Below are 57,671 nucleotides of genomic sequence, written 5' to 3'. Positions count from 1 at the left end.
GCCGTTAAAGGGCTGACCATCATGATAGGCCATAAAGATGGGGGAGCGGAGCACATCCAAAAGGCTCATGTCCCTGATATTGGCGTTGGAATAGTGTATGAACACGCATGGGTCGCAGTCGCCGTTCGCATTTATATGGAAGTACCGCCGCCCGCCGGCGATACAGCCCTGGACGAACTCTCCGTCGTTCTGGAAGTCCATGGCGAAGATAGCCTTCTCCCGCCGGGCCGCGCGTATCCTGCGGTACATGTATTCCCGCTGCTCAGGCGTGGGGAGCAGCTCGGGTACGGCGGCATTGCCGACTGGCATATAGTGGAAATACCACACAAATGACGCGCCCCATTCCACCATCTGGTCGAAATATTCGTCGCTGCTGATAGACTCAAAATTCTGGCTGGTATAGCAGGAGCTGATGCCAAAGGGCAGCTTTTTCCTCTTGAGCAGGGCCATTGCGTCCACCACCTTCCTATAGGTGCCCGCACCCCGGCGGCTGTCAGTGGCGCTTTCAAAGCCCTCCACGCTGATGGCAGGGATGAAGTTTTTCACGCTGAGCATGGCGTCGGCAAAGCCTTCGTCAATGAGGGTGGCATTGGTGAAGCATAGGAACTGGCAGTCGCTGTGCTTCCGGCACAGGGCAATCAAATCATCCCTGCGCACCAGCGGCTCGCCGCCGGTGTATATGTAGATGTACACCCCCAGCTCCTTTCCCTGGGTGATAATGCTGTCAATTTCGTCAAAGCTCAGGTTCAGCCGGCTGCCGTATTCTGCCGCCCAGCAGCCGGTGCAGTGGAGATTGCAGGCGGAGGTGGGGTCAAGCAGGATTGCCCAGGGAATATTGCAGCCGTACTGCTCCCGAAGCTCCTCCTGCCTGGGCCAGCCAACTAGGTTGCCGTTGACGATGAAATTCTCGAAAACAGCCTTGAGCACGTCTTTATCCGTTTCAGTAAAGATACGGTACATGAGCCTGTGCATGGCGCAGTCAGGGTCCTCTATCACCTGCCGGAACGCCGCCCGCTGCACCGGGAACCCCCGGTCGCCCTCCGGGGCGAAACGGTCCACCCAGTCCATCAGCCTGGGAAGGTTTTCCTCCGGGTTCCGCTCAATATAGCCGAAAGCCTTTTTTAGTCCGTAACGCACGATTTTCGTATCCATAGTATGACCTCCTGATATTGCGGTGTGTTTTATGGATACAATTATAAGGGCTAATGCAGCCGGTAACAACCGACAAAGAGGCCCCTCTGTCGTAAAAATAGACAGAGGGGCCTCTTTGTAAGAAAATACTGCAAAATATAAATTCGTCTAAATCATGATTTTACGAACTTATCCAGAACATACCCGATACTGCCGTCTATCATGACGAAATAGTCATCAAGACGTACGTGGCGCTCGTCGGGCATACCTTCCTCCACCCACTCCAGCAGGAATCCTACACAGCCGCGGGCATAGACCGTAGAGATAAACTCCTTTTTCTCCTCCGAGACGTCCGCCGCCTGAGGATAGGCCTCTATCCGGCCGCCCACCATTTCTGACACCCACTTGACGGCGACCCGCTCATACTGCATTCTGTTTGTGGCGTCGTAGCCGTGCAGGACGATTTTGCGGTGCAGGTAGAAAAAGTGGAACAGCAGCTTTACCTGCTCCCGCCAATCCTGTTCTGCGGTCAAATGCTGCCCGGCATATTTTTCAATACCTTTTGTCAGCGCCCATTCCATTAAATCATAGATATCCCGAAAGTGGTAGTAAAAAGTCTGACGGTTTATGCCGCACACAGCAACGATATCCTTAACGGTCACCTTGTCGATACTCCGCTTTTCCAGCAGGCCCTCAAAGGCCTCGGCAATGGCCTCCTTAGTGCTCTGACGCATTACACACCCCATCCTTTCCCATTTAGATATATTATAGAGAAGTTTCTGGGATTTTGCAAGTGTGTTCCCGGCGCGGAAAAGTGTTTTGCCGGGCCGTATTACTCCCCCGGCTTTGCGCGCCCATGCTCCGCCGGCAGTGTCAGCACCACCCTTGTCCCCATACCCGGCAGGCTCTGTATAGATATCCCGTATCCCCGTCCATAGGCGATTCGTATGCGCTCCCGGATATTCTGCATTCCGTAACCCTCGCTCTGATAGGGGGAGCCCTGTATTTTGCTCAGCAGCTGAGGGGGGATACCCACGCCGTCGTCCTCCACGCAGAACACCAGGTCGTTTTTGTCAAGGCGCGCGGTTATGGTTATAGTTCCGGACTGCTCAGGGCGCTCTAGTATGCCGTGTACTATTGCATTTTCAACTATGGGCTGAAGCAGCATATTCAGTATACGCAGATTTAATACCTCCGGGGAGTAATCTGTCTGCAGCCTGATACCGTTTTGAAAGCGCAGGTTTTGAAGCTGGACATACAGGCGTATATGGTCCAGCTCGTCCTTTACCGAGATATAGGCGCTGCCCTTATTCAGCGTGAGCTTGTAGAGCCTGGAGAGCGCCTGAAGGGGTTGGTATATCTCCGGCGCGTCCAGACTGATGGCCTGCCAGTTGATTATGTCCAGGGTGTTATAGAGAAAATGCGGGTTGAGCTGGGAGTAGAGCAGGCGCAGCTGCAAATCGCTGGAGCGGGCCAGGGACATACAGAGGAACCCGCCAAAGCACAGCGTGATAAGGGCTTCAAGCACCATCAGCACGCCTGCCAGTACCAGGAGCAGGGAGTCGGACCGCTCGATTTCGCAAAAGGGGGTGAGGAATATAAGGTACATGCCGCTGGCAGGCACAGGATTGACGCATACAAGCGTCTTCTCCCCAAGGGCGTCCAGGCATGTATAAAATGGCTCATCAGGCTCTCTGCCCTCCATCAGTCCGCCAAAGGGAACCGGCAGGCCGCCGTCTTTATCATAGGGCCCACCGCGGCTCAGAATGCCGCCGGAGCGGTCCACTAAGAACCCTGTGGAGCGGGCGGTGGGCAGGAAGTTTTCTATCTGCCTTTTCAGGTCGTTTTGCAGATAATCCACCCGTATGAAACCAATGGTCTCAGACATATCCTCAGGGTTGAACAGCGGCTGCAGCATTGACAGGGTCTCGCCGCCGCCCATAATGCGCCGCTCATTGGCGAAAACAGTCCAAAGCTGGTCCCCGGGCTGCTGCACAATACTCTGCAGCAGCCCCTCACGCTCAATCTCAGATAGGAAAAACAGGGTGTCCCGGTTTGCCTCAATAACAGAGTCGCTGAAATAAAAGCAGGTCCGGTGCACGGCCTTATACTCCTGCAAGGTGGTTTTTATATGGGAGAGCTTGATAATATTTCCCCGCTTCTGGAAATAGTTATTGTCCCGGTTGCAGCTATCCAATATCTCATTGAAATCAAAATTCAGCAACAGGCTGTTTGTGATGGAGCGGGCCTGCTGGAAGGCCGAGTCGAGCCACGTGGCGGCCTGCCGGGACATGGTGTGCACAGAGCGGATATCGGTGTCCAGAACGGAACTGTGCAGGTAGTAATAAAAGAGCGCCGTCATCAAAAGGCAGGGCAGCATTACCGCCAGCAAATATCCGATAAACAGCTTCTGCCGTGTGCGCAGGTTATAGTATACCACGGAGAAAAAGCGCCTGAGCTTCTGTCTCATCGTTTCTGTCCTCCCCGGAAGGCAGAGGGCAGGACGCCGGTGTGCTTTTTAAAGCACCTGGTGAAATAGTCCACATCCCGGTATCCCGAGCGGATAGCCACCTGGGATATGGAGAGCTCCGTGTTTCGCAGCAGCCGGCGGGCTTCCTCCATGCGCAGGCCCATCAGGTAGCGGTTTATGGTGGTGCCGGTTTTGCTTTTAAACAGGGAGCTAAGGTAGGTGTCCCGAAAATGCAGAGTCTGGGCAAGCATACGTATGGAAAAATCCGGGTTTGACAGCTGCCGGTTCAGCTCCTGTACAACTGCGTACACTGTGCTGCCATATCGGGAAAACTTCCTGTGCTCATGAAACAGCTCCCCTGAGACGGTGAGCAGGTAGTCCTTCAGCCGCAGCAGGGTGCCCGCCTGCTCTATGGTCTTCCACATATGGTAGGTCTCGTAATCCTGCCGGTGAAAGATAGCCGCGCCGGTCTCCGACAGCACCCGCAGCAGCTTTGAATACTCCTTTTTAATGGCCTCCGGCGGGCAGTTCACACATTCGCAGGCAGTGCGCAGGCTCTTTTGCAGCTTCAGCATATACTCGTCCTCGCGGTTTTCCCTGATAAGGCAGGGGACCTCCTCTAAAAAGCTCTCGTCCAGCCGGAACTCCGAAAGGTACGGGCGGCGGGACTCCTCAAAGAACACGGCCCCGCCGTAGCCCCGGTAAAAGAGCAGCCGGGAGGTCTCCGCGGCGCTGGCACAGGAGGAAGGCAGGCTCTCGACTGAGGCCACCGGCGCCCCAGCCGCAAAGAACAGCTCGTCCCGCTGGGCCATGCTGTCTATGGCAAGGCGCATACTGTCGCGCAGGGCGGCCTCGCTCTTTGGCGGGCTGTCCGCCAGGATGAGCAGCAGCACGTCCTTCTCCTTCACAATGGCAAGGCACTGGGCGAAAAACCTTCTGAACTGCTCTGAAGCCGTATGGCAGAGCTTTTGCGACTCCCCGGGCTTCAGCAGCCCGGGCCGCACCATCACCTGCACCGCCATAAACCACCGGTGCCGGGCGGCAAACCCGGCGATAAACGGGTCCTCCAGCCATTCGCGCCGAAAATGCCCGTTGGCGGCGTCCCGACAGAATTGCTCTACTTGGTACTGCTCCATGCCCTTCTGCTGGCTTATCAGGTGCTTTTGCCGCTGGCAGAGGGCGGCGGCGCCTGATATGACCTCTATGGCCTCGGCCTGATTTATGGGCTTCTCAATGTACCCCATGGCGTGCAGGGAGATAGCGGAGCGGTAGTATTCCTTGTCTGAATAGGCGCTGATGAAGATGACCTTGCACTCCGGGTTTTTCTCCAGCATTTTCTCCGCAAGGTCAATGCCGGTCATCCGGGGCATACAGATATCGCTGATAAGTATGTCCGGGACAGCTTTGCTCTCTATCGCCTCTTTAGCCGAGTAAAACCGTATGACCCTGCCAATGCCCATCTGAGCCCAGGGCATATTCTCTGTCAGGCCGTCACAGATAGCTTTCTCGTCGTCCACAATCATAGCGCATAACATATGCCATGCCGCCCTCCTTTATACTGGCGTCTGTCTTAGCTATTATTATAGTGAAATCCAGGCGCAATGGGAACGCTTTACCGCCAAATGGATAAAATTATCCTGAAAATCAGAGATTTTTCGGGTGCTATTAGATTTTTTCCTGTGCTATTATAAAAAAAACACAGGCGTATCAGTGTGCGGGCGCGGGAACGTGCCTGGGCAGCGGTGCGGCAGAATAAGGAGGGAACGCTATGCGATGGCTGCAGAACCTGCGGTACGACATCAGAAAGAACCCGGCGCTCTTGCTGATGACCCTGCCGGTAATCATGTATGTGGTCGTCTTTTGCTATCTGCCAATGTCGGGCATTGTCCTGGCATTCAAGCAGTTCGATTACTCAGAGGGTATTTTCGGAAGCCCATGGTGCGGCTTCAAAAACTTCCGGTTTTTCTTTATCTCCGGGCAGGCCGCGGTGGTAATGCGCAATACGGTGCTCTATAATATTGCGTTTATTATTGTGAATAACATTGTGGAAATCACTGTGGCAATTTTTATCTCGGAAATAGGGGGCAAGTGGTTTAAAAAGACAACCCAGGGGGCTATGTTCCTGCCCACGTTTATCTCCTGGGTGGTGGTCTCAGCCTTTGTATACAACATCTTCAGCTACGACTTCGGAGCATTTAACCACCTGCTGCGCTCCATAGGCGGCGAGCCGGTGGACATCTACAGCCAGAGCACCCTGTGGGTCTTCATCATCATTTTCCTCAACTCCTGGAAGCACGTGGGCTACGGCTCGGTGGTGTACCTTGCGGCAATCATGGGGATAGACGCGGAGATATACGAGAGCGCCACCCTGGACGGTGCCGGGGAGCTGCAGAAGATACGCTATATAACCCTGCCGTGCCTAAAGCCAACTGTGGTAATCTTAGTTATAATGGGCATAGGCAATATCTTCCGCGGGGACTTCGACCTGTTCTATCAGATGGTGGGCACAAACAGCCTGCTCTTTAACACCACCGACGTTATCGACACGTTTGTGTTCCGCTCCCTGCTGTTCTCCCAGGAGTACGGCATGAGCGCGGCGGTGGGCCTGTTCCAGTCCGTCCTGTGCTTCGCCTTTTTGACCGCCACCAACTGGGTCATACGCAGGGTGGACCCTGAAAATTCGCTGTATTAGGGAAAGGAGGAGCCCCTTTGATTTCTTCAAGAGGAAGGAAAATATTCGTAGCCATTGCAGGAGCGGCGGTGACCATTGTGGCGCTCTTATGTATATTCCCATTCTGGATGGTGGTGATAGGGTCCCTCACCCCGGAAAACGAGATATATGTCCGCGGCTACAGCCTATGGCCCCAGACCTTTTCCACAGAGGCATACAAGCTGGCCTTTGAGGACCCCGGCAAAATACTGCGCTCATATCTGGTGACCGTCGGCATTACCGGCGCAGGTACGGCTGTCAGCCTGTTCATAGTCTCCATGTGCGGCTATGTGCTCCAGCGCCCGGACTTTAAGAGCCGGAATTTCTTCACAATGTTCGTGTTCTTCACGGTGCTGTTTAACGGCGGCCTTGTGCCCTGGTATATCCTGATGACAAATTACCTGCACCTTAAAGACAACTATCTGGCCCTTATACTGCCCATGATGGTGAACGTCTTCTATCTTATTATCATGAAAAACTTCATGCGCTCCATTCCCGGGGCGTTGATAGAGTCGGCAAAGATAGACGGCGCCGGTGAGTTCTACATATTCCTGCGCATAGTGCTGCCCCTTGCAAAGCCCGCCCTTGCAAGTATCGGCATGTTTATTGCCCTGAACTACTGGAACGACTGGCGCAACGGAATGCTTTTCATGCAGGATGAGACCATGTATCCACTGCAATACTATCTGTACCGCCTGCTCTCAAGCCTGGACTTTTTGAAATCGGCGGCGGCAAGCACCATAGACCTTGGGGACCAGGTATTCCCCAGCGAGTCCTTTAAGCTGGCGATGACCGTCGTGGCCACCGGCCCCATCATCCTGCTATACCCCTTTGTACAGAAATACTTTGTCAAGGGAATCACCATAGGCGCGGTGAAGGGATAAATTTTTATACAGGCTAACGCTCCGGCTTCGGAGATAGCAATATTTTTGAAAGGATGCGAGTATATGAGAAAAATGAAACCCTTGCTGGCTCTCCTGCTGGCGGTGCTCCTGGGGCTTAGCGCCTTTGGGTGCGGCGCGAAGGAGACCTCAGGCCAGCAGCCTGAGAGCAGCGGCAGCAGCTCCGAGAGCTCCGGCGCTTCTTCCCAGGAGGAGCCCGAGTCATCCGATGCCGGGGAGGAGGCCCCGGAGGATGTAGTTACCCTGCAGATGTACTTCCTTGGGGACAAGGCCAAGGACCTGGACATGGTGCTGGAGCAGATAAACCAGCGCCTTGCCAAGGAGGTGGGGGCTGTGATGGAGGTAAACTACCTCTCCTTCGGGGAGTACAGCACAAAGTACCCCCTGCTCTTTGCCTCACAGACCGAGATGGACGGCGTGTTCTCCAGCTACTGGTGCTACTACGCTTCCCAGGCCCAGAAGAACGCCTATATGGAGCTGACTCCCGAAATGCTTGAGGAGCACTGCCCCATAACCTGGGAGCATACTCCGGAAGCCGCCTGGGACCAGACCAGGGTAAACGGCAAAATATACATGATACCACAGCTCCATAACGAGTTCGTCCAGTCCATGGTAGGTATCCGCGACGACCTGAGGGTCAAGTATGAGATGGACGAGATAGAGACGGTTGAGGACCTGGAGGCCTATATGCAGGCCGTAGTGGACAACGAGTCCGGCATGGTGCCCTATACCGCCGACGGACAGTCCCAGAGCGCCTTAATGGACGCATTTCTTATCGCCCCCAACGAGTGGGGCACCAGCAGCTCCTACTTCCAGCTCTACGCCGGATATGACATCACCGAGGACAAGCCCGAGGTGTTCAGTATTCTGGAGACCCCCGAGTATAAGAGCTATATCGAGCGCATGTATAAGTGGAACCAAGCGGGGTACATCTCAAAGGACTCCCTCTCTAACGAGACCATGACCCGGGACCTGTTTGACAACGGCAAGGTTGCCTGCTATTTCTATAACTGCGGCACCATTAACAATATGAAAAACCTGATGGACCAGAGCCTGAAAAACGCCGGGGCAGAGATTGGCCTGTATGACCTCACCGGCGGCGTACAGCTCCTGCCATATGCCGCAACCGGTGGCGGACTGTCCATAGCCGCTACCTCCAAGCACCCCGACCTGGTGCTGAAGGTGCTGGACCTTATCCGCAACGACAAGGAGCTGAACTACCTGGCCCAGCGTGGCATTGAGGGCAAGCACTGGGATTTCGCCGGGGAGAAGAACGATGACGGCACACTTAATGAGAACGTGGTGGTGCCCGGACCCGACTCCGACAAGTACGGCACCGACTGGTTCTGCTACTCCGCATGGCGCAACTGGGACTATCAGACTGTGCCCTCCAAGGAGGCCAGCGTAAAGGGCTACAGGGAGATGCTGGACGACCTGAATACCCGCAAGCAGTTCAACATCCTGCAGAGCTTTGTATTTGACGACAGCGAGTACAAGAACGAGCTGGCGGCACTGAGCAACGTGGTGAGTCAGTACGGACTGCCCCTGGAGTTCGGCTTTGTGGACCCGGAGACAGGACTGCAGGAGTTCGTGGACAAGATGAAGGCCGCAGGTTATGACGACGTGCTGGCGGCATATCAGGCCCAGGCAAAGGAGTACGCCAACTCCTAAGGCTCCCGGACAGAAAAGGAGAGATTTGAAATGAAGGAACAGTTTATCGAGGAATACCTGAGCTATGGGGCTTCACTGAAGAAAAACCTGGTCTTTGGCAATGCCGGCGGCTTCGCGCTGAAGATGGATGTCATCTGGTGCCCGGAGAAGAAACGCGACCCGGCCCCGGTGATAGTCTGGATACACGGCGGCGCCTGGAGCGACCATGAGCTGGACCGCAACTACCGCCCGGAGATAGAGCTTTTGAAGCTGGCGGGCAAGGGCTACTTTGTCGCCTGCATAGACTACCGCCTCTCGGACGAGGCCCCCTTCCCGGCCCAGATACAGGACTGCAAATGCGCCATCCGCTTTTTACGCGCCCATAGCGTGGAGTGGGGCCTGGACCCCCAGCGAATCGGCGTTTGGGGTGAGTCGGCAGGGGGACATCTGGTAAACCTGCTGGGGAGCACAGAGGGGATAGAGGAGTTCGAGGGCAGCGGCGGCTGGCAGGAGTTCTCAAGCGCCGTAAACGCCGTGTGCACCGGGTACTCTCCCGCCAGCATGACCCATATGGCCCACGAGGAGAACTCGGTGGCGGCAGCGCTGCTGGGCAACCCGCCTAAAGAAAAGCTTATAGAGAAGCTGGAGTGGGCCAGCCCCATAAACTACTTCCACAGGGATATGCCCCCGTTCCTCATTATGCACGGCGACGAGGACCCGCTGGTGCCGGTGGACCAGAGCAGGATGATTTATCAGAAGCTCCAGGAGCTGGGCAGCCCCGCCGAGTTCCACCTGATACACGGCCAAGGGCACGGGTTCTTCCAGGGAGACGAGCCCTACAGGATAGTCAGAGATTTCTTTGACAAGTGGCTCCTTGTGCGTTAGAAAGGGTATATGAGCAAAACCCCCGGCGATGCCGGGGGTTTTTGACTGCACTCAAATCCCTACCCCCCAATTGACTGCCAAAAAATTTGGTGCTATACTTATTATTCAAAGTATTCACACCAAAAACAAGGAGAGCGTCCCATGCCCAATATCCTAATTATCGAAGATGACACCGACATCAACAACTCAACCGCCCAATACCTGCGGCGGCACGGGTGCCAGTGTGCCCAGGCATTTTCCGGCACCGAGGGCCGTATGCTCTGGAAAAGCTCCGGCTGGGACCTGCTGCTGGTGGACCTGATGCTGCCCGGGATTTCCGGCAGCGAGCTTATTTACGAGGTGCGCAGGGAGAGCCGGGTGCCAGTGATAGTGCTGTCGGCCCGCTCGGAGCTGTCTGATAAGGTGGAGCTGCTGGGGCTTGGCGCGGACGACTACATGACAAAGCCCTATCAGCTTGAGGAGCTTTGGGCAAGGATACAGGTCCAGCTGCGCCACGCCAGCGCGGTCCCTGAGGAAGAGGAGCTGTGCTTTAGGGAGTGGCGGCTAAATATTGGCGGGATGGTCCTTATGGCAGCCGGGGAGCCTGTGGAGCTGACGGCCCATGAATTTAAGATTGTGGAGCTGATGGTACGCCACCCCAAGAAGGTTTTCACAAAGCAGCATATTTATGAAGCGGTCTGGCAGGAAGAATGCGCTATTGAAGACAAGACTATTAATGTGCACATCAGCAATATCCGCGCAAAGCTCCGCCCCAGCGGCACGGACGGCTATATCCAGACCATATGGGGAATCGGCTTTAAGCTAAGCTGAACTTTATACTTTCTTTACCCTTTCTTTGCGAAGTTTGGACACTTGCCTGCTATACTATGCCTGTAAACCAAACAAAGGAGGACATTGGAATGGCAGTCATAAAGACAATGGGCCTGTCCAAGCGCTATAAGGACAAATGGGCCGTGGACCACCTGGAGCTGAAGGTAGAGCAGGGGGACATCTACGGCTTTATCGGTCAGAACGGGGCCGGGAAGTCCACCACGCTTAAATTGTTATGCGGCTTGGCAAGCCCCACAGAAGGAGAGATAACCATTTTCGACAGGCCACTCAGGGACACGGTAGCCCACCGGCGGATAGGTATGCTGATTGAGCAGCCGGGGCTGTACAAGGACCTGAGCGGGCGGGAGAACCTGCGCCTTTACGCCGACCTTCTGGGGGTGGCCGACCCCAAGGCGAAGGTAGATGAAACGCTGAAAACAGTGGGCCTTGCCCCAGGTGAGAGAAAGCCGGTGAAACAGTATTCCATGGGTATGAAGCAGCGGCTGGGCGTTGGTATTGCGCTGCTGGGCAGCCCGGACCTACTGCTGCTGGATGAGCCCATCAACGGCCTGGACCCTGAGGGAATCCGGGAAATGCGGGAGCTGCTTCAGCAACTTAACCGGGAGCGCGGCCTCACAATCCTGCTGAGCTCCCATATACTGGGGGAGCTCAGCAAGATAGCCACACGGTACGGCATTATACGGCAGGGCAGGATGATAGAGCAGCTGGGAGCCCGGGAGCTGGAGCAGAAATGCACCGACTACCTGCACCTGCGCACGGACCAGCCCAAAAAGGCCGCTGCTGTCCTGGAGCGTGAGTTCAGCCTGAAGCGCTGGGAAATGCGGCCCGAGGGGGAGCTACGCATATACGACGGAGTGGACGCAAAGGCCGTGGGCCAGTCCCTTGCAAATGCAGGTATCGCCCTAGAGGAAATGGGCACGCACCGGCAGGACCTTGAGGGTTATTTTTTGGAGAAAATGGGAGGGGAAAGCCATGTTTAACATATTTAGAATGGACAGCCGCAGGCTGCTTAAAAGCCGTACCTTTTATATTATGCTGGCAGTAGCCGTAGCCATGGTCCTGTTTATGTGCTTCATGCTGTCTATAATGTCATCTCCGGAGGTTTTAAAGGCAATGGAGGAGAGCGGTGTGGAGGTAGATGGCGCGGATTACCAGATGAGGGCCTATATCGACGGAATGAGCCAGCTTACCTTTGTCCATGAGTGCCTGGCAAACGGCTGCCTGCTCATATTGGCGGGCATGGGGATGACCTTCTTTGCTGGTGGAGATTTTGCGGGAGGGTACATTAAAAATATCTGTTTTGCAAGGCCCGGGCGCTGGGAGTATATAGCCTCAAAGGTGCTCATTGGCGGGGTATACAGCGGCATAGTCACGGTGGTATCCGTGCTTTTCGCCCTGGTGCTGCCGCCGTTCTTCGGGCTGCACCCGATTGCCAGCACTATAGGAGATATGGCCGGCTACACCTTCTGGATTTGGCTGCCCACCTGGGCGTTTTCGCTGATGGCCTTTACTATGGTGACGGTAACGCGCAGCGCGTCCTTAGGGGTATTTATGTCGCTATTCTGCGGCGCGGGATTCCCCGCGCTGATACTCGGAACGCTTACCGAGACACTGGGCTTGCCCCGCATAGATAAGTATTTCATCAGCTCCTTGGTGAGCGTCAGCTGTGCGCCGGGGATGGTGCAGGCTTGGACTATCCTGGCGGGCGTGGCTGTGTGGAGCGTGCTTTACATTGCTGTAAGCCTGCTGCTGACTAAAAAACGGGATATCTGAAGGGAGGGCTCTCCATGCTGGCGGTTTTAATCCTTGCTGTTTTTGCGCTGGCACTGGCGCTTTTCAGGCTGCACGCATACCGAAGGCAAATGCAGGAAATGTCCCGGATATTGGAGGAGACCCCGGCGGAGAGCAACCTGGCCCTGACGGTAGAAGCCGGCGGCAAGCCTGCCAGGAGGCTGTGCAGGGCGGTGAACAGGCGGCTGGAAAAAGGCAGGCAGCTCCGGCAGGAGACCCTCAGCAGGGAGAGGGAGCTCAGGCACACAATGGCCTGTATCTCCCACGATATCCGCACGCCCCTGGCAGGGGCAATGGGGTATTTGCAGCTGCTGGAGGAGGAGCCGGAGAAAGGGGAGGAGTACCTGAAAATCATTGGAAGGCGTTTAGGTGAGCTGGACGGACTGTTGGATGAACTGTTCCTCTACACTCGCCTGCAAAGCGGCTCCCTGCCCCTGAAATGCAAAATGACAGCGGTGCTCCCGCCGATGTACGACGTGCTGGCTGAGTTTTATCTCCAGCTGGAGACGGCTGGAATTGAGCCGAGGCTGCGGTTTGACCGCGAGGACATCTCCTTTTACGCGGACAAAGAGGCGCTCGGGAGGATTTACAGGAATTTGATTGCCAACGCAATCCGGCATGGGAGCGGGGACCTCTCCATATCCGTCACAGAAAGTGGCGTCTGCTTTGCCAACCTCATAGAGGAGGGGCCAGTGCCAGACCCGAGCCGTATTTTTGACCGGCTGTATCAGAGAAACCCAGCCCGAAACAACGGCGGAGCTGGGCTGGGGCTGACTATTGTCCGGGAGCTGATGGAGCAAATGGACGGAAAAGCTTCCGCTCGGATAGAGAACGGAGAGCTGCTGATTGAGCTGGGCTTTTCCGGTGGCATGGCGGCTGAGCAGGGAGGTCCGGCTGATTGAAAAAACAAAGTTTACCCATAGAGTTGGCTTCATAACAAGGCATGAAAAATCGGGGTGCAGTCGGCAAACTGCACCCCGATTTTACTATACTTTTACTCTACATGGGCATATAACTTACTATGGCACTTTTGGACAGTGTACAAAAAGGCGTGAGGCTATTTTGCCCGCAAATCCATTACCGTGGCATAGTGCAGTATATCAAATGTTTCGGGCAGACTTTCCATATAGCTTTTGTGCTCACTTTCCCAGGCGGCAATTTCCCCAGAGCTTAGCGACGAAGCGCCGATACCGCGGCAGGCCTTTATACGTCCGTGCCATGTTTCGCGGGTGAATGGTACTTTTATATCATAAGTGATGGTGTTGGCAACCTCAAACATATTCCCAAGCCACTCTGGCGCTTCAAGTTCGTAACGCCTGAGCCCTCCGCCTGTCCAAGCCGGATTATATTTTAAAACCATGTCTTCGCTTGTTTTTGCAATTTCATCTTCAAAAGGCAGCCACGCCATGAACAATATGACAAAATGGCCATTCTCTTTTAAGACTCTATGTATTTTGGGCAAAGCTATGGACTTGTCGAAATACATAAAGCACTGGCAAGCGGTTACAACATCGAAGGTTTTGTCCGGGAAATCAAAAGTTTCTGCCGAGGCGACCACATAATCTATATCCAGCCCCGAAGATTTTGAAAGCTTTATTGCCTGCTTAATTTGATTTTCCGATATATCAGCTCCAACAAATTTTGCGCCGAACTGATACATGTTTCGCGGCAAAACCCCCGTCCCTGTCCCTAAATCCAAAACAGATTGGCCTCTAACGCATAGACCAAGGCCGATAAGTTTTTGATAGAACTCAGCGGGATAAATATCGCGATATTTGGCATAGTCCTCTGAGGCAAGCCCCCAGTCAAATTGTTTCCCATTATCAATATGGCTTAATTTTTGCATATTCGCCTCCCGGAACGGTAAGCAATTATCTTCATAATTTTGTTACCCCTCTAGTTTGTCTATTCCACGGCTCTGCGCAGCAGGGCTACGGACACATCGTTTACATTGGTGCCGGTGGGTCCGGTGATTATCAGCCCGCCAACAGCCTTGAGCCCATTATAAGCGTCGTTGTCTTTAAGTATAGCGGACAGGTCCAGCCCCTTTGTAGTCAGCTCCCCCAGGGTATCGCCGTCCACATATCCCCCGGCTGCATCTGTAGGGCCGTCGGTGCCGTCGCTGCCAACAGAGAACACGGCAGCGCCGTCAATCCCGGATATCCCCAAAGCGGCAGCAAGGGCCAGCTCCTGGTTTCGCCCGCCGAGCCCGCTGCCGGTCAGGTGCACAACAGTCTCACCGCCGGCGATAAAGGCCAGGCTGCGGCTGTCGCCGGCATGACTGCAGAGGACTGCCGCCAGGAAGCGCCCGGCCTCCCGGGCCTCGCAGTCCAGCCGGTCGGTCAGAAGCACCGGCTGGTAGCCCAGACTGCGGCAGGAATCGGCGGCAGCGGCACAGAGCTCCCTTACACTGCCGGTGATTCGTGTGGTGACATTATTGAGGGCCTTGGGGGTCTCCTTACCCAGCAGGCTTAAAGCGGCGGGGGATAGGGACAGGGAATATTTCTCAACAATAGCCATGGCCTGGGCGCAGGTGGAGGAGTCCGGGCAGGCTGGGCCGCTGGCAATCATGTCCAGAGGGTCGCCGATAATATCGCTGAGCACGATACTGAACACCCGGGCCGGTGAACAGGCCTGGGCAAACCGTCCGCCCTTTACCGCCGAAAGCCGCTTGCGGATGGTGTTAATCTCTGTGATATCCGCGCCGCAGGCCAGCAGCTGCCGGGTGATATCCTGAAGCTCGTCCCCGGGTATCAGCGGCTTCTCAAACAGGGCGCTCCCGCCGCCGGAGAGCAAGAACAGCACATTATCCTCTTTGGAAAGCCCCCGGACCATGCTTAGGACCCTGTCAGTGGCGGCAAAGCTGTTGCCGTCAGGGACAGGGTGCCCGGCTTCCCAGCAGCTCACATTGGGTATTTCCCCCATAATATGTCCGTATTTTGTCACTGCCACGCCGCCGTCTACATGGCCCAGCGCCTCCACCGCGGCCCTTGCCATCTGCCATGCCGCCTTCCCCGCGGCTGCCAGCAGCACCCGGCCCTTACCGGGCGAAAAATCCTTCAGCGCCCGCAGCACTGCTTCATCGGGAAGGACGGCTTTTATGCTGTCTGAAATTATTCTCTCGGCGTCCTGCCGCAGGTTTTTGTCCATTCTGCACACCTCCGCTAAAAGTGAAGACCGGCATGGCCCGCGGCACTGCCGACCTTATTTTTATCTTATCATATGTTGTGTTCTGTTGTCAAATTGCGGGGCGGGAGCGGGCTATTCCCTGCCCAGGCGAATGCCCGCTAAATGCTCATAATACTGGGCTATGGCGCTATGGTCCTTTTGCCCGTCGTCATGACTATGCACCCACTGAAGTATCTCCTGAACATGGGCAGTCATGGGAGCCGGGGCTCCGACAGTGTGGGCACAGTCAAGAGCGTTGCCCAGGTCTTTGATATGCAAATCAATTTTAAAGCCGGGAGTATCGTTGCCTGCCATCATCATAGGAGCCTTGGCGTCCATAACTACAGAACCGGCAAGCCCGCCCCGAATGGCCTCAAAGACCAGGCTGGGCTCGACCCCGGCCATTTGGGCCAGGGTGAAGGCCTCTGACAGGGCCTGGATATTACAGGCCACGATTATCTGATTGGCAAGCTTTGTGGTGTTGCCCGCTCCTACCTCACCGCAGCGCACTACAGAGGAGCCCATTGCCTCCAACACAGGCCTGAACTTATCAAACACCTCCTGCCTGCCGCCTACCATGAAGCTCAGGGTGCCGTCAACAGCCTTGGGCTCGCCGCCGGAGACAGGGGCGTCCAGCATATCAATCCCCATCTTCTCAAGCGCCGCCGCTATCTCTTTGGAGGTGACAGGGTTGATGGAGCTCATATCAATGAAGGCGGAGCCGGGCTTCATATGGGCCGCGGTCCCGTCCTGGCCCAGCATTACCTCCTTGACCTGGGGGCCGTTTGGAAGCATGGTGAGCACAAGCTCACAGGTTTTGCCTATTTCGGTTCTGGAGGCTCCTTTTGCCCCGGCAGAGACCAGTTCCTCCACAGCGGCGGGATTACAGTCGTTGACTGTAAGGTTATAGCCTGCCTTCAAAAGATTCTTTGCCATTGGACGGCCCATGATTCCCAGTCCTATCATTCCTACTTTCATTGCTATTTTCCTTTCTTTGTAATTATATTTGGTGCCAGGCACTACTGGCTTTTTGGCCTGAAACTAGCCCGGTAGCTGGCAGGAGTACAGCCCTCCCGCTGCTTGAACTGCCGCATGAAGGTGGATAAATGCAGATAACCGCATTGGACGCTGATGTCCTGAAGCAGCAGGTCGGTATTCCGCAGTAACTGCTTAGCCTGCTCAAACCGCAGGGAGGCAATATACTCCGAAAGGTTTTGCCCAGTGTTTTTCTTAAAATAATGGCTGAGGTTGGAGACGGACATATTGAAATTATCAGCAACGGTCTTGACAGAAAAGGTCTCCTCACAGAAGTGGGTGGCGATATAGTCCAGGATATTCTGCAGTGAATCGCTTTTACATTCCAGCGAGGGGGCTCCGCAGTCCGCAGATTTTTTATGGTCGGAAAAGCTGTCGGTAATAGCGTGGCCCAGGTCAGAGATATACTGCCGCAGGGAATCCTCATTGTTTAGGGCGTAAGTAAACTCCTGGGACAGCTGAGCGACACTGCCGGCGTCACAGTCAAGCTCATGCAGCGCACGGACCGACGTGGTCAGTACGTCCCTAAGGATATAGCTGCAATAGAGCAGGCTGTCGGTGCTCAGTATCTCCGAGAGCAGGGACTGCAGCGACAGGAAAACCCGCCCCTGGTCTATCTGCGAGATGGCATGATATAGGTTGTCAATTTCACGGCTGGGGTATATGCCCTTCCACTTATTGTCACCGCTGATGTCCCGGAAGAAGACGAGCCCGCCGTTTTGCTGGAACAGCCGGTAATCACAGGCCTTCTCAGCCTGGAAATAGGCCATCGGAACCTGGGTGCAGGAGGTCTCCATCCCGACGCCTACCACCAGCTTTATGTCGTCCCAGTTGCTCTCTGTAGCCAGCCGCAGGCCGTCCAGCCGGAGATAGAGCGCTTCAAGATTCTCGGTAGTACCGGCCACCAGCAGGGCTATGGAGGCTGTCTCTGGCAGGGATAGGAACTGGCCGCTAAGGTTGGCGGGGAGGCTGCCTGTCCAAAAGGCCCCGATATTTTCACAGAGGTTTGGCGGGGCGGTGTGCATACCGTCGGACTTTAGCTGGAGGAGGATGACATTGTAAAATTCACCGTACAAATCCAGCTCCAGCTTTTGCGCCTCCTGCTCAAATGCCTTTTGTTCAGTGAAGCAGCCGCTCAAAAGCTCAATGAGCAGGTCGCGGCGCAGGCTTTTCTGACGGCTCTCCTGGAGCTCGGTCAGTGTTTTGCGGGCCATTGACAGCTGCTCCCTGTCAGATTTAAGTGAGGTTGCCCCGGACATCTTGTTTATCATAACGCTGAACTGCTGCATAGGAGTATAGATTATATTCATAAACCTGAGAACTGCAAAGCTGCATGCCAGGGAGACTACCAGGATTACCGCGATAAAAATGGCCTGGTAAAAGGATACCGTCTGCATTAGGCTGCTAAAAGATACTATGGACACATACTGAAGGCCGGCGGTGGAGTCGGAGCCGGTATAGAATACAAGGTGCTCCTCGCCGTTAAGCTGTACCCGGAGCTTCCCTTCGCCGTAGGCCAGCTCCCCCTGGACTGCGGCAAGCAGCTCCTGGGAAAAGTCATCTGAGCTGCTGTAGAGCAGCTTTCCCTCGTATATCATCAGTATATTGCGTTGCTGAGAGCGGCTGTCCTGGTTTAGTATCTCCTTTAGGGTGGACTCCTTTATCTGGAAGAGTATGGCGGCGCTGGGGGGAAGCCTGCTGGTTTTGTTTGTGGCTAAGTATGTGATAAATCCCTCGCTATTGTTATGCTCGGCGGGCAGCCAGTAGGTAGCCCTGTTTTGCAGCAGCTTGTCTTCGAGGTTTTCCGCGGTCATTCCCTTATAGAGAAGGCCGTATTTACAAAAACGGTTATAATCAAACATGGTCTCCCTGCTATAAAGCATTTTGACCTCGCCGTTCAAATAATAGTAGCCGTCCACAAATGTGTTGGTATAGGTAATATTAGACAGCCTGCGGGTCACATCGTAGAAATTGCCATAGGCTTCCATTAAATAACCCGGCTGAAATTCATTGGAATTTAAAAGTATGCTGGCATTGCTCTGCATTTCTCTGACTACGTCGTCCATAAGAGTCTGGCTCCAGGTCAAGGCGTCCGCTTCGTTGCGTATCAGCTCCTTATCGTAGGTTTGATAGAGGAACCAGAAGAACAGGAAGCTTAGCAGGACCATAGGCAGGGCCATTGTAATAAGATAGGAAAGCAGTATACTGAAGAAGACAGGGCGTTTCTCCCGAGGCTCTTTCATAATGTAGTCATCTCCTTCCCGGGACGGCGCGTTTAAAAAGAAGCTAAGTGAAAATTATGGCGCAAATCCAAATAAACAATACTATGTTTCGTATATTATAACCATTAAGGTGGGTGAAAAGCAATTTGCATCTATTGAATGTGAGGCAGAAAATTAGCTAAATTGATTCAAGAAACAAGAAAATACTTGAATATTGAACGTGAAATAGGGCAAGTTCAATAAACGCTTATAGACGTTATGGAGGATATTGTGTAAAATGTACTCACACCCGGGACGGAGCGCTGGCAGGCCGGCGTTTATCCGGAGAAAGCAAAATAATAATCATTCAAGGAGGAATGCCGCATGGTAGCTGCAAAGGAAAGCACCGGCCGTCCGCCAAAAGAAAAAAGAGACTGGTGTAAATTGTGGGGCGGTATCAGAAAAAACTGGCTCCTATATCTGTTCCTACTGCCGATGGCAGTGTACCTTATCATCTTTAACTACGCGCCCCTTTACGGTATCCAAATTGCGTTCAGGGATTTCCGCGGCGCGCTGGGCATATGGGACAGCCCATGGGTGGGAGTGAAGCACTTCGAGACCTTTTTCAACTCCTATCAATTTAAGGACCTGCTTTATAACACCCTCAGCCTGAGCGCCTACCAGCTTGTTGCAACTATCCCCATGCCTGTGATACTGGCGCTTCTGCTCAACTACACCACTGTGCCCTGGCTGAAGAAACTGACCCAGAGCTCTACGTTCGCCCCGCACCTGATATCTGTAGTGGTAATGTGCGGTATGCTGAACACCTTCAGCAGCTCTACGGGGCTGTTTAACATACTTTTAAAGCAGCTGGGCATGGAGCCAATCTCGTTTTTGGGGATTCCAAGCCTTTACCAGACAATGTACGTTATGTCCGGCGTCTGGCAGCGCACCGGTTACAACGCTGTAATTTATATCGCAGCCCTGTCCAGTGTCAGCGAAGACTTGCACGAGGCCGCCATAGTTGACGGAGCCAGCAAGCTGAAAAGGGTATGGTACATCGACATCCCGTCTATCCTGCCGACAATGGTGATACTGATAATCATGGCTGTGGGTAACCTTATGAGCATAGGCTTTGAAAAGTCGCTGCTGCTGCAAAACGACCTGAACCTGGCCCGGTCCGAGATAATCTCCACCTATGTATACAAGGTCGGTATACAGGGAGCGCAGTACAGCCTGTCAACCGCGGTGAGCTTGTTCAACAATATAATCAACTTCATTCTGCTAATCGGCGTGAACAAGGCATCCAGGGCGCTGTCTGGCAGCAGTCTGTGGTAAGGAGGGCGTTTCTTTTATGGAAAACGTAAAGAAGCTGGGAAAAAGGAAGCTGGGGCTGGCCCAGTCCAGGGGCGATAGGGCCTTCGACATTATAGTGAACTGTCTAGTCGTCCTGGCGGCAATTATTACGCTCTATCCTCTGTATTATGTGGTGCTTTCCTCCATCAGCTCGCCCAACGCGATAATAACCGGAAAGTCCCTGCTCGTGCCGGTAGACGTGAGCTTTGCCTCCTATAGATATGTGTTTGCGGATTCGCGTATCTGGAGGGGCTATGGGAATACCATCATATATACCTTTTTCCAGACCATCTTTGGAACGGCGGTCACTGTATGCGCCGGGTACGCACTGTCCAGGAAGGATTTAGTGGGCAGGAACGCGATTATGAAGCTTGTGGTCTTCACTATGTACTTCCAGGGCGGACTGGTGCCTACATATCTGGTGGTGAAAAATCTTGGGCTTACCGACACAAGATACGTGATGATAATTATGGGCATGTTTTCGGTGTTTAACTTGATAGTGGCGCGCACGTTCTTCATGTCAAAAATACCCGATGACCTCTGGGAGGCAGCCCAGCTGGACGGATGCGGCAACGGACGGTTTTTCATTTCGGTGGTGCTGCCCCTGTCCAAGGAGATAGTTGCGGTCATACTGCTCTATATCGCCGTAGGAAGCTGGAATTCCTTCTTTAACGCACTTATTTATCTATCCAACCAGAAGCTCTATCCCCTTCAGCTAATCCTGCGTGAAGTGCTGCTGGCTGGGCAGACTATCCAGAGCGATGTGGACGCGGCGGATATCGCTGAAATGCAGCGGCTGGCTGCTACCATCAAGTACGCTGTAATGGTAATCTCCACCCTGCCTATTATGGCACTGTATCCCTTTGTGCAGAAATATTTTGTCAAGGGAGTCATGATGGGCAGTATCAAGGGGTAAGCCCGCCATGGCAGTATATCCACAACTGATACGGTCGGCCCGGCCGGGACTGGCCCATTAGTCTTAGGCCGTGAAATATAGACAACTTAGGAGGTAAAGAAAATGAACAAAAATTTAAAAAGGCTGCTGGCAACGGTTTTGGCAATGCTGCTCATTGCAGGAATCCTCGCCGGCTGCGGCGAAGACAGCGGCTCCAACAGTACATCCAGCGAGCAGCCTAGCAGCATGCCGGAAGCGTCCGGGGAGTCACCGGAGGATAGCACTGCGGCGGCTGACGACAGCGAAGACGAGGATTTAATCCGCGGGAATATCTACAAGTCCGGAGAAAAAATTCTGAAGGAAAAGAAGACTTACCGTGTGGCTGTCAACAAGGACCCGAACTCTCAGAACGGCTTTGCGGACAAGCAGTGTGTGCAGAAGACCAACGCCGCCACCAATGTGGATATTGAGTGGCTGGACATCCCCTCCGACTCCTGGAAGGAGCAGGTAAACATTATGATTGCCGGCAATAATCTGCCGGACGCATTCTGCGGCGCTGAGGTGGACGTTATGTCCAACCTGGAGCTGTTTGCCCCAATTGGTGATTTTGTGGACGAGATAGCTCCTGCTGTTAAAGAAATGCTGGATGAGGACGCTGCCCTGAAGTCAGCACTCACAGCTCCCGACGGCAAAATATACGTGTTCCCGACCAACAAGGCAAATCCCTCCAACAGAGTGGACAATATGCTGTGGATGAATCCCGAGTGGCTGGAAAAGGCGGGCATGGAGCAGCCCACTACCACCGACGAATTCGTAGAGGTGCTGAGGTACTTCCGCGACAACGACATGAACGGCAACGGCGACCCCAATGACGAGATACCCTTCCAGGCCCGCCAGGCCAACGACTACGCCCACAATCTCAGCGCCATACTCGGTGCCTTTGGAGTGGTACTGCCCGGCGACTATGTCTACTCCCTGGATGATGAGACTGTAACCTTCGGCGGTACGGAGGAGGGCCTGTTCGATGGGCTTAACTGGCTGCATATGCTCTATGAGGAGAAGCTGCTGGACAATGATACCTTTACCATGACCAACGATGAGCAGAACGCCAAGGCACAGAATGAGGACGTGCTCATGGGCTCGCTGATATACTGGATTCCCGACTCTATGGACAGCAAGTACGCCGATTACATCGTTCTGGACCCGCTGAAGGGCCCCAAGGGCGACCAGCTCTGGTATGGCGGCAAGGAGCCTCTGGGCGCTACCTTCGGATACTGCGTCACCACCGCCTGTGAAGACCCCGAAGCCCTTGTGCGGTATTATGACTACTGCATGAAGGACGAGACAACCCTGCTGGAATGGCAGTGGGGCCCCGAGGGAGAGGGCCTTTGGAAATACACTGACGACGAGGGGCACTGGACTCAGACCCAGGAATTTGTTCCAGAAGGCACCAACCTGACCTATTTCAAGCGCACTATCTGCGGAAGCGTGAACAGCCCCAATTTCATCTGGAAGAAGTACGCCGACCTGGAAGTGGCAGACCCCCGCAATGACAAGAAGCGTGAGGCTGCCGAGCGCATTCTGCCCTACTGTGTCACTATGATGCCCAGGGGAATGTATGACCCGGAGAAGACCGCAGCGCGGAACCTGCTGCATACTGATATCGACAACTATATGAGTAAGTTCATTGCCACATCAGTAGTAAACGGCCTGACAGAAGCCCAGTGGAATGAACACATTGAAAACTGCAAGCGCCTTCGTGTGGACGAGTATGTGGCGATGTGGCAGGAGTTCTTCGACGCAATGCGGTAAACTCCAGGCACAGAAGCCTTGAGGCCAAAGGATAATAGAGGAAAAACGGAAGAATGAAGGGAGGGGGAAATCAGGCTGGCGCTTGGTTTCCCCTGACTATTGCAATATCATCACAATATAAGGAGAGAGGTAGCATGACAGAGCAAAGGATACCATGGTACCGGCGGGTGCGCCGCTGGGGACAGACAAACCTGACTGAGGATGACCCAAGGAGCTGCGATCTGGAGTTTTGGAAGAAGCAGTGGGAGCGCACTGCCGTGCAGGGGGTCATTATCAACTGCGGCGGTATAGTGGCCTACTACCCCAGCAAGTTCGGCCTTCAGTACCGCGCCGCAATGCTGGACGGCCGGGACTATTATGGGGAGTTTAGCAAGGCCGCCCGGGAGGCGGGGCTTGCGGTAGTGGCGCGCATGGACATAAACCGTGCGACCCGGGAATTTTTTGACGCCCATCCCGACTGGTTTTGCCGCCATAAGGACGGCTCGCCGGTTATGTCCCAGGGACGGTATTTTTCATGTGTGAACAGCGGCTACTACAAGGAATACATACCACAGGTGCTGCAGGAAATCATTGAGCGCTACAGTCCCGAGGGTTTTTCCGACAATAGCTGGAAGGGGCTGGGGCGCAATACCATATGCTACTGTGACAACTGCCGCAGGCGCTTTATGGAGGACTGCGCAGAAGAGCTGCCGGAGAAAGCTGACTGGGAGGACCCGGTATACCGAAAATGGGTGCGCTGGAGCTATGGCCTACGCACGGAGAATTGGGAGCTGTTTAACAAGACAACGAAAAAGTATGGCGGCGATGACTGCCTGTGGCTGGGAATGCTCAACGCGGACGTGGCAGGGTCCTGCCAGGGGCTTGCGGATTTAAAGGAGCTCTGCAGCCGCTCCCGGGTGATATTCAGCGACCACCAATCCAGAGAGACTATCAGCGGCTTTGAGCAGAATTCCATGAATGGAATGCTGTTTAAGCTTGCCTCCTCCGAAGACGTAGAGGTTCCCGAAAGCATGGCAAACTATGTCCGAGGCCATAGGGCCTTCCGGCTTGCGGCTAATCCTGCCGCCGAGACCCGTACCTGGATAGCCGAGGGGATAGCCGGGGGGATAACCCCATGGTTCCACCATGTTGGCGGCGGCCAGCGGGACAGGAGACAGTTCGATACGCCCGCGCCAATATTCCAATGGCACAGGGATAACGAGGAGTATTTATATAACAGGGAAAACCTGGCGAATGTAGCGGTGGTCTGGAGCCAGCTAAACCATGACTTCTATGGGCGGGATAATATGGAGGAGCGCTGCTCATATCCCCTAAGCGGATTCAGCCGGGCCCTTTCCGCCGGGCGCATACCATTTTTGCCGGTACATGCCGACGATATTGCACGGTATAGGGATAGGATAGATACCCTTATCCTTCCGGATATAGCTGTGCTGACCGACAACCAGATTCAGCAGATATGCAGCTTTTTAGATACCGGCGGTAATCTGATTCTGACCGGACAGTCCGGCGCCCGTAACGAGGATGGGGAACTGCGCGGGGAGAAGCGCCTATGGGACAGGCTGGGAATCAGTTTGGGAGAGAAATATTTCGGGGCCTTCGGAGACCAAACCGCCAGCTGGGAATATTTTGATATGCACAACTATCTGCTGCTGCCTGAAAGCCGCCATCAGGTACTGAGCGGATTTGAGAAGACAGATATACTGGCATTTGGCGGAGGCTTCTATGAGGTTGAGAGCAGGGGGCCGCTGAAGCCCATAACAGGGTATATCCCGGCGTTTCCAATCTATCCGCCTGAGTTCAGCTGGATACGGGAGGAGCGGCCGGATTTGGGGACAATCTTTGCAGGCACCCTGGACAGCGGAAGCCGGGTAGTATACTTTGCAGCGGACATCGACAGGTGCTACGGACGCGAGCACCTGCCGGACCATAGGGTGCTGCTGCAAAACGCGGTGCGCTTTACAGCAGGATGCAGTCTGCCGGTGGAGATTGCCGGGCCCGGAAGGCTGGACTGCACTATCTACCGTCAGGGGGAGAGAAGGATACTCCACCTTGTAAACCTTACGGACTGCTCAATAAATCCTGGCTACTGCGAGGGGGCGGCCCCGGTAGGGCCCATAACGGTCACAATGCCCCTTCCAGGTTCCGGCGCTGTCCCCAAGGCAGAGCTCAGGGTGGCTGGCGGCAGGCCCGGAAATGTGGTGAAGGATGGTAAGCTGGAAATAACTATAGAGCGAATAGAAAGCCACGAGATGGTGGTAGTGGAGTGATAAATATGATAACAAATAAAAAATACTGGTGGCACGGGCCGCTGCGGGTCATCCAGACCAACCTGCAGGTAATGGACACGGCAAAGATGGACCCGGACAAGATTGCCCGGGAGACCGTTGAAATGGGGGGGAATGTGCTGGTAACCAATGTGGGCGGCATTTATGCCTGGTATCAAAGCCGGGTGCAGTATCACCATATCAATGAGTACCTGCCAAATGACCGGGACTTACTGGGGGAGCTGATAGAGGCCTGCCATAGGCATGGGGTGAAGCTGGTGGCCAGGTTTGACTTCAGCAAGGCGGATGATATTGCCTATCAGAATCATCCCGAATGGTTTGTCCGTGAGCCGGATATGTCCCCCAGAGTTTTCGGCGCAATGCGCCCCGGGGCCTGGTCCAACCTGTACCTAACCTGCATAAACGCCGGGTACAGGAGCCATGAGGTGGCTGTGCCGGTGCTGGAGGAGGTCATTGACCGCTACGATATTGACGGCATATTCTTTAACGCGCCCAACTATGAATACTGCTGCTGCGAGACCTGCCGGCAAAAATACCGCGAGCTCTACGGCAGGGAGCTGCCCATGGACGGCTCCGCAGTGGAAAAGGACACCACCTACGCCATTAAGCAGGCGGTGGGACTGGAGCCGGGCTTTGCAAGCCGCTGTGTGCGGGACAATATGGATGTGATATACAGGGCGGTCAAGGCCAAGAGGGTTGACCTGCCGCTGATACTATATTATAATCTCTATAAGGATAATCTGGATGACCGTTACGCCACTGCGGACATGATATGCACAGAGTCCCAGGACGTGCTCTCCAGGGGCTGGAGGGACCTGCCGTCATTGTGGCACCCTGTGCTGTCCATGAAGCTTGGGAATACGGCCCAGGGCCGTCCGGCGCCCTTTGGCATAATCCACTCCTGCCCGGGTATGGACTGGCGGCATACAGGCCTGCCCACGGCTGAATACCTGTTCTGGATGAGTGGTGTAGCTGCCGGAGGGGGAAGCCTCTGGCATAGTATAACCGGCTTTAAAGATACCATCAGCGATAAGAGGCTGCTTAAAGCCATTACAGAGGTTGACAGGCATATCGCCAGTATAGAGGGGGATATGGACGGAGCCAGCCCAAGGTCCGACATGCTCCTGCTCTGGGACGGCAGTAAATGTGCCGAGGGCTGGGCGGACATACTGATGAACAACCAGCTGCAGTTTGACCTGGCGGCCCCGTACCAGGCCACAAGGCAGCGGCTGGCAGGCTACCAGCTGGTTATCGTGCCTGAGGGCTTTACCCTGGAGAATGGACTTCCGGAGATTTTAGACGAGTACGTCGGGGCGGGCGGAAGGCTGATTTATGAGGGTGCAAGCGGAGGGCAGCTTGCGCCGGTGGCAAAGCTGCTGGGTATTTCGGAAGCTATAAGCACCAGTGAGCCCCTTACCGCCTGCTACTGGAGATTTGAGCAAAATGGGGATGCTTTGCGCGGAGATGAGTTTAAAGAAACACCATTACTGCCCCACCGGGGACAGACGGCCTACTGTAAGCCATTGCCCGGAACGGAGGTTATGGCAACGCTGGTGCCGCCCTTTGCGCCGCTTAATTCAGTAGGAGCGCCGCCGGAGAGGGCCAGTATGCTGGTGGACCGCACGGAGCTGCCCCTCTGCCTCTACCGCCAGGCGGGCAGCGGCGCGGTAATGTGCCTGCCGTTTATGCTGGGCGGGCTTATGGGACAGTTCAGGCTGGCAGAGCACAGCCGTCTGGGCAGGAATCTGGTGCGCTTTATGTTGGGCGGCAAGGAGACATTCTCAATGAAGCCGGTAAACGGCCTGGAGGCGGTGTGCTATGAAAATGGAAGCAGCCTGCTTATCCACCTGCTTAACGGTATAGGCCAGCGCCCGCTTATGGATACTGTGGAGTATCATGGGGCAAAGTTCAGTGTCAGGCTGCCGGAGGGCAGGAGAGCAGAGAGGGTTGAACTGAAGCTGTCTGGAGACACGCCGCTGTGGAAGCAGGAGGGGGATGAGGTCACTGTTACAGTGCCTAAGCTGTCATACTGGGATATGGTGAAGATAACGCTTAATGAGGGGAGAGCAGGACATGGCCTGGTGGATGGAAAATAACCTGCGCCTGGTGCAGAACAATATGCGCGACATCGATGGGGACATGGACGTTGATAAGCTTATAGCAGAGCTCAAGGATTTCCGTTGCAACGCGGTTATGGTGGGCGCAGGGGGGATATCCTCGTTTTATCCGACAGAGCTGGAGTTCCAGCAGCCCACCTCCTGGCTGAGGGAGCGCGACCTGCTGGGCGAGATAGTTGAAAAATGCCACTTGGCGGGAATAAGGGTCATAGCAAGATTTGACTTTAGCAAGACCCATCAGTGCTTTTTCCACCAGCACCCGGACTGGTACTACCGCTCTGCAGATGGCCGCGCAGTTCCCTATAACGACACTGTGGCGACCTGTGTATGCGGAGAGTACCAGCAGGAGCGCGCTCTGGATATAATCGAGGAGGTTTTGACAAGATACCCGGTAGACGGCATATTTTTCAATATGTTCGGCTTTATTACCTGGGACTACAGCGGGAATTACTATGGGCCATGCCATTGTGATTCATGCCGCAGGCGCTTTTCAGAGTACAGTGGCGGCAAGGACCTGCCAAAAACCGAAGCTCCCGACGAGCCCAATTTGAAGGAATACCGGGCGTTTCAGGAGCGGGTGGTAGGAAAGGTGCTGGGGCGCATACATAAGCTTGTGCGGCAGTATGGCGACGAAATAGCCCTGTGTACCTATCATCACAGCCACGTAGATATTATCCGGGACGAGAGCAACAGCGCGGTGGACAGGCCGCTGCCGTTCTGGCTGTATAATTCCTCCTCCAACGTGCTAAAAGTACGCTCAAGCTGGAAGGATAAAATCATAAGCAACTGTGTGATAAATGCCGCAGACCTGTTCTACCGGTTTTCAGCCGTACCCCCTGCGCTGACAAGGATACGACTATATGAAAATATTGCAGCAGGCTCGGGCCTGGATTTCTGTATTATCGGCGTGTTTGAGGGCTACCCGGACAGGGAGAGCGTGGCGGCGGCGAAGGAAATCTTCAGATACCATGCGGACCATGAGGAGATATACGGACGGCTGAGCTCACTGGCCAAAATAGCGGTGCTGGCTCCGCTATCCCGCCGGGAAAGCCAGGATTATCAGGGAGTGTTCAGGGCGCTCAAGGAGCTGCACATCTTATTCGACTGCCTGCTGGACTCCAGGGTTATTGAGGAGCCGGGACTTCTGGAGCAGTACACAACAGTGTTGGTCCCAGAGCTTGGCGACGTGCTGCCGGAGGCTCTGGAGGCAGCGGAAAAGGTGGGCAAAAAGCTTATATTACTGGGGGCGGGGGAGATGGAGTCCCGGCTCCAGGAAATTTTGGGCCTGGTACGGAAGGAGGAGATTACAGCTAACAGGGCGGCATACCTTAGTGTAGATCCGGAAACAGGCATGGAAACTTTGGAGGGCCGGGGCTGGATTTTGCTGGATGGCCCCTTCGCCTGCTACGAGGGCTGGCCCGGCGCCATGCCAAGGGTGGAGAGGGCATGGTTTGGCCCGCCGGAGCGCTGCTTCGGACATAGGCTGACCGACGCCCCGGGGCTTTTGCGTTCGCCAAATGGACATATGCTGTTGCCCTGGCGGCTGGGCTGGCTTTACCACAGGCTGGGCTATCCCGAGTACCGGGAGATATTGCGCCTTACCCTTACCCAGGCAGCGCCGGAGTTAATACAGCTTAAAGGAAACCTTCCGCCCCAGGTGGAAGTATTCTGGGACAGGTCAGGCGGCAGCTATCTTTTGCAAATGCTGAATCTTTCTGGCTGCCATGGCGTAACCGTTGAGGAGCCTGTAGAGCTTTCGGAGCTGTGGGTAGAGCTGCCCGGACGATTCAGAATAGGCGATACCCTGTCAGGGGGAAAGTTCACTGCCAGCGCCCTGGCAAAGAGCACCCGGGTATGCCTGGAAAGGCTGAAGGAGTTTGCGGCGGTGCTATTGGAAGAGCTATAACAATATAAAAAATGCAGAAAGGATACAGATTATGAACGAGCCGATATACAGCTATATGAAACTGGGGACTATTGCTTTCATGAGCTTTCCTGCTATAATGAATGGCGAGGGGCCGATTCTTGAAACTATCAAAAAATTAGCTGAAGACCCATATTTTACCGCTATCGAGTGCAGCTGGATTAAGGACCGGACGACCCGGGCAAAGGCGGCAAAGCTTCTTAAGGAAAGCGGTATGACCGTATGCTATGGCGCGCAGCCGAGGCTGCTGACTACGGGACTGAACATAAACGACCTGGATGAAAATGCCCGCCTGCAGGCGCTGGAGTCCTTGAAGGAGGGCATTTTAGAGGCGGAGGAGCTGGGGGCAAAGGGAATAGCCTTCCTCAGCGGCAAGTATGAGGAGGCAACTAAGGAGCAGTCCTATGAAGCCCTGGTGAAATCAACCAAGGAGCTGTGCCGCCTGGCCCGGGAGCGGGGAATGCAGGTGGAGCTGGAGGTGTTCGACTACGATGTGGACAAAAAGAGCCTTATGGGGCCGACCATGTACGCAAAGCAGTTTGCTCAGGAGATACGCCGGGAATACGACAATTTCGGCCTGCTCATAGACCTGTCACATTTCCCGCTGATACATGAGGAGATAGAGGAATCAATACTGCCGGTTAAGGACCTTATAACCCATGTGCATATCGGCAATGCCGTCATAGACCCGGCGCTGGAGGCCTACGGCGACGCTCATCCAAGGTTTGGGTTTCCGGGCAGTGTCAACGGTCAAGAGGAGCTGGTAAAATTCCTGCGCACTCTGCTGGAGACCGGCTTCCTGAATAAGGAAAAGCCGCCTGTGCTGAGCTTTGAGGTCAAACCCTGGAAGGACGAGGAGCCGGAAGTGGTGCTGACGGCGTGCAAGCGATTCCTGGATGAAGCCTGGCGGCTGGTGTGACTGCAAATTTAAGGAGAGATAATATGAAAATAGTTATTCTAGACGGTTATGCAGAGAACCCTGGCGACCTTAGCTGGCAGGGGTTTGGGGAGCTGGCGGGGCCGGAGGGCCTTACGGTGTACGACTATACCCCGGCAGATAAGATTCTTGCCCGGATGGAGGGAGCAGAAATAGTCCTCACCAATAAGACGCCGCTGACCGCGGAGACGATTGCCGCCTGCCCGGAGCTTAAATATATAGGCGTGCTGGCTACCGGCTATAATGTGGTAGACATAGCTGCGGCAAAGGCCCATGGGGTATCGGTCACCAATATCCCAACCTATGGAACCTCTGCCGTCGCCCAGTATACCATGGCGCTGCTGCTGGAGCTCTGCCATCATGTAGGAGCCCACAGCGACAGTGTGCTGCGGGGAGACTGGACAAAAAGCCGGGACTTCTGTTATTGGAACTTCCCGCTGATAGAGCTGGCGGGGAAGACTATGGGGCTGATTGGCTACGGGCGCATAGGCCAGGCGGTGGGTAGGCTTGCAAAGGCCTTTGGGATGGAGCTGCTGGTATATACCCAGCCTTGCCCCCAGAGTCATGAGCCCGGGACAGAGTTTGTAAGCCTTGAGGAACTGCTGGGCCGCTCGGACGTTGTCTCCCTGCACTGCCCGCTGTTCCCGGAGAATACCGGGATGATAAACAGCGGGAGACTGGGGCTGATGAAGAATGGGGCGTTCCTGCTGAACACCGCCAGGGGCCCGCTTATTGACGAGGCCGCCGTTGCAGAGGCTCTGAAAAGCGGCAGGCTGGGCGGCGCGGCTTTGGATGTGGTGAGCGTTGAACCAATAAGGGAGAGCAACCCGCTTCTTGGGGCGCCCAACTGCCTTATTACCCCGCATATAGCCTGGGCGGCGAAGGAGTCCAGGGCCAGGCTTATGGACATCGCCACTGAGAATCTGCGCGGATTTTTAAATGGCGAGCCGGTAAATATTGTAAATCCATAAATTTAACAGGAGGAATCATAATGAAAATCGTATTGGTGGAGCCCCTGGGCATTAACGCCGGGCTGCTGGAGAGGTACGCAGAGGAGATACGCGGGCTGGGCCATGAATTTATCTCCTATGGGGAGCGCCCAGAAAATACGGCGGAGCTCTGCGCCCGGGTAGAGGGGGCAGACGCGGTAATGGTGGCGAATCTACCGTTCCCAAGGGAGGCGGTGGAGGCCGGCAAGAATTTAAAGTACATTGATATCGCGTTTACCGGAGTTGACCATGTTGACATCGCAGCCTGCAGGGAAAAGGGGGTTTCCGTGTCGAACGCCTCAGGGTATTCGGACGTGGCGGTGGCCGAGCTGGCTTTCGGGCTTATGCTGGGGCTGTCGAGGAATATTGTCCCATGTAATCAGGCGGTGCGCAGGGCCGGTACAAAGGAGGGCCTGGTGGGCACCGAGCTGTTTGGGAAAACCCTGGGCGTGGTCGGCACCGGCAAAATAGGCTCCGCTGTCATACGCATAGCCCTGGCCTTTGGCATGAAAGTAATGGCCTTCAGCCGTACAGTAAAGCCGGAGCTGGAGGCCCTTGGGGTGCGCTTTGCGTCCCTTGAGGAGGTGATGGCCGGGAGCGATATCGTCACCCTGCACGTGCCGCAGAATGACTCTACAAACGGCATGATAAACCGGGAGATGATTGGCAGGATGAAGCCGGGAGCCATGCTGATTAACACCGCCCGGGGGCCCATAGTCGACAGCGAGGCCTTGGCCGAAGCCCTGCAGGACGGCAGGCTGTCGGGGGCAGGGGTGGACGTTTTCGAGACCGAGCCACCCATTCCCGAGGACCACCCCCTGGTAAAAGCACCCAACACCCTTTTGACCCCCCATGTGGCCTTCGCCACAGTTGAGGCGCTGGAGCGCCGCGCGGAGATTGTATTTGACAATCTGAAGGCTTGGCTTGAGGGAAGGGTGCTGAATAAAATCTGCTGAGACATACAGTTATAGAGAGGGGAATATTTACAGAGTGGAGGCCGTTATGCAAGTTGTGACAGGCTGCAAGCTGACAGCTATTGGGCATAAGCCTGCAAAAGGTCCTCACCACCTCTCAAAATGTACCCGCTCCTCCTCATATCCCCCTTTGGCAGGCAGCTCTCGCTGAGACTCCTCGGCATATCCAAAGGCAATTATAGAATGGGGCACGGCGCTCTCCGGCAGACCAAAAATCTTGCGCTGGGCGTCCATCTTCTCCTTTTGGGGCCAGGTGCCCAGCCAGACCGAGCCTATGCCGAGGCCGTGGGCGGCGAGTATCATGTTCTGCGCGGCGATGGAGCCGTCTATTACCCAGTAGTCCGGGGCGCGCTCGAATGTGCGGGACATATCGCCCAGCACCATAATGCCCAGGGCGGCGCCCTTCAGGGGCTGGGCGGCTGAACCGTTGCCGTCGGCCATCTGGCAGAGCTTGTCGCGGTCGCGCACCACAATGAAGCTCCAGGGGCGGGCGTTCACAGCACTGGGGCCGGACATGCCGGCAGCCAATATAGTGTGCAGGTCCTCGTCGCTGACAGGCTGGGAGGTGAACTTGCGCACGCTGCGCCTGCTGAAAATACCGTCAATTATGTTCATGTAGAAACACTCCTTTTTAAAGTATAAAATAACTTAGTTGTAAATTTATTGCTTTTCTCTCCTGCTTCTGATATAATGTACAAAACTCTGGAGGGAGCAAACTATATGGACAAGAAATTTCCCCGCACACAGGTTGAGAACATATCCTTATCCCGTATGCTTATCGGCACAAACTGGCTGCTGGGCTGGAGCCATACTAGCAGCTCCGCGGATGAGATGATAAAGCGGCGGTATGACAGCGCCCAGGCCTTCAAGCCCATCCTGGAGGCATATCTGCGCCACGGGGTGGACAGTATCATGGCCCCCTTCGGCCTGTCGCCGGAGCTCACCCGGGCTGTTAAGGAGACAGAGCAGCATATGGGGCAGGAGATTATCATGATTGACACGCCCACGCTGGATGTGACGGATTCGGCGGAGGCCAGGAGAAAGTCTGAGCGGCTGGTGAAGGATTCCGCGAAGCGCGGGGCGAGGCTCTGCCTGATACACCACTCTGCGGCGGAGCAGCTTGTAAACAAAAATCTGGGGCAGATTGTCCGGCTGGACGACTATACAGGTATGATACGTGATGCAGGCATGGTGCCAGGGCTCTCGGCCCATATGCCGGAGCTGGTGGTCTACTCCGACCAGAACGGCTATGACGTGCAGACCTATATCCAGATTTTCAACTGCATGGGCTTTCTGATGCAGGTGGAGATAGAGGCTGTGGCCTCAATCATCAATAACGCCAAAAAGCCTGTTATGACCATCAAGTCCATGGCTGCGGGCTGCTGCTCCCCCTATGTGGGGCTCACCTTCTCCTGGAACGCCATAAAGCCCCGGGATATGGTGACGGTAGGAGCCTTCACACCAGACGAGGCCGAGGAGGATATTGAGATATCCCTCGCCGCTATAGAGCACCGCTTCCCGGATTTGGAGAAGCGCGGCAGCCCAAATGAAGAACAGGCGGCCTTTGGAAAGTAAGGGCCTGGAAAAGAGCTCCCCGGAAACTATACGGTTTCCGGGGAGCTCTTTCTGTCCGGAAATCACAGGGAGTTCAGGCATAGCTCATTTTAAATACTCCAGAATCTCCGCGGCGTTGGTGTCCGGCTTCACCTTGGGCATAACCTTCTCGATAACTCCGCTCTCGTCTATAACAAAGGTAGAGCGTACCACGCCCATGCTCACCTTGCCATAGTTCTTCTTCTCCTGCCAGACGCCGTAGGCCTCGATAGCGGAGCGCTCCGGGTCTGAGAGCAGGATAAAGGGCAGGCTGTTTTTCTCAGCGAATTTCTGGTGGGAGGCAACTGAATCCTTGCTCACTCCAATCACCACAGCTCCCAACCGCCCGAACTCCTCATAGGCCCCCGCGAAGGCGCAGGCCTGCCTGGTGCAGCCGGGGGTGTTGTCTCTGGGATAGAAATAGAGCACTACCTTTTTACCAAGAAAATCCTTCAGCGAGACCATATTGCCGTCCTTGTCCGGCAGGGTAAACTCCGGGGCCTTCATTCCAACTTCCAGCATTTTATTTTCCTCCTTTGATAAATACATATAGATTATTATTTGACAGCTTTGGGTCAAATTTATAGCCAAGGTCAGAAAACGAGGTGATATCTCCCGGGCTGTCAATTTCGTTTTCAGCCAGCCACCGCACCATCTGCCCCCGGGCCATCTTGCACATTGTGCCCTTCTCCACTACCTTCCCGCCCACGGACTCGCCGAATACGCAGGTCAAAACCATACTCTCGGGAAGGTAAGCCGTGACCGCCCGGCTGTACTCCTTGGACGCAAGGTTCAGCACCAGGCCGGTCTCCTTGGCAAGCTGCCCCGCCAAAAGGCCGCCCCAGAAAGCATATAGGTCCTTGGCGCCGTCCACCTCAAGCTTTGCCTGCATTTCCAGCCGGTATGGGGTAACGCCGTCAAAGGGGCGCAGCAGCCCGTAAAAACCTGAAAGTATCCTGAGATGGTCCCTAAGGTACTGAAGCTGCCGGGAGTTCATCACGCCGGGTGCCATATAGCGGTACTGTATACCCTCGTATGACAGGACAGCCGGGGTGAGGCCCCGCCGCAGGTCCATGCTTTTCAGGCGCTCAATATTCAGCTCGGCAATGCTGTCACTGCACTTCCAGAGGGCTTGGAGCTCCCGGGGCGTCATGGAGCAAAGGGCTGCCAGCAGGCGCCCGGTTTGGGGCAGGAACTGGGGCAGGCCGTCAACAGGCAGGCTATCCGTGTCCACGTTCATTTTCTTGGCGGGGGAAATGATAATCTTCATGGAGAGCAACACTCCGTTTTTATAGATTATACCACAGTCCGGCTTAAATTAAAAGCCCAATCGTTGCCGGAGAATAACAAAACGGTGAGGCTATTCTGTATCAAAAAGGCCTTTCTTAATATAAAATGGAAAAATGCAGGCCATTTTATCACAAGGAAGGAGACTTTTGACCATGAAAGAGTACGGCTACATACGCGTGTCCAGCACGGACCAGAACGGAGACCGCCAGCGGAGAGCCCTGAACGAAAGGGGCGTATCGCCGCAGAACATCTTCACCGACAAGCAGTCCGGCAAGGACTTTAACAGGCCGAATTATATCCGCCTGGTGAAGAGGCTGCGGGAGGGGGATTTGCTCTATGTTATGAGTATTGACAGGCTCGGGCGCAACTATGGGGAGATACAGGAGCAGTGGAGGATTTTGACCAAGGAGAAAGAGGTTGACATCTGCGTTATGGACATGCCCCTGCTGGACACCCGGACGGCAAAGGACCTGATAGGTACCTTCATAGCCGATATGGTGCTGCAGCTGCTCTCATTTGTGGCGGAGAACGAGCGGGTAAATATCAGGAAGCGGCAGGAGCAGGGAATCGCCGCGGCAAAGGCAAGGGGAGTGAGGTTCGGCAGGCCGGGGAAGCCGGTGCCGGGGAACTTCGGGGAGATAGTGCGCAAGTGGGAGGTGAAGGAACTTGACTTTGGCGAGGTGCTCAGGCTCTGTGATATGAGCGACGCGACATTTTACAGGCGGCTCAGGGAGCTGCGCCGGAGAGACAGCGCTAAAAAAGATTAAAACCCACTGTCAAAAACTATACCTTTTGACAGTGGGTTTTACCGAACTAAGTTTACCATACTCTCGTTTAAAATGCAAGTCTTTTTTGGATACATATATATGGAAATTTGCAGTTTTACCCAAACGCTCAATTAAGCACCATGTAATATCAAAAGGTATACTTTTTTGTCAGCTTAATGATTTGAAAGAACCATTCAGCAAAATGCGGCGATTTTTTGAAAAAAATTTTCGCTTAGTTCTTGCATAGCATTGCTTTTCATCAAAAGAAATGTTAAGTTATATAGAAAGATGTAATGTTATATGTTCTTTATAATGTGCATGAATTATTATGTGTATATAGATATTCGGCCAGACGTTCTATTTTTGGAGGTGGTGCAGTATGCGGGAAACTGTAGCAGAGGCATTCCAAATCTTAGCTGGGTTTCTTATAGCTTTTTGTATCGCCTCCTGGCTGATTCTCGGCGGCGGTCCGGCAGCCCGGGCAGCGGACGGTCCCGAGAGGGTCGGGGTGAGGACAGAGAGGATAACCGGCGCAGAGTATGACAGAGCGTACGGCAGCGCCAAGGAGAGCTTAGGCAAAGATGAACAGTGGAGCTATGCAAAGCTCATTGACTACTGCCTGGTGGATAGGACTACCGGAGAGGCAGTAACGCTGGACAGGCCCATTGAGGTGGACATAACCCCAAAGCAGCCGGATATTACCCCGAGAGTAATAGAATTTACAGCCGGGGAGCTCCGGGAGGTGCCTGTCAAACAGAACATAGATGGCGGCTGGTCTTTCTCCATAGGCGACTCCACAAGGCTTTTGATAGTGGGAAAGAGCGAGGCAGCTTTCGTACCCGCCCCGGACGCCGCGGAGCTTCCCGAATTGCAGGAGGGTTTTGCCCGGCTGGAGATAAAAAAGACAATCAGCGGCGTGCAGGATATGGACGCGGTGCTGGAGAACGTGAAATTTACTGTTGCCGGAGCCGGAGGTCAGGAGAGGGAGGTCACAGGCGGGGAGTTTACCGGCGCCCTGGTAGGCGAGAAGGAATGGCAGGGGATATGGTATATGGACGTGCCAGCCGAAAGCCGTGCCGGGAATGCCTATACTGTTACTGAGGACACAAGTGCCGCAGATATCGGCGGCTACCGCAGGACAAGCTATGTGGGCAGGGTCAGCGAGAAGGACGCGGGCTCTGCCAGTGCGGAGGTAATGCTGGTGGACAACGACACGGCCTCAGTGAGCTTCAGCAGCGAGTATGAGAGCAGCAGGAACCTGAAGATACGTAAGGTGAATACCGACGGCAGAGCCTTGCCCGGGGTTCAGCTGAGCGTAGGCCTAGCAGGTCAGGGCCAGACTGTTTTCACAAATAAAAACGGCGAGGCCGATATCGGGACCATAGAATACGGCGAGCTATACATATTGACAGAAACTGACAGCCTTCCGGGGTTTATGCCCCTTGGGGAGAGTGTGCGGTTTAGAATATGTCCGGAAGGGGATGTTTCCTTCTTTGACGGGGAGGGCCGCCCTGCGGAGCACAGCGACCGGTATAGGCTGGTGAGCGCTGGTGCTCCGGGGGACGGCGGAGATGTTGTGCTGACGGTGAAAAGCCTGCCGGAATACCGTATGCCAAAGACAGGAGGCTCACTGCCGGTACTGTACTGCGCCGCCGCGCTGCTGTTGGCCGGGGCAGGAGGCTATCTCTGCTGCCGGCGAAGGAAAAGGCCGGACTGAGGACGCTATAAACAAAATTTAAAGGGGGTTCGACATGAGGAGTTTGAGTAGACTTTTGGCAGTACTGTTGGCATTGGGGTTAATTATGGGGTTATGTGTGCCGGCGTTTGCGGGGGAAGACAATGCGCAGACCGGGACAGTTACGATTGATAACGCAAAGAATGGTGATATATACAAGCTATATTTGCTGGCGAGTAAGGCGGGCGACCAGTATGTGCCTGTTGAGGGATGGGGCTTAACATTTGACGGCGCGAAGGTTTTATACAATGGTACTGAAATTACAGAAGCAAATGTAGTTGATACCGCAAAAAATTTACTTGGGTTAGCAAATGACAAAGATACGGAATATGTGGCAGAAGGCAGCGGAAGAAAAGCCGAGTTTTCTAACGTACCCTATGGCTACTACCTCGTAGATTACGGCAACGGCATGAGCGGGCTTTTTGAGCTGAACGCGGAGTCAATGGTCCTTGAGATGAAGCGAAACACGGAGCCAACGCTTGAGAAGAAGATTGTCGTTGAGCGGGATGGCAAAGAGGAGAGGGTTGACTATACTACGGTCGATATTGGGGATATTGTGAAGTTTGAGGTTACGGCTATTTTGCCGGACGACCCTGAGTGGTGGAATGAAAAAGGAGACTATTACTGGTCTTACACATGTCTTCTTGAAGACCAGGTCTCAGACGGCCTGCAGCAAAACAAGGATGTTGCGGTAATGATAGATGGAGAAAAATATGTGAAGGCTGGGGAAACAGAAGGCTATGTCGGAAATATACAAACTGTAGCAAATACAGTTCATGTAATATATGATAACGAAAAGCATTTTGCAGTAAGATTTGGGTCGGAGAAAGAAAATGGGCGAGGAGGGGGAACGCTTGAGTTCTTGCTGGCCCACCCGGGAGCGGAGGTTACTCTTACCTACTCCGCTACCGTGATACAAAAAGCAGCGCAGACACCGAATGAGTTTAATAATGTTAAGTTGCAATATCGGGAGTACGGAAACTATATTGAAGATGAAGTTTATATCTACGATTTTACAATAGTTGTAGATAAATATGACAGTTCAAATCACGAGCAGCTGTCCGGCGCAAAATTTGCTCTCAGGAACAGTGAAGGGGACTATTATTGGACTGATGGCAAAAGCGATGGAAGCTATCACGTAGGGGACCGTGTTGAGTGGATTAAGGCTGATTTTGACCCTGGAACAGGGGAGTTTTCAAACTACGGAGAAAAGCCCCCATCTGTGTGGACTACAGACCATAATAACTGGAAAGGAAACCTCACTTTTGGTGGTATTAATATTGGCAAGTATGAGCTGATTGAGGTAGCGGCTCCTAAAGACTATAATAAGCTGGAAAAACCTATCGGCATTGAAATCAAGGTTAATGATGACAAAGACGAAGCACAGGTGAAGTTTATAGCAATAGTTGACGGAAAAGTGGTTGATATATCGGCTAATGGCATTCCTTGGGCCGACGATTGGAAGCCACTTAATTTTACTGTTGGAGTCGCCAACAGCAAGGGCACCATCCTCCCCTCCACCGGCGGCATGGGCACCACCCTGTTCTATATAGGCGGCGGTGTGCTGGTGATAGGAGCGGCGTCGTTCATACTGTTCAGAAAGCGCGGGGGATAAGCGCTGGCGTGCATGTTTTTAACATGCCGGCATATACTTAACATTGAGTACAAGACTTTCTCATATCTAAACGGGCAAGGGCCGCGCGGTGCGCGGTCTTTGTTCTTGGCTTTAAAAAAATTTTTTAAAATCGGCTTGACATGGGAGCCGGGAAATAGTATCCTTAGGGCTAACAGATACCCTTTCTCCCTCAGCGGTCCCCCCAGGATAACTGAAAACAGAAAGGATAATTGATATGACAAGGATTTTTCAAAACGGAGAGACAATCCGTATAAAAACCGCCGGCGCCCCATCACCCCAGGAGAAATTTGCCGCAGAGGAGCTTTGCGCCTATCTTGAGCGCATGACCTCCACGGCAGTGGAACAGTGCGACGAGAGCTATGAGGGCCCGGTGATAGCCATAGGCGGCGTATGCGGGGAGTACGGTGTGCCGGTACCCGAGGGCGACGACGCCTTTACCCTGAAGACGGTGGGGGAGAGCCTGTGTATCACCGGCGGCAAGCGCGGGGTGATATACGGCGTGTACGAGCTCCTGGAGCGCCTGGGCTGCCGGTTCTTCACCGCTACCTGCGAGAAGGTGCCCTTTGTGGACGAACTCACCATCGGGGACCTGGACGAGACCCAGCGCCCGGACTTTATCTACCGGGAGCACGCCTACTATGAGCACAGGCAGTATTCGCGGTTTGCTCTGAAATCCCGGCTCAACGGGGCAAACCACCCAATCAGGGACGAGTGGGGCGGGCACATCAGATACTCATGGTTCGTGCACAGCTTCCAGAATATTATCTCCCCCGAGGAGTACGGCGAGAGCCACCCGGAGTATTTCGCCATGGACGAAAACGGCGAGCGGGTGCTCACCCGGGACAAGAACCAGCTCTGCCTTTCAAACCCCGAGATACTGCCCATTGCAATCGAGGCCGTGCGCAGGAATCTCTTGGAGCACCCCGAGGCCGAGATAATCTCAATCTCACAAAATGACTGGCGCCTGGACTGCCAGTGCCCGGAGTGCCGCAGGATAAACGAGGCGGACGGCGCTTCCTCAGGGACGCTGATACGCTTCGTAAACGCCATAGCCGAAGCCCTGGAGCAGGAGTTCCCCCATGTGACCTTCGACACCCTGGCCTACCAGTATACCCGCAGCGCCCCGACTGTCAGGCCCAGGCATAATGTGGCGGTGCGCCTCTGCTCCATTGAGTGCTGCTTCGCCCACCCCTTCGAAAACTGCTGCCGGGATTCCAACACCACCTTTGTCCGGGACCTGCGGGACTGGCATAAGACCGGGGCCCAGCTCTATATCTGGGACTATGTCACCTGCTTCAACTACTATCCCACGCCCCATCCCAACTGGCGCAGCCTCCAGCCCAATATGCGTCTCTTCAGGGAGAACGGCGTTAAAGGTATCTTCGAGCAGGGCTGCTGTGCCCAGCGGGGCTCCACGGACCTGAACGAGCTGAGGGCCTATGTGCTCACAAAGCTTATGTGGAACGCCGACGCGGATGTAGATAAGCTAATAGAGGAGTTTACCGACTACTATTACGGCGCGGCCGGAAAGTACATCCGGGAGTATATAAACTTAGTCTGCGATACTGCCGTAAAAGAGGGCGACCATACCGGCTTCAACGACAAGCCGCTGCATAAGTATCTTGAAAAGGAGCACCTTACACAGTACGACGGGCTGTTCATAAAGGCCATAGACGCGGTGCGTGAGGACACAATACGCCGGTACAGGGTGGAGAAGGCCAGGCTCTCCATACGCTATATGCGCTTCTACCGGGACTTCTTCGAGAATGGCGAGGCGGACCGCCGGGAGCTCCACGACCTGTTTGATGAATGGGAGGCCTTCGGGCTGGGCCGAATGGAGGAGGACGCCGACCGCACCACCACCCGCAAGGCGCTGCTGAGAGGCAAGCCCATCGGCATCAACCTCTACTGGCACTGGACCTTTGAGGGGCCGGAAATATTATAAAAATAACTTTCAACGAGAGGGAATTCTCTATGAAGACAAATATATTTTTAAACGGCGAGACCATCCGCGTGAAGCTCCTTGACGACGCGGCTCCACAGGAAAAATTTGCCGCCGGGGAGCTCTGTGCCTATCTGGAGCGAATGACCTCCACGGCGGTGGAGCAGTGCGGCGGCAGCTATGAGGGCCCGGTGATAGCCATAGGCAGCGCCTGTGAAAAGTACGGCGTGCCGAAGCCTGAGGGCGCGGACAGCTTTACTTTAAAAACGGTGGGGGAGAGCCTGTGTATTACCGGCGGCAAGCGCGGGGTGATATACGGCGTGTACGAGGTGCTGGAGCGCCTGGGCTGCCGGTTCTTCACAGCTGACTGTGAAAAGGTGCCCTTTGCAGAGGAACTGGTATTGGACGAGCTGGACGAGACCCAGAGCCCATGTTTTATCTACCGGGAGCACAACTATTATGAGCCCGCCCAGTATACCCGCTTCGCGGTGAAATCCCGGCTGAACGGTATGCACCATCAGATAAGCGGGAACATGGGCGGCAATATTAAATACTCCTGGTATGTGCACACCTTCGAGAAGCTAGTCTCCCCAAAAGAGTATGGTGAGAGCCACCCGGAGTATTTCGCTATGGACGAAAATGGCGTGAGGGTGCTGACTCCGGAGAAAAACCAGCTCTGCCTCTCAAACCCTGAGATACTGCCCATTGCAATCGAGGCCGTGCGCAGGAATCTTTTGGAGCACCCAGAGGCTGAGATAGTGTCCGTGTCCCAAAATGACTGGCTCCTGGACTGCCAGTGCCCCGAGTGCCGCAGGATAAACGAGGCGGACGGCTCTTCCTCAGGGACGCTGATACGCTTTGTGAACGCCATAGCCGAGGCCCTGGAGCCGGAGTTCCCCCATGTGACCTTCGACACTCTGGCGTATCAGCATACCCGCAGTGCCTGCACGGTGAAGCCCCGGCACAACGTCTGCGTCCGCCTCTGCTCCATCGAATGCTGCTTTGCCCACTCCTTTGAGGAGTGCACGGAGCCGGAGAATGTGAAGTTTGTGAAGGATATCCAGGACTGGCATAAGACCGGGGCCCAGCTCTATATCTGGGACTATACCACCTGCTTCAACTACTATCCCACGCCCCATCCCAACTGGAGGAGCCTTAAGCCCAATATGCGGCTCTTCAGGGACAACGGTGCAAAGGGTGTGTTCGAGCAGGCCTGCGGGGCAAAGAAGGGCTCCACAGACCTGAACGAGCTGAGGGCCTATGTGCTCTCAAAGCTCCTATGGAACGCCGACGCGGATGTGGATAAGCTGATTGAGGAGTTTACCGACTGCTACTACGGCGCTGGCGGCAGGTATATCCGGGAGTATATCACCCTTCTCTGTGACACCGTGCGCAGGGAGGGGGACCACGTGGGCTTCAACGACAAGCCAACACATGGGTACCTGCAGGAGAAGTATCTTGTGCAGTATGAGGAGCTGTTCAATAAAGCGAAGGAGGCCGTCCGGGAGGACGTGGTGCGGCTCTGGCGCGTGGAGAAAGCCGCGCTGTCCATACGCTACGTCCGGCTTATGAGGAATTTCATTGAGAAGGGCGAGCTGCCACGTGAGGAGCTTAACAGCTTCTTCGGAGACTGGGAGAGCTTCGGGCTCAGCCGCATGGAGGAGTGGTGCAGCCGTGACACCACCAGGCGGGCCCTTTTAAGGGGCGAATCGGTGGGGGCTATGCTCTATGAGCACTGGACCGAGGAGGGCCCTGAGATACTTTAAGAGCTCAATAAAAGTGAAATAAATGTGCAAAGAGCCTGCGTGCGCAATAAGCGCATGCAGGCTCTTTTTGCGCAGTGTGCCAAGTTTAGGGTGGAAAACAGGCAATATTTTTTGTTTTGTGACGACATTTTGCTCAAAACTCAGGACAAAACAACTAAATTTGTTGTCGAAACTTTGGTTGTTATGTAGAAGATTGTTTTGAAAGAAATTTTCAGCTTGACAATGAGACTTTAGCGTATTATAATCATGAAAAAGGAGCAAGAGTATATTGTTATAACAATCTATTGGAATGTTAGATACAATATTCTGCATTGGAATTAAAGCCGGAAATGAGGAGAGACGCATAATATTATGCGTACAGGTTTTTCCAGGAAGGAAAAACCATGGAAGGCTGTTCCGATGTGTCGGGGAAAGGGTCCTGGGGGGACTACGACGCTCCTATCTTATCTTAGAGGGAAAGGACTGAATGCCAGAAACTTATGAATGCTCGACGAAGAAACGAAAACCAAGGGAACTTAAGCGAATCTAGGAGGCTTATCAATGAAAATGAAAAAATTTGCAGCGCTGTTTCTGGCACTAATCCTGGTGCTTACCACCTTCGCAGCCTGCGGCGGCGACAACAATAGCTCCACCTCCAGCAAGACCGAGGAGAGCTCAAAGACCGAGGAAAGCTCCACCGGCGGCGACAGCAGCGCGGAAGACGGCGACACCAACACTGGTGACATCACCTGGGACACCGCCGACCTGAGCTGGAAGAAGAATACCGACCCTGTTACAATGACCTGCTACATCGACTTCGACTGGTATGCTTATGATACATGGGGCAACGACGATGTTTCTCAGCTTATCACCGAGGAGACCGGCGTGACTCTGGACGTAACCAAGTCTTCAGACCTAAACCAGCTGCAGGTGCTGCTGGCTGCCGGCGAACTGCCTGACCTTATCTTTACCACAAACCAGGTGACCCGCTTTATGGACCCCGACCAGTGCTACCCCTATGACGAGCTTATCAACGAGTATTGCCCCGAGTTCATGAAGCTTATTGACCCAGTTGAACTTGTCAACAATACTCAGGACGACGGACACTTCTATACTCTCCGCTCTCATTACAGCAGCGCTTCTGACTTTGCTGACCCCCGCTGGGTTCCGTCTCCTGGTGACTCCGGACTGTACCTGCGCACCGACCTCTTAGAGGATATGGGAAAGGAAATGCCCACAAGTATTGAGGAGTTTAAAGAAATTTTGGACGCGGCCCAGGAGAAGTATCCCGACCTCGCCACCTACATGCCCCATCCCACATGGGCAAACCCCCTGTGCGAGTTCTACGGCTTCACATCTCCCACCGCCATCAGCTATGAGGACGACAAGGCTTTCATCGGCCTTTCAGACCCCGGCTTCAAGGGTTGGCTGCAGTTTATGAACAGTCTGGTGCAGGACGGCCTTATGAGCGTTGAGGCCTATACCTACGAGCCCGAGCAGTTCTTCCAGATAGTACGCAGCGGCGGCGTGTTCTCCGCTTCCTACAACACAAATCTGGCCTCTGATACAAACAAAAATTACTACGATGCCAATAATATTGATGCCCACCTTGAGCCTGTTGTAGCTGCCCTGACTCATGACGGCGTCGACGAATATGCGCCTCTTGATGCCGCTACCGGCTGGGCCTACTTCTTCATAAGCAAGAACTGCAAGACCCCCGACCGTGCTATTAACTTTGTTGAGTACCTCAAGAGCCCCTACGGTGACCATCTGACCCAGTGGGGCATAGAGGGCAAGCACTATGACCTGAACGAGGACGGCCTGCTGGTTCGCACCGATTACTACCTTGACAAGGTTGAAGCTGGCGAAGCCAATACTCTGGGCGTAGGCCCCTGGTACTTTATGGCCTCCGGCCTCGGCGAAGCAGTTTCTGTAAGCTCCGGCACTCTGGCATATCCTGAGTACGCCACCAGCGACATCAACCTGCTGAAGTTCCGCAAGGAACATTATGTCCGCCAGCCCGCTCTGGCCTTTACCACCCCGGCTGCTGATACCGATGAGTTTATCATTAGGACCAAACTCATTGAGCTGTGGAACAACTCCCAGGTCGGCCTGTACTCCGCCGCCGACTTTGAGAGCGCGTATAATGAGTTTGTTGCCAACTGCGAGCAGATAGGCATAAGCAAGCTGAATGACTTCTACACCGAGAAGTTCCAGGGTGCACTGAAGAAGTACGAGGATGCCGGCATTACTTTCTAAAGGACAGTTAAGAAGATAAAGCTAACGGAAGTCCCCGCCTTGAAATATTTTGCGAGGCGGGGGTTTCCCTATTTTGAGGAGAGAATTATGAGCGAAAAAACAATGCTCTCAAAGCACGGCAGCACGGAGTTCCGCATAGTCGTCGCCCGCGACGCCATCCCCGCCGAGCGCCACGCCGCCGAGGAGCTGAAGCGCTTCCTGGAGGAGATAACCGGCGCGGACTACCCCATCTATTTTGACGATGAGCCGTCCTGTGAGACCGAGCTCCTGGTGGGCGGCAGCGCCCGTGTAAGTGAGCTTGGATGCGGCATAGATATACCGTCTCTGGGACAGGAGGGCTTCACAATAAAGACCGTGGGCAAGCGCCTTGTTATAGCCGGCGGCAGGCCCAGGGGCACGCTGTACGGCGTGTACACCTTCCTTGAGAATTACCTCGGCTGCCGGTGGTTTACCAAGAAGGTCAGCCGCATACCAAAGCGCTGCTGTGTGGAGCTGCCGGTTATTGAGAACGACACCCAGGTGCCGAAGCTTGAGTACCGGGACCCCTTCTGTGCAGGGAATATGGATTCGGACTGGCATGTGCGCAACAAGTCCAACAGCACTATGCTCGAGGTGGGGGATACACACGGCTATAAGATGGAGTATTTCCCCTTCGTGCACACCTTCGACCAGCTGGTGCCTGTAGCTGAGTATTACGACTCCCACCCGGAGTATTTCGCCCTGGTGGACGGAAAGCGCCTTAAGGAGCGCACACAGCTCTGCCTCACAAACCCGGAGGTCTTGGAGATAGCCATAGCCCGGGTGCGCCAGTGGCTGAAGGAGCACCCAAAGGCGCAGATAGTGTCCGTCTCCCAAAACGACTGCTTTGACCCCTGCCAGTGCGACGCCTGTAAAGCTATTGACGAGAGGGAGGGCAGCCACGCGGGCAGCCTGATTGAGTTTGTTAATAAAGTGGCTGAGGCCATTGAGCCGGACTATCCCGATGTAATAATAGACACCCTGGCCTATACCTACACCCGCAAGGCTCCCAAATACATCCGGCCCCGGCATAATGTAGCCGTGCGGCTGTGCTCCATTGAGTGCTGCTTTGCCCATCCCCTGTCAGAATGCGACCATGTAGCTTCATTTGCCTCACGCTCCTGGGCCAGGGACGGCTTTGCCAACGACCTGAAGGAGTGGGCCAAGGTCTGCGACAGGCTGCATATCTGGGACTATACCACAAATTTTGCCCACTACCTGAACCCATTCCCGGACTTCAAGGTGCTGGCCCCCAATATTAGGTTTTTCATAGAAAACCACGTCACCGGTATCTTTGAGGAGGGCAACGCCTGCCGGGGAAGGAACGGCGAGCTCAACGAGCTGCGCCAGTATGTTGAGGCAAAGCTTCTCTGGGACCCGGAGCTTGACACCGATACTCTTGTAAACGAGTTTATCTCCGGCGTCTATGGAATGGCGGCGGCGCCTATGAGGGAGTATTACGACCTGATGCACGCCCAGGTTGCGGATAAAGACGTACATATGGGCATTTATGACACACCCCACAGCCCTTACCTGAGCCTGGACTTTATAGAGAAAGCGGACAGGCTTTTTGACCGGGCCGAAATGCTGGCGGACGATAAAAATGTGCTGGAGGAGGTAAGGCTGGCACGGCTCTCTATCCGCTACTTAAAGCTCACCCATATCCCCGTTGAGGACCCGGGGAGGGCCGCGCTGGTGGAGGAGTTTGCAGAGGACCTTAAAAAGTTCGGCTTCACTGAGATTCGGGAGGGTATGCCACTGGAGGAGTCCATCGACATACTGCGCCGGGGCGAGCTGAAGCTGGTGAACACCTGATAAATTGTAATAAGGAGGTGCCCCATTGGCAACGAAAGTCAAAAAAGCTCCCAGCGGCGGCTGGAAGCGGTTTAAATCACAATTCACCCTGCAGGTTTTTGCTTGGATGGGGGTGGCGTTCCTTCTCGTGTTCTGCTTTGTGCCCATGTTCGGCATTATCATAGCCTTTAAGGACTATAAGCTGACCCAGGGCATTCTGGGCTTCTTCACCAGCGACTGGGTGGGGCTCAAATGGTTTTCAGAGTTCTACCACGACCTGGTGTTCTGGCCCACTATCCGCAACACCATATCCATGAGCCTGTTGAAGCTGGTATTTACCTTCCCTGTGCCTATTATATTTGCCCTGGCTGTCAATGAGGTACGCATAAGCCCGGTAAAGCGCACGGTGCAGACTATCAGCTATCTGCCCCACTTCATCTCCTGGGTGGTAGTCTCGGGTATGCTCTTCTCATTCCTGAACGAGCAGAATGGCCTTTTAAACCAGGCGCTTCTGGGGATGGGGGTTATCGACAAGCCCATTTCGTTCCTGTCCGGACCCCAGTATTTCCTGCCGATAGTCGTCATAAGCGATATCTGGAAGGAGATGGGCTGGTGGGCGATAATCTTCCTGGCGGCTATAACCAGTGTCGACCTGTCCATGTACGAAGCGGCAAAGGTGGACGGTGCCGGAAGGCTAAAGCAGATATGGCATATCACCCTGCCCAGCATTAAGGGCACCATAGTTATAGTGCTTATCATGTCAATCGGCAACCTGTTCGGCGGCGGCATAAGCGGCTCAAACTTCGACCAGGCCTATATGCTTGGAAACGTGGCGAACAACAGCGTCTCGGAGATACTCCAGACCTACACCCTGAAGATGGGCCTCTCCCAGGGGCGCTTCTCCTACGCCACGGCAATCAGCCTTATGCAGTCAATAATCTCACTTATCCTGGTGTCAAGCAGCAACTGGGTTTCCAACAAGCTGACCGGCACCGGACTATTCTAAGGAAGGAGGGGACACAATGAGCGCAAAAAATATCAATAAGATACGCAAAACTAAGGAAGACTGGGCAGTGGATATCGTGGTATATATTATCATGGCTGTAGTGTTCCTCGCGTGCCTGTATCCCTTCTATTACTCCCTGGTGATTTCCTTCAACGAGGGCATTGACGCCTCCCGGGGCGGCATATTCTTCTGGCCCAGGAAGTTCACCCTGGAAAACTATCAGGCAGTGTTTAAAGACGAAAATCTCCTGAAGGCCTACGGAGTCACCATCTCCCGCACCCTTATAGGCACGGTGTCCAGCGTACTGTTCACGGCCCTTTTCTCCTACGCCCTGGCCCATAAGAACCTGATGGGCCGCAGGTTTTACTCCATGCTCCTGATAATCTCCATGTACTTCGGCGGCGGGCTTATTCCATACTTCATCCTGATAAAGAAGATATATCTGATGAACACCTTCTGGGTATACATAATCCCAAGCCTTTTAAGCGCATTTAATGCAATTATTATGATGAACTTCTTCCGGGAGCTTCCCGCAGAGCTTGAGGAGTCGGCCAAGATAGACGGCGCAAACGATGTGATGATATTCTTCAGGATAATCTTCCCAATCTCAAAGCCGGTGCTTGCGACCATAGCCCTTTTCAACGGCGTGGGCCACTGGAACGCATGGTTTGACTCTGCCTATTATGTGACAGATAAGAGCCTTAAAACAGTCGCCTTCAGGCTGATGGAGCTTGTAAACCAGGCAAACCTTACATCGGTATCAGGCGCAGACGCCATGTCCCAGCGGGCCGGCACCATGGCAGCCCAGACCTTTACGGCGGAGACAATACGCATGGCTACAATGATAGTGGTCGTGGTGCCTATCATACTGGTATATCCTTTCTTACAGAAATACTTTGTGAAGGGTATAATGATAGGCTCAGTCAAGGGCTAACCAAAGGCTAAAAGTTTGGAGGCGGGAAGATGGAATCTGCACCTAAGTACCAGCTTATTTATCAGCACTATGTAAAGAAAATTGAATCCGGGGAGCTCAAGGACGGCGAACGGCTCCCCACAGAGGAGGAGCTCTGCCTTCTGTTTGATGCCAGCCGCACCACCGTGCGCAACGCCCTGAAGGAGCTGGCCTATAGAGGGTATATTGTGAAGAAGCACAGCAAGGGCTCATTTGTGAGGAGCGGAGAGGCCTCCATGTCCCTGGACAGCTTGCAGGGGTTCACCGACGAGATGACAAGACGTGGCCTTAAAACAAGCTCCAAACTCCTGCGGGCGGATATGGAGAGCGCGGACCCATTGGTATCGGCAAAGCTCAATATAGCCGAGCTCTCAAAGGTCTTTGTGGTACAGCGCCTGAGGATGGTGGAGGAGAAGCCCATGGCTATTGAGACTGTCCACCTGCCCTTCTTCCGCTGTCCGGACCTTCTGGACCACGACCTCACCGGCTCCCTCTACAGCATACTTGAGAAGGAGTACGGCCTGCGCACCCAGCAGGCAAAGCAGGCGCTGGAAGCCTCCCTTGCCGTGCATGGCGAGGCGGAGCTTCTGGGGATAGAGCCCGGCGCGCCGGTGCTGCGCATAGACCGCACCACCTATTTTGCCGACGCCAGCCCCATGGAGTACTGCAACTCCGTGTATAGGGGGGATAAATACAAATTCTATGTCACGCTGAATAACCTGAACAAATAGCGCATGGAATGATAACGAGATGATGACTGGAGGAGTTTTGTTTGGAGACCAAGCTTTACCTCAGTGTGGACGGCGGCGGCACCAAGCTCCATACACTGCTGTTTGACTCAGAGCTGCGGCCGGTGGGCTCCGGCGTCAGCGGGGCAATCAACCCTAATTTCGTGCCCATGGATTTAGTTGAGCAGCATATGCTGGACAGTATCGACCAGGCCCTGGGCTCGGCAAAGGGGCAGACGGGAGTGGAGATAGAGGACGTCTGGATTTCCATGCCCGGCCCCACGGACCTATATGAGGACCTTCTGCGCCAGCGCTGCCATGTGGGAGCCTTTAACAGGCTCTCCGAGGGGGAGACAGCCATATACAGCGCGGGCCTCTCCACCGGTATGCTGGTGCTCTGCGGCACCGGGGCCACCCTGTTCTATGTTAAGGACGGCAGGGCGGCGCTCTATCAGGGGGGCTGGGGGAGCCCCTTCGGCGACGAGGGCAGCGGCGCGGATATAGGCTGCATGGCAATAAAGGCCGCCCTGCGCTCCTATGACGGCTGGGGGCCGAAGACCATGCTGGAGCCCGGCCTATGTGATTTCTTCGGCTGCAGGACCATACGCGAGACCATGGCGGCGTTCTGGCAGAAGAAGGACACAAGGGGCACCATCGCCAGCGTCTGCCGCCTGGTAGGGGAGTGCGCAAAGCGGGGGGACCATACCGCCCGCAGCATACTTACAGAGGCCGGGAGAAAGGCTGCTGAACAGGCCATGGCCTTTATGCACAGGGAGTGCCTGCCTATAGAGGGCCCGGTAGTCCTGGCGGGAGGGGCCTGGAAGAGCGGGGAGATAATGCTCACCTCCTTTGTCAACACCATGGCTATGAGATACCCAATGGCTGAGATAATCCCCTCGGCCTTCGACCCGGTCATAGGCCCGGTGGCCAAGATGGCTATGGGAGAGGGCGAGGGGAGGCTCTCAGAGAAGGCTTTCGCAAGGCTGCGCTCACTGTACCCTGAGTACCAGGCCAAGTGGCCCGTATTGCCCAAGGCCCCATGCTCTCCTATGCCCGAGGGCGTGGGGAAGCTCTACGAGATAGTAAGAGAAAGATAATACATTTTAAGTGAACGTACCGAAAGGAGCGTCCCAATGAAAACGGAATACTTTGACGAAATCCACAGAATACTTCGTCAGGTGGAGGACACACAGTCCGAGACTATGGACCTGCTGGCTGAAAAACTGGCAGAGGCCATAAGGGCCCACAAAAACATCTACGCATTTGGCTGCAGCCACGCAGGGATTTTAGCCGAGGAGCTTTTCTACCGCACCGGGGGCCTGGCTGTAATAAACCCAATCCTGCCGCCGGGGCTGACCCTCACTGTGCGCCCTGTCACCATGACGAGCCAGATAGAGCGGCTGGAGGGCTATGGCAGGCTAATTATTGAAAACTCGGGCATAGGGGAGGGGGATGTGCTCATAGTCCACTCGGTGTCCGGGCGCAATCCTGTCCCGGTTGAGGCGGCGCTGGCTGCCAGGGAGAAGGGGGCCTTCGTGGCGGCGCTGACTAACCTGGTATACTCAAAGTCCGTGACCTCCAGGTCGGCCTGCGGCAAGCGGCTGTTTGAGGTGTGTGACATCACCATAGACAACTGCGGTGAGGTAGGCGACGCGGTCTGCGCCATTGAGGGTATGCCGGAGAAGGTTGCGGCTTCGTCCACAGCCGTGGGCGCGGCAATACTCAACGCTATAGTGGCCGACACGGTAGAGCGGCTGGTAAAGTCCGGCATAGTGCCCCCGGTGTTCATGAGCGCCAATGTTGAAGGCGGCGACAGCCATAACGATGCCATGCTGAAGGAATACAGGGACAATATCAAGTACATGTAATCTGATAATTATTATAAAATTGGAGGGAATCATCATGCTTATAGACCGTTACGCAGAGGCCATGCTGGGCAAGCTGAACGAGGTGCTGGATACCCAGAGAAAGAATATTGAGGACGCCGCAGAGATAATTGTGAATGCCGTTGAGAAGGGCAAAAACGTGCATGTATACGACAGCGGGCATATTGTCAACAGCGAGCTTATAAACCGCGCGGGGGGCCTTGCCCTCCTGAAGGCCCTGAAATACACCTTTACCGTTGAAGACCCGGTGCGCGAAATAGACAGGGAGGGCAACGAGCCCTCAATCCTGGGCATAGGAAAGATAGTTATGAGCCATTCCAAGGCCGCCCCCGGTGATGTGTTGGTAATGGGCTCTGTCTCCGGAAAGGCTCCGAACTTAGTGGACATCGCCCTGGCTGCAAAGGAGATGGGGCTGACCCTTATAGTTATAACCTCCATGCAGTATTCAGGGGCGGTTGAGGCGGAGCACCCCTGCGGCAAGAAGATATACGAGCTGGCTGACCTCGTGATAGACAACTGCGCCCCCAAGGGAGACGCCATGCTGGAGGTGGAGGGGGCCACCAACAAGTTCGGCCCGGCCTCAGGCCTCAGCGCCGCCTTCGCCATGTGGTGCGTCTCCGCAGAGGTCATCGACCGCATGATAGCCAGAGGCATGGAGCCCACGCTGTTCCGCAGCATAAACTTCCCCGGCGGCTGGGATGACTACTACAAGATGTGTGACAAGTATAATGAAACCGGCAAGTAGGCCAAATTGGGGTAATTAAACCACATATATAAGTATATAATATATGAAGCTTATCGCACGCGTTCAGAGCGCCGGGCTGAACGTCCTCTCGGGGGCATATCTTATGGGCCCGGATAGGGACTCCGTGTCACGCAGATGGATTTTTGTCCAGGCGCTCTGCTATAACGCCATATATAATGTGCTCAACGGCACATACCTTACAGGGTTTCTGCTGTCCTTCGGGGCCAGTGCCAACGACGTAAATTTGGCTGTAACGCTGCTGTCCCTATGCAACATGATTCAGCTGATATCCCCGCTGTTCACCGAACGGCTCTCATCTAGCAAGAGGCTGCTGACAGCCCTGCGGGGCCTGGCCCATGGTATAAATATAGTGCTGCTGCCTGCATTGGCAATGTCCGGTATGCCCGAGGAGTGGCTGCTTCCGGTAGTGCTGTTGCTTATAAGCATAAGCCAGAGCCTGTACGCATTTGTGAGCCCCGGAATGGGGACCTGGCATATGCGCAGCATTCCTGAGGATATGCGCCTGGGCTTTTACAGCTTCTTCAATGTTATAAACATCGTCTCGGTATTTGTAATGCTGTTCCTGGCGGGAGTCTTCGCGGACTTTCTCACCGGGCTTGCAGGCAGATGGGCGGTGCCGATTTTAAGGGTGTCAATGGGCCTGTTTGCCATAATTGACATACTGGCCCTCAGAAGGATACACGAGTACCCGCCGGTTCCTGAGCCCCCAAAGAGCCTTGGCTCCTTTGTAAAGGAGATGGTACAGTGCATAAGGCACTGTCCGTCATACGGCAGGATAATTGCCTGCACTTCCCTGTGGAGCTTCTCGGCAAACCTGCCCAGCCAGTACTATAACGCCTACCTTCTGGAAGACCTTCACATGAGCTTTACATTTATAAGCTTCGTGGGCATGTTCAACGCCGTGGCGGTTATAGTGTTCACCCCGTTTTGGAAGCGGCTCATACAGCGGCAGGGCCTGAGAAACGGACTGTTCTTCTCAATCTTCCTCTATGCCCCCTATGCCATGGGGCTGGCCCTTACAGGCGAGGGCACCCAGTGGCTGTACCCGGTGTCGGTGATATACAGCCTGGTGCTGTATGTGGGCATAACCCTGAGCTTCGCCATAGCCCCATACGAGGGACTGCCCGAGGAGCGGCGCACGGTGTATCTGGCGCTGTACAACGCCTTCTGCGCCATGTTCAGCCTATTGGGCGTGCTGGCAGGGAGGGTGGTGTTTACCCTAACCAGCGGCCTTGGGCCAATCATGCTTTGGGGCCGTGAGATAGCCCCTGCAAGGGTGCTTGTGGCTGTATACAGTATCGCCCTGTTCCTGACAGCCTTCTCCTGCCGCGTACTTTTAACGGAGCCCAAAAGCAGACAGCCTGAGATAGAGACAGTAAAGACATAATTATAAGCCTCCGGTTTACCGCCGGAGACTTTTCTATATATTATATAGTGTACATAAAGTATGCCTTACTTGCCGATTTCGTCCCGAACCTCTTTAAAGCACTTCACCGCGAACTCTACATCCTCATGGGTGTGGCTGGCACATACCTGGGTGCGTATCCTGGCCTTGCCCTTGGGCACCACCGGGTAGGAGAAGGCTACCACGTACACGCCCTTCGCCATCATCCCCTTGGCGTACTCAACAGCCAGCTTTTCGTCATACAGCATAACCGGCACACAGGGGTGGGTACCGGGGATAACGTCGAAGCCGTTGTCCACCAGCAGCTTGCGGTAATGGGCGGTCACGTCCTCCAGATGGTCCCTAAGCTCCGTGCTCTCCTCCAGCATATTCAGCATTTCAATGCTGGCACCGGCTATGGCGGGAGCCAGGGTGTTGGAGAAAAGGTATGGCCTGCTCCTCTGGCGCAACAGGTCGATTATCTCCCGGCGTCCGCTGGTATACCCGCCGGAAGCTCCGCCAAGGGCCTTGCCAAGAGTCCCGGTGATTATGTCCACACGACCCTCAACGCCGCAGTGCTCGGGGGTGCCGCGGCCTGTTTTGCCAACAAAGCCCACAGCGTGGCTGTCGTCCACCATCACCAGGGCGTTATACTGGTCGGCTAAATCACAGATACCCTTCAGGTTGCAGATAATGCCGTCCATAGAGAACACGCCGTCGGTGGCGATAAGCTTTATCCTGGCCCCGGCCTCGTCAGCAGCCTTAAGCTGTGCCTCCAAATCCGCCATATCGTTGTTCTTATAGCGGAAGCGCTTGGCTTTGCAGAGCCTCACGCCGTCTATAATAGAGGCATGGTTCAGTTCGTCGCTTATTACAGCATCTTCAGCGGTGAGCAGGGTCTCAAAGAGCCCGCCGTTGGCGTCGAAGCAGGAGGAGTAGAGTATGGTGTCGTCAGTGCCCAGGAAGCCGGATATCTTCTGCTCAAGGGTCTTATGTATGTCCTGGGTCCCGCAGATGAACCGCACCGAGGCAAGGCCGTAGCCCTTCTCATCATAGGTGCGCTTGGCGGCGTCTATCAGCCGCTGGTTGTTGCCAAGGCCCAGGTAGTTGTTGGCGCACATGCACAGGAGTTCTCTGCCGTCCTCCATGCGTACACGCGCCCCCTGGGGGGAGATAAAGGGGGCCTCACCCTTAAACAGCCCGGCCTCCTTAATGGACTCCACCTCTTTAGCGTATATGTTCAGTATATCGTTTTTGCGTGGCATAGTAAAATCCTCCCTCTAATCGTTGATATGCGCCCAGTCTAAGACCACCTTGCCGGACTGCCCAGAAATCATCACCTCGAAGCCTTTCTCAAAGTCTTTAATGTCGAAGCGGTGGGTTATTACCGGGGCTATGTCCAGGCCGGACTGTATCATGGTTGTCATTTTATACCAGGTGTCCCAGACCTTCCTGCCGTATATACCCCGCAGGTTGAGGCCGTTGAAGATGACTGTCTCCATATCCACCCTGGTGTCCTTGGGCAGGAGCCCTAAAAGGGCTATTTTACCGCCGTGCTTCATATTATTTATCATATCCGAAAGCCCCGCCGCGTTGCCGGACATCTCAAGCCCCACGTCAAAGCCCTCGGTCATGCCCACCGCTTTCATCACGTCGGCCAGCCTGCGCTCCTTTAGGTTTACCGTTTCGGTAGCCCCGAGCTTCTTTGCCAGGTCCAGGCGGTAGGGGTTCATATCCGTGACGATAACGTGCCGCGCCCCTGAGAATTTCGCGATTGCCGCCGCCATTATGCCGATGGGCCCCGCGCCGGTGATAAGCACGTCCTCCCCAAGCATATCATAGGAGAGGGCGGTATGGGTGGCGTTGCCAAGGGGGTCGAAGATGGAGTAGAGCTCCTCAGGCACAGCGGGGTTGCAGGGCCAGACGTTTGAGGAGGGTATCACCAGGTACTCGGCAAAGGCACCGCTGCGGTTTACGCCAACACCCTTGGCGTCCTTGCAGTTCTCTTTATGGCCCTCAAGGCAGTTGCGGCACTTGCCGCAGGTGATATGCCCCTCGCCGGAGACCATATCCCCGGGCTTGAAGCCCTCAACGCCAGGGCCGACCTCAACTACCTCGCCCACATACTCATGGCCCACCGTAAGGCCTATGGGTATGGTGTGCTGGGCCCAGTCGTTCCACTGGTAGATATGCACGTCAGTGCCGCAGATAGCTGTCTTCTTGATTTTGATTTTTACATCGTTGGGCCCAAGCTCCGGGACAGGCACCCGCCGCATCCAAAGGCCTACCTCGGGCTTCTCCTTTACGAGAGCCCACATCATGTTGTCGCTCATAGAACAAACCTCGGTTTCTAAAATTTTAATACTGAATAACGAGGGAAACGGCTCCTGGGGGGATATCCGTACGGGTCTAGTATAGCGCAAATCCTCGGGAAATGCAACGGCTTTTTAGCAGTTTTCGACGCTGATTATCTCTGAAATAATACCATTATTCTCCAGCAGAATATCGCCGCCCTCCTGCACGTCGCGAAGGTACATTTTCCCGATATTCCCGCAGTTCAGAATCACCGGCATTTCTTCACCGGTCTCATTCTCTTGTGAGATATGCTCCAGCCCCAAAACCTTTATATCAGCCCCGGGCATAATGCTCAGCGTAGGTATAGCTGTGACGGCTTCGCGCCTGTGAAGGTGGTCTATCTGCAGGTTACCCACAGCCAGCCCGCCCTCTATCCATATAAGGGCGTACACATACCCGCCCTCCTTGCCGTGGACAGGCAGGCGGGGCGCTTTGCTGGCATATATATCGCTTAGGTGTACCTGGTCAAAAACCCCCTCCCTGCCGTCGTCGCTGTAGCGGGTAATACCCACACAGTATTGGAAGAAGGTGCCGAACACATTGGATATATGCACCCGCCTTACAGGCCAGCCCCTTGAGAGTAGCCGCACGGCGCTGTGGCAGCCCTCACAGAATAGGCCGTCTATCTGTATGTCCTCAATAGGCCCGCCATTACCCTCGTCGGCATTCAGCGCCACCATATCGTCGTAGCAGGCGCCCTTGAAGTTTGTAATGCGCCCAAAGCGGCAGCCGCCGTTAAGATGTATGCCGTCCATATTCGTGGCGTTGGGCTTGCCGAGGTTAAAGTCGAAGGTGATATTCTGCACGGTGAACTGCTCCACGTGGTCGAAGGTAGAGGCGAAGATAGTCGGGTCCTTCATGGTGAGGTCACCCACATAAAGGTTTTTTACATTTTCAAAATAGAAGATAAAGTGAGTCACGGCGGCGTAATCACCGTCCTCAGGGGGGATGCGCATGGGGTTTGGGGCCTGGCCCTGGTTGTTAAAGTCCCATATGCCGCCGGACACCGAAATGTTTTCGCTTTGACCGTCGTCCGCCACAAGCATATGGCTGTTCGCCCCGTCCATCAGCCGCACGGTAGTGAAGCCGTCCAGTATCAGGGAGGTATTGCTGTGGATATGCAGTGCCTGGGAAATAGCATAATGCCCGGTGGGGGAGGGGAGGCGCACAGTGGACAGCCCGCTGTCCAGAAGCGCCTGTATAGCACTGGTATCATCGTGTACGCCGTCGCCAATGGGCATGGTTAAATTAGTCATATTTTAAGACCGCCTTTTCATTTAAGTTGATAGTGCAATAAAGGATTTGCAATTCAGCATAGCACACCATGCACAATTTTGCAAGTGTTCATTGAGAAAAGATGAATGATTTGTAAAATAAATATGTATTTTTCCTTGACAGATTTATACAGGTGTGCTATACTGACGATAAAGTAGAAAAAGCTCCGAGTCTACACTACAGTTTTAGGTGTTGTGTATAGGACACGGGCTTTTCTAGGAGCAAGGCGCATAAATGCGGCCAGGGCAGTGTTTTAGAAGGGGTACCCCTTCTGACGTGTAGGTAATTACCTACACGAATGGTATGCTGTCTGCCGCAGGGACTGCGCTTTGCAAAACATAATTTTCTAAGGAGGCAAACGAAAGGATGAGTAAGAAAATCATCGCACTGGTTCTTGCTCTCGCCCTGCTGGTGACCGTGTTCGCGGCCTGCGGCGGCGATGGCGGCTCCAGCACCAGCTCTCAGACTGAAAGCTCC

General features: G+C 54.5%; 47 protein-coding genes (2 of these 47 cut by a window edge). 33 read left to right on the top strand and 14 right to left on the bottom strand.

Annotation, left to right across the window (positions count from 1 at the left end; all coding sequences use genetic code 11):
• The 4 genes from D5270_RS03305 to D5270_RS03290 form a co-directional block, all read right to left on the bottom strand.
• Window positions 1–1,152, bottom strand: the 5' portion of a protein-coding gene (locus D5270_RS03305; RefSeq protein WP_166542734.1) for a radical SAM protein. The gene continues 243 nt to the left of window position 1, outside the view; 1,152 of the gene's 1,395 nt are visible here — the first part of the coding sequence; its start codon is at window positions 1,150–1,152; its stop codon lies beyond the left edge, outside the window.
• A gap of 152 nt (window positions 1,153–1,304) precedes the next feature.
• Complete coding sequence (locus D5270_RS03300) at window positions 1,305–1,865, bottom strand: TetR/AcrR family transcriptional regulator C-terminal domain-containing protein (RefSeq protein ID WP_166542733.1); 561 nt, start codon at window positions 1,863–1,865, stop codon at window positions 1,305–1,307.
• A gap of 98 nt (window positions 1,866–1,963) precedes the next feature.
• Entirely contained in the window at window positions 1,964–3,601 is a 1,638-nt protein-coding gene (locus D5270_RS03295; protein ID WP_166542732.1) for a cache domain-containing sensor histidine kinase, read from the bottom strand.
• Window positions 3,598–5,136: a response regulator transcription factor gene (locus tag D5270_RS03290; protein WP_166542731.1), complete on the bottom strand. Its 1,539-nt coding sequence runs from the start codon at window positions 5,134–5,136 to the stop codon at window positions 3,598–3,600. The genes D5270_RS03295 and D5270_RS03290 overlap by 4 nt, the downstream gene beginning before the upstream one ends.
• 233 nt (window positions 5,137–5,369) lie before the next feature.
• Between D5270_RS03290 and D5270_RS03285 the strand changes: the two genes are divergently transcribed.
• The 8 genes from D5270_RS03285 to D5270_RS03250 all read left to right on the top strand — a co-directional run bounded on the left by D5270_RS03285 (window position 5,370) and on the right by D5270_RS03250 (window position 13,272).
• Window positions 5,370–6,293 (top strand): ABC transporter permease, encoded by a 924-nt coding sequence (locus D5270_RS03285; RefSeq protein WP_166542730.1) that lies wholly within the window; start codon window positions 5,370–5,372, stop codon window positions 6,291–6,293.
• Window positions 6,294–6,310: 17 nt separating this feature from the next.
• Window positions 6,311–7,195 carry a carbohydrate ABC transporter permease gene (locus tag D5270_RS03280; protein WP_166542729.1) on the top strand — a complete coding sequence of 295 codons (885 nt, stop codon included), beginning with the start codon at window positions 6,311–6,313 and terminating at the stop codon, window positions 7,193–7,195.
• A gap of 63 nt (window positions 7,196–7,258) precedes the next feature.
• Window positions 7,259–8,884 (top strand): ABC transporter substrate-binding protein, encoded by a 1,626-nt coding sequence (locus D5270_RS03275; RefSeq protein WP_166542728.1) that lies wholly within the window; start codon window positions 7,259–7,261, stop codon window positions 8,882–8,884.
• Between the two features lie 30 nt (window positions 8,885–8,914).
• Entirely contained in the window at window positions 8,915–9,748 is an 834-nt protein-coding gene (locus tag D5270_RS03270) for an alpha/beta hydrolase (RefSeq protein WP_166542727.1), read from the top strand.
• Window positions 9,749–9,889: 141 nt separating this feature from the next.
• Window positions 9,890–10,558, top strand: a complete 669-nt coding sequence (locus D5270_RS03265) for a response regulator transcription factor (protein WP_166542726.1) — start codon at window positions 9,890–9,892, stop codon at window positions 10,556–10,558.
• Window positions 10,559–10,647: 89 nt separating this feature from the next.
• Window positions 10,648–11,559: an ATP-binding cassette domain-containing protein gene (locus D5270_RS03260; protein ID WP_166542725.1), complete on the top strand. Its 912-nt coding sequence runs from the start codon at window positions 10,648–10,650 to the stop codon at window positions 11,557–11,559.
• On the top strand, window positions 11,552–12,352 hold the full coding sequence (locus tag D5270_RS03255; RefSeq protein WP_166542724.1) for a hypothetical protein: 801 nt from the start codon (window positions 11,552–11,554) through the stop codon (window positions 12,350–12,352). The genes D5270_RS03260 and D5270_RS03255 overlap by 8 nt, the downstream gene beginning before the upstream one ends.
• 14 nt (window positions 12,353–12,366) lie before the next feature.
• Complete coding sequence (locus D5270_RS03250; protein WP_166542723.1) at window positions 12,367–13,272, top strand: sensor histidine kinase; 906 nt, start codon at window positions 12,367–12,369, stop codon at window positions 13,270–13,272.
• 155 nt (window positions 13,273–13,427) lie between these two features.
• Here the strand turns inward: D5270_RS03250 and D5270_RS03245 are convergent, their stop codons facing one another.
• The 4 genes from D5270_RS03245 to D5270_RS03230 form a co-directional block, all read right to left on the bottom strand.
• Window positions 13,428–14,216, bottom strand: a complete 789-nt coding sequence (locus tag D5270_RS03245) for a class I SAM-dependent methyltransferase (protein WP_166542722.1) — start codon at window positions 14,214–14,216, stop codon at window positions 13,428–13,430.
• A 59-nt stretch (window positions 14,217–14,275) separates the two neighbouring features.
• Window positions 14,276–15,520 (bottom strand): glycerate kinase type-2 family protein, encoded by a 1,245-nt coding sequence (locus D5270_RS03240; protein ID WP_166542721.1) that lies wholly within the window; start codon window positions 15,518–15,520, stop codon window positions 14,276–14,278.
• 111 nt (window positions 15,521–15,631) lie between these two features.
• The gene (garR, locus tag D5270_RS03235; protein WP_166542720.1) at window positions 15,632–16,516 is read right to left on the bottom strand and encodes a 2-hydroxy-3-oxopropionate reductase; all 885 of its coding nucleotides are present in this window, start codon (window positions 16,514–16,516) and stop codon (window positions 15,632–15,634) included.
• A gap of 41 nt (window positions 16,517–16,557) precedes the next feature.
• Window positions 16,558–18,816 (bottom strand): helix-turn-helix domain-containing protein, encoded by a 2,259-nt coding sequence (locus D5270_RS03230; RefSeq protein WP_166542719.1) that lies wholly within the window; start codon window positions 18,814–18,816, stop codon window positions 16,558–16,560.
• 342 nt (window positions 18,817–19,158) lie between these two features.
• Between D5270_RS03230 and D5270_RS03225 the strand changes: the two genes are divergently transcribed.
• The 9 genes from D5270_RS03225 to D5270_RS03185 all read left to right on the top strand — a co-directional run bounded on the left by D5270_RS03225 (window position 19,159) and on the right by D5270_RS03185 (window position 32,045).
• Window positions 19,159–20,112: an ABC transporter permease gene (locus D5270_RS03225; protein WP_166542718.1), complete on the top strand. Its 954-nt coding sequence runs from the start codon at window positions 19,159–19,161 to the stop codon at window positions 20,110–20,112.
• 16 nt (window positions 20,113–20,128) lie between these two features.
• Window positions 20,129–21,046 (top strand): carbohydrate ABC transporter permease, encoded by a 918-nt coding sequence (locus D5270_RS03220; RefSeq protein WP_166542717.1) that lies wholly within the window; start codon window positions 20,129–20,131, stop codon window positions 21,044–21,046.
• A 102-nt stretch (window positions 21,047–21,148) separates the two neighbouring features.
• A complete protein-coding gene (locus D5270_RS03215) occupies window positions 21,149–22,837 on the top strand; it encodes an extracellular solute-binding protein (protein WP_166542716.1) in 1,689 nt (562 codons plus the stop codon).
• Between the two features lie 134 nt (window positions 22,838–22,971).
• A complete protein-coding gene (locus D5270_RS03210; protein WP_166542715.1) occupies window positions 22,972–25,104 on the top strand; it encodes an alpha-amylase family protein in 2,133 nt (710 codons plus the stop codon).
• Window positions 25,105–25,109: 5 nt separating this feature from the next.
• A complete protein-coding gene (locus D5270_RS03205; protein ID WP_166542714.1) occupies window positions 25,110–27,218 on the top strand; it encodes a hypothetical protein in 2,109 nt (702 codons plus the stop codon).
• A complete protein-coding gene (locus D5270_RS03200; RefSeq protein WP_166542713.1) occupies window positions 27,178–29,145 on the top strand; it encodes a family 10 glycosylhydrolase in 1,968 nt (655 codons plus the stop codon). The genes D5270_RS03205 and D5270_RS03200 overlap by 41 nt, the downstream gene beginning before the upstream one ends.
• 31 nt (window positions 29,146–29,176) lie before the next feature.
• Window positions 29,177–30,082 carry a sugar phosphate isomerase/epimerase family protein gene (locus D5270_RS03195; RefSeq protein ID WP_166542712.1) on the top strand — a complete coding sequence of 302 codons (906 nt, stop codon included), beginning with the start codon at window positions 29,177–29,179 and terminating at the stop codon, window positions 30,080–30,082.
• A 23-nt stretch (window positions 30,083–30,105) separates the two neighbouring features.
• Complete coding sequence (locus tag D5270_RS03190; RefSeq protein ID WP_166542711.1) at window positions 30,106–31,071, top strand: D-2-hydroxyacid dehydrogenase; 966 nt, start codon at window positions 30,106–30,108, stop codon at window positions 31,069–31,071.
• Window positions 31,072–31,091: 20 nt separating this feature from the next.
• Window positions 31,092–32,045, top strand: coding sequence for a 2-hydroxyacid dehydrogenase (locus D5270_RS03185; protein WP_166542710.1), 954 nt, complete (start codon window positions 31,092–31,094; stop codon window positions 32,043–32,045).
• Window positions 32,046–32,150: 105 nt separating this feature from the next.
• Here D5270_RS03185 and D5270_RS03180 read toward each other — a convergent pair whose 3' ends face one another.
• Complete coding sequence (locus tag D5270_RS03180; RefSeq protein ID WP_166542709.1) at window positions 32,151–32,678, bottom strand: nitroreductase family protein; 528 nt, start codon at window positions 32,676–32,678, stop codon at window positions 32,151–32,153.
• A 105-nt stretch (window positions 32,679–32,783) separates the two neighbouring features.
• Between D5270_RS03180 and D5270_RS03175 the strand changes: the two genes are divergently transcribed.
• Complete coding sequence (locus tag D5270_RS03175; protein WP_166542708.1) at window positions 32,784–33,638, top strand: phosphoglycerate kinase; 855 nt, start codon at window positions 32,784–32,786, stop codon at window positions 33,636–33,638.
• An 84-nt stretch (window positions 33,639–33,722) separates the two neighbouring features.
• Here D5270_RS03175 and bcp read toward each other — a convergent pair whose 3' ends face one another.
• A complete protein-coding gene (gene bcp / locus D5270_RS03170) occupies window positions 33,723–34,178 on the bottom strand; it encodes a thioredoxin-dependent thiol peroxidase (RefSeq protein WP_166542707.1) in 456 nt (151 codons plus the stop codon).
• Window position 34,179: 1 nt separating this feature from the next.
• Window positions 34,180–34,926 carry a peroxide stress protein YaaA gene (gene yaaA, locus D5270_RS03165; protein WP_166542706.1) on the bottom strand — a complete coding sequence of 249 codons (747 nt, stop codon included), beginning with the start codon at window positions 34,924–34,926 and terminating at the stop codon, window positions 34,180–34,182.
• Window positions 34,927–35,098: 172 nt separating this feature from the next.
• Between yaaA and D5270_RS03160 the strand changes: the two genes are divergently transcribed.
• The 14 genes from D5270_RS03160 (at window position 35,099) to D5270_RS03095 (ending at window position 53,567) form a co-directional block, all read left to right on the top strand.
• A complete protein-coding gene (locus tag D5270_RS03160) occupies window positions 35,099–35,713 on the top strand; it encodes a recombinase family protein (protein WP_166542775.1) in 615 nt (204 codons plus the stop codon).
• A gap of 379 nt (window positions 35,714–36,092) precedes the next feature.
• Window positions 36,093–37,430 carry an MSCRAMM family protein gene (locus D5270_RS03155; RefSeq protein ID WP_166542705.1) on the top strand — a complete coding sequence of 446 codons (1,338 nt, stop codon included), beginning with the start codon at window positions 36,093–36,095 and terminating at the stop codon, window positions 37,428–37,430.
• 55 nt (window positions 37,431–37,485) lie between these two features.
• The gene (locus tag D5270_RS03150) at window positions 37,486–39,063 is read left to right on the top strand and encodes a SpaA isopeptide-forming pilin-related protein (RefSeq protein ID WP_166542704.1); all 1,578 of its coding nucleotides are present in this window, start codon (window positions 37,486–37,488) and stop codon (window positions 39,061–39,063) included.
• A gap of 235 nt (window positions 39,064–39,298) precedes the next feature.
• Entirely contained in the window at window positions 39,299–41,029 is a 1,731-nt protein-coding gene (locus D5270_RS03145; RefSeq protein ID WP_166542703.1) for a DUF4838 domain-containing protein, read from the top strand.
• 29 nt (window positions 41,030–41,058) lie between these two features.
• Window positions 41,059–42,792 carry a DUF4838 domain-containing protein gene (locus tag D5270_RS03140; RefSeq protein ID WP_166542702.1) on the top strand — a complete coding sequence of 578 codons (1,734 nt, stop codon included), beginning with the start codon at window positions 41,059–41,061 and terminating at the stop codon, window positions 42,790–42,792.
• A gap of 540 nt (window positions 42,793–43,332) precedes the next feature.
• On the top strand, window positions 43,333–45,030 hold the full coding sequence (locus tag D5270_RS03135; protein ID WP_166542701.1) for an extracellular solute-binding protein: 1,698 nt from the start codon (window positions 43,333–43,335) through the stop codon (window positions 45,028–45,030).
• 87 nt (window positions 45,031–45,117) lie between these two features.
• The gene (locus tag D5270_RS03130) at window positions 45,118–46,863 is read left to right on the top strand and encodes a DUF4838 domain-containing protein (RefSeq protein ID WP_166542700.1); all 1,746 of its coding nucleotides are present in this window, start codon (window positions 45,118–45,120) and stop codon (window positions 46,861–46,863) included.
• Window positions 46,864–46,888: 25 nt separating this feature from the next.
• Window positions 46,889–47,848, top strand: a complete 960-nt coding sequence (locus D5270_RS03125) for an ABC transporter permease (protein ID WP_243150065.1) — start codon at window positions 46,889–46,891, stop codon at window positions 47,846–47,848.
• Window positions 47,849–47,864: 16 nt separating this feature from the next.
• Entirely contained in the window at window positions 47,865–48,782 is a 918-nt protein-coding gene (locus D5270_RS03120) for a carbohydrate ABC transporter permease (protein WP_161473598.1), read from the top strand.
• A 29-nt stretch (window positions 48,783–48,811) separates the two neighbouring features.
• Window positions 48,812–49,531: a GntR family transcriptional regulator gene (locus tag D5270_RS03115; RefSeq protein WP_161473597.1), complete on the top strand. Its 720-nt coding sequence runs from the start codon at window positions 48,812–48,814 to the stop codon at window positions 49,529–49,531.
• A 41-nt stretch (window positions 49,532–49,572) separates the two neighbouring features.
• Entirely contained in the window at window positions 49,573–50,625 is a 1,053-nt protein-coding gene (locus D5270_RS03110; RefSeq protein WP_166542699.1) for a BadF/BadG/BcrA/BcrD ATPase family protein, read from the top strand.
• Window positions 50,626–50,661: 36 nt separating this feature from the next.
• Window positions 50,662–51,396, top strand: coding sequence for an SIS domain-containing protein (locus D5270_RS03105; protein ID WP_166542698.1), 735 nt, complete (start codon window positions 50,662–50,664; stop codon window positions 51,394–51,396).
• 34 nt (window positions 51,397–51,430) lie between these two features.
• On the top strand, window positions 51,431–52,159 hold the full coding sequence (locus tag D5270_RS03100) for a sugar isomerase domain-containing protein (RefSeq protein WP_166542697.1): 729 nt from the start codon (window positions 51,431–51,433) through the stop codon (window positions 52,157–52,159).
• Between the two features lie 43 nt (window positions 52,160–52,202).
• Window positions 52,203–53,567: an MFS transporter gene (locus D5270_RS03095; protein ID WP_166542696.1), complete on the top strand. Its 1,365-nt coding sequence runs from the start codon at window positions 52,203–52,205 to the stop codon at window positions 53,565–53,567.
• 65 nt (window positions 53,568–53,632) lie between these two features.
• Here the strand turns inward: D5270_RS03095 and D5270_RS03090 are convergent, their stop codons facing one another.
• The 3 genes from D5270_RS03090 to D5270_RS03080 all read right to left on the bottom strand — a co-directional run bounded on the left by D5270_RS03090 (window position 53,633) and on the right by D5270_RS03080 (window position 57,175).
• Entirely contained in the window at window positions 53,633–54,829 is a 1,197-nt protein-coding gene (locus tag D5270_RS03090; protein ID WP_166542695.1) for a glycine C-acetyltransferase, read from the bottom strand.
• Between the two features lie 15 nt (window positions 54,830–54,844).
• On the bottom strand, window positions 54,845–55,897 hold the full coding sequence (gene tdh / locus D5270_RS03085) for an L-threonine 3-dehydrogenase (RefSeq protein ID WP_166542694.1): 1,053 nt from the start codon (window positions 55,895–55,897) through the stop codon (window positions 54,845–54,847).
• A 114-nt stretch (window positions 55,898–56,011) separates the two neighbouring features.
• On the bottom strand, window positions 56,012–57,175 hold the full coding sequence (locus D5270_RS03080) for a glycosyl hydrolase family 28 protein (protein ID WP_166542693.1): 1,164 nt from the start codon (window positions 57,173–57,175) through the stop codon (window positions 56,012–56,014).
• A 385-nt stretch (window positions 57,176–57,560) separates the two neighbouring features.
• Between D5270_RS03080 and D5270_RS03075 the strand changes: the two genes are divergently transcribed.
• Window positions 57,561–57,671, top strand: the start of a protein-coding gene (locus D5270_RS03075; protein WP_166542692.1) for an ABC transporter substrate-binding protein. It continues 1,920 nt past the right edge of the window; the window shows 111 of its 2,031 coding nt (coding positions 1–111); it begins with the start codon at window positions 57,561–57,563; the stop codon falls past the right edge of the window.

The sequence above is a fragment of the Acutalibacter sp. 1XD8-36 genome (assembly GCF_009917525.1).
Classification (GTDB): Bacteria; Bacillota; Clostridia; order Oscillospirales; family Acutalibacteraceae; genus Acutalibacter.
This window is presented reverse-complemented; position numbering and strand designations above follow the sequence as displayed.

Excerpts from the sequence above, each read along its gene's own strand:
- D5270_RS03260 (WP_166542725.1), top strand. The coding sequence starts at position 10,648 with ATGGCAGTCATAAAGACAATGGGCCTGTCCAAGCGCTATAAGGACAAA.
- D5270_RS03285 (WP_166542730.1), top strand. The coding sequence starts at position 5,370 with ATGCGATGGCTGCAGAACCTGCGGTACGACATCAGAAAGAACCCGGCG.
- D5270_RS03130 (WP_166542700.1), top strand. The coding sequence starts at position 45,118 with ATGAGCGAAAAAACAATGCTCTCAAAGCACGGCAGCACGGAGTTCCGC.
- D5270_RS03205 (WP_166542714.1), top strand. The coding sequence starts at position 25,110 with ATGATAACAAATAAAAAATACTGGTGGCACGGGCCGCTGCGGGTCATC.
- D5270_RS03295 (WP_166542732.1), bottom strand. The coding sequence starts at position 3,601 with ATGAGACAGAAGCTCAGGCGCTTTTTCTCCGTGGTATACTATAACCTG.
- D5270_RS03135 (WP_166542701.1), top strand. The coding sequence starts at position 43,333 with ATGAAAATGAAAAAATTTGCAGCGCTGTTTCTGGCACTAATCCTGGTG.
- D5270_RS03270 (WP_166542727.1), top strand. The coding sequence starts at position 8,915 with ATGAAGGAACAGTTTATCGAGGAATACCTGAGCTATGGGGCTTCACTG.
- D5270_RS03265 (WP_166542726.1), top strand. The coding sequence starts at position 9,890 with ATGCCCAATATCCTAATTATCGAAGATGACACCGACATCAACAACTCA.
- bcp (WP_166542707.1), bottom strand. The coding sequence starts at position 34,178 with ATGCTGGAAGTTGGAATGAAGGCCCCGGAGTTTACCCTGCCGGACAAG.
- D5270_RS03200 (WP_166542713.1), top strand. The coding sequence starts at position 27,178 with ATGAGGGGAGAGCAGGACATGGCCTGGTGGATGGAAAATAACCTGCGC.
- D5270_RS03175 (WP_166542708.1), top strand. The coding sequence starts at position 32,784 with ATGGACAAGAAATTTCCCCGCACACAGGTTGAGAACATATCCTTATCC.
- D5270_RS03105 (WP_166542698.1), top strand. The coding sequence starts at position 50,662 with ATGAAAACGGAATACTTTGACGAAATCCACAGAATACTTCGTCAGGTG.
- D5270_RS03240 (WP_166542721.1), bottom strand. The coding sequence starts at position 15,520 with ATGGACAAAAACCTGCGGCAGGACGCCGAGAGAATAATTTCAGACAGC.
- D5270_RS03300 (WP_166542733.1), bottom strand. The coding sequence starts at position 1,865 with ATGCGTCAGAGCACTAAGGAGGCCATTGCCGAGGCCTTTGAGGGCCTG.
- garR (WP_166542720.1), bottom strand. The coding sequence starts at position 16,516 with ATGAAAGTAGGAATGATAGGACTGGGAATCATGGGCCGTCCAATGGCA.
- D5270_RS03195 (WP_166542712.1), top strand. The coding sequence starts at position 29,177 with ATGAACGAGCCGATATACAGCTATATGAAACTGGGGACTATTGCTTTC.
- D5270_RS03250 (WP_166542723.1), top strand. The coding sequence starts at position 12,367 with ATGCTGGCGGTTTTAATCCTTGCTGTTTTTGCGCTGGCACTGGCGCTT.
- D5270_RS03230 (WP_166542719.1), bottom strand. The coding sequence starts at position 18,816 with ATGAAAGAGCCTCGGGAGAAACGCCCTGTCTTCTTCAGTATACTGCTT.
- yaaA (WP_166542706.1), bottom strand. The coding sequence starts at position 34,926 with ATGAAGATTATCATTTCCCCCGCCAAGAAAATGAACGTGGACACGGAT.
- D5270_RS03080 (WP_166542693.1), bottom strand. The coding sequence starts at position 57,175 with ATGACTAATTTAACCATGCCCATTGGCGACGGCGTACACGATGATACC.
- D5270_RS03155 (WP_166542705.1), top strand. The coding sequence starts at position 36,093 with ATGCGGGAAACTGTAGCAGAGGCATTCCAAATCTTAGCTGGGTTTCTT.
- D5270_RS03140 (WP_166542702.1), top strand. The coding sequence starts at position 41,059 with ATGAAGACAAATATATTTTTAAACGGCGAGACCATCCGCGTGAAGCTC.
- D5270_RS03145 (WP_166542703.1), top strand. The coding sequence starts at position 39,299 with ATGACAAGGATTTTTCAAAACGGAGAGACAATCCGTATAAAAACCGCC.
- D5270_RS03120 (WP_161473598.1), top strand. The coding sequence starts at position 47,865 with ATGAGCGCAAAAAATATCAATAAGATACGCAAAACTAAGGAAGACTGG.
- D5270_RS03115 (WP_161473597.1), top strand. The coding sequence starts at position 48,812 with ATGGAATCTGCACCTAAGTACCAGCTTATTTATCAGCACTATGTAAAG.
- D5270_RS03100 (WP_166542697.1), top strand. The coding sequence starts at position 51,431 with ATGCTTATAGACCGTTACGCAGAGGCCATGCTGGGCAAGCTGAACGAG.
- D5270_RS03160 (WP_166542775.1), top strand. The coding sequence starts at position 35,099 with ATGAAAGAGTACGGCTACATACGCGTGTCCAGCACGGACCAGAACGGA.
- D5270_RS03220 (WP_166542717.1), top strand. The coding sequence starts at position 20,129 with ATGGAAAACGTAAAGAAGCTGGGAAAAAGGAAGCTGGGGCTGGCCCAG.
- D5270_RS03275 (WP_166542728.1), top strand. The coding sequence starts at position 7,259 with ATGAGAAAAATGAAACCCTTGCTGGCTCTCCTGCTGGCGGTGCTCCTG.
- tdh (WP_166542694.1), bottom strand. The coding sequence starts at position 55,897 with ATGAGCGACAACATGATGTGGGCTCTCGTAAAGGAGAAGCCCGAGGTA.
- D5270_RS03210 (WP_166542715.1), top strand. The coding sequence starts at position 22,972 with ATGACAGAGCAAAGGATACCATGGTACCGGCGGGTGCGCCGCTGGGGA.
- D5270_RS03185 (WP_166542710.1), top strand. The coding sequence starts at position 31,092 with ATGAAAATCGTATTGGTGGAGCCCCTGGGCATTAACGCCGGGCTGCTG.
- D5270_RS03225 (WP_166542718.1), top strand. The coding sequence starts at position 19,159 with ATGGTAGCTGCAAAGGAAAGCACCGGCCGTCCGCCAAAAGAAAAAAGA.
- D5270_RS03095 (WP_166542696.1), top strand. The coding sequence starts at position 52,203 with ATGAAGCTTATCGCACGCGTTCAGAGCGCCGGGCTGAACGTCCTCTCG.
- D5270_RS03255 (WP_166542724.1), top strand. The coding sequence starts at position 11,552 with ATGTTTAACATATTTAGAATGGACAGCCGCAGGCTGCTTAAAAGCCGT.
- D5270_RS03190 (WP_166542711.1), top strand. The coding sequence starts at position 30,106 with ATGAAAATAGTTATTCTAGACGGTTATGCAGAGAACCCTGGCGACCTT.
- D5270_RS03215 (WP_166542716.1), top strand. The coding sequence starts at position 21,149 with ATGAACAAAAATTTAAAAAGGCTGCTGGCAACGGTTTTGGCAATGCTG.
- D5270_RS03290 (WP_166542731.1), bottom strand. The coding sequence starts at position 5,136 with ATGTTATGCGCTATGATTGTGGACGACGAGAAAGCTATCTGTGACGGC.
- D5270_RS03090 (WP_166542695.1), bottom strand. The coding sequence starts at position 54,829 with ATGCCACGCAAAAACGATATACTGAACATATACGCTAAAGAGGTGGAG.
- D5270_RS03245 (WP_166542722.1), bottom strand. The coding sequence starts at position 14,216 with ATGCAAAAATTAAGCCATATTGATAATGGGAAACAATTTGACTGGGGG.
- D5270_RS03180 (WP_166542709.1), bottom strand. The coding sequence starts at position 32,678 with ATGAACATAATTGACGGTATTTTCAGCAGGCGCAGCGTGCGCAAGTTC.